This window comes from Pseudomonas sp. UYIF39, from assembly GCF_029963765.1.
Lineage (GTDB): Bacteria > Pseudomonadota > Gammaproteobacteria > Pseudomonadales > Pseudomonadaceae > Aquipseudomonas.
Genome location: NZ_JALBYU010000003.1, coordinates 115344 through 173014, shown reverse-complemented (window position 1 = coordinate 173014; position 57671 = coordinate 115344). Strand labels below are relative to the sequence as shown.

Sequence of the window (57671 nt, the reverse complement as noted above, 5' to 3'; positions counted from 1 at the left end):
CGAGCAGGGTGCCGTCCATGTCGAAAAGAACTGCTCTTATACGCATCGGCTTACTCCTCGCGCAGGGTCTGGATCATGTAGTTGACGTCCACGTCGGAGGCCAGTTTGTAGTGCTTGGTCAGCGGGTTGTACGTCAGGCCGATGATGTCCTTGACGGTCAGGCCGGCCATGCGGCTCCAGGCACCCAGCTCCGAAGGGCGGATGAATTTCTTGAAGTCGTGGGTGCCGCGCGGCAGCAGCTTCATGATGTATTCCGCGCCGACGATGGCGAACAGGTACGCCTTCGGGTTGCGGTTGATGGTGGAAAAGAACACCTGGCCACCGGGTTTCACCATACGGAAGCAGGCGCGGATTACCGAAGACGGGTCCGGTACGTGCTCGAGCATTTCCAGGCAGGTGACCACGTCGAACTGCTCGGGCATTTCTTCAGCCAGCGCTTCGGCGGTGATCTGCCGGTATTCGACGCTCACGCCGGATTCCAGTTGATGCAGTTGCGCGACCGCCAGCGGCGCTTCGCCCATGTCGATGCCCATGACGGTAGCGCCGCGCTGGGCCATGGCTTCGCTGAGAATGCCGCCGCCGCAACCGACGTCGAGGACTTTCTTGCCGGCCAGATTGACCCGCTCGTCAATCCAGTTGACCCGCAGCGGGTTGATGTCGTGCAGCGGCTTGAACTCGCTTTCGCGGTCCCACCAGCGATGGGCCAGGGCTTCGAATTTGGCGATTTCGGCGTAGTCGACGTTGCTCATGGTTAAGTCCTCTAAAACTTGAAAAATCCTGTTGCCCCGGTGGTGAGTCCGGGGTGCTTACGATTCGGTATGGCCGCTGATGCGTTGGCCCCAGGCCTTGGCGGTGGCGCAGAGCTGTTCTTCATCCATGCGGGTCAAGCGACGGTCGTCGAGCAGTTGCTTGCCGGCGACCCAAAGGTGTTTCACGCAGTCACGGCCGGTGGCATATATAAGCTGCGAAACCGGGTCGTAGACCGGTTGCTGCGCCAGGCCGGAGAGGTCGAACACGACGAGGTCTGCCGCTTTGCCGACTTCCAGTGATCCGACCTGCGCCTCGATCCCCAGCGCACGTGCACCGTTGAGTGTGGCCATGCGCAGGGCGCGATGGGCATCCAGCGCGGAGGCCGAGCCGGCGACGGCTTTGGCCAGTAACGCGGCGGTGCGGGTTTCGCCGAGCAAGTCCAGGTCATTGTTGCTGGCAGCGCCATCGGTGCCGACCGCCACATTGACGCCAGCCTGCCACAAGCGCTCCACCGGGCAGAAACCGCTGGCCAGCTTCAGGTTCGACTCGGGGCAATGAATCACGTTGGTGTTGCTTTCTACCAGCAGCACCAGGTCTTCATCGCTGATCTGGGTCATATGAACGGCCTGGAAGCGCGGCCCCAGCAAGCCCAGGCGCCCGAGGCGGGCCAATGGGCGCTCACCGTGCTGCTCGACGGATTGCTGCACTTCATAAGCCGTTTCATGCACGTGCATATGGATTGAGGCGTCCAGCTCTTCGGTGATCACCCGGATTTTCTCCAGATTCTCGTCGCCCACGGTGTAGGGTGCATGGGGGCCGAAGGTGACTTTGATACGCTCGTGGTGCTTGAGATCGTTGAACAGTTCGACGCCCTGACGAATGGCTTCGTCCGCCGTGCTGGCGCCTGGAATCGGGAAATCGAGGATCGGAATCGCGATTTGTGCGCGAATGCCGCTGTTATGGACGCGCTCGCTGGCAACCTTCGGGAAGAAATACATGTCAGAGAAGCAAGTGATGCCACCTTTGATCTGTTCGGCGATCGCCAAGTCAGTGCCGTCACGTACGAAAGCTTCATCGACCCACTTGGCTTCGGCCGGCCAGATGTGGTTTTCCAGCCAGGTCATCAGCGGCAGATCATCGGCCAGGCCGCGGAACAGTGTCATCGCCGCATGCCCGTGGGCATTGATCAAGCCAGGGCAGAGCAACATGTCCGGCAGTTCGCGGACTTCGGTTGCGTCAAGCTTCAGCGCAGCCGAACGTGGGCCAATGAATACGATGCGTCCGTCGCGGATGCCCAAGGCATGCTCTTTGAGGACAACGCCAGCGGGTTCGACGGGTACCAGCCAGGTCGGCAGCAACAGCAGGTCGAGCGCAACGGCAGTGTTCGGCATCGAAGGTCGGTTCCAGAGCTTTTGTAAAGGATGGCGAAGTATACCCGAGCGTCTTCGCAGGGGGATCGCTATAATCGACGGCTTTTGTTCATGAGTACGGGGTGAAGGATGCGCGATCGACTGTTGGCTGCGGAGAAGGTGAAGGCCATCGATTGGCGTGATGGCGCCCTGTACCTGCTGGATCAGCGTATTTTGCCGTTCGAGGAAACCTGGATCGCCTACACCAGCGCTGCTGGCGTGGCCGAGGCCATTCGTTCGATGGTGGTGCGCGGCGCGCCAGCGATTGGCATCAGCGCCGCCTATGGTGTTGTGTTGGCGGCCCGCGCGCGGTTTGCCGAAGGCGGTGACTGGCAGGCGGCGCTGGAAGAGGATTTCGCGCTGCTCGCCGATTCTCGTCCGACCGCAGTCAACCTGTTCTGGGCGCTGGGCCGCATGCGCGACCGGCTTGAGCGTCTGAAGCATCACGCCGACCCGCTGGCGGTGCTGGAGGCGGAAGCTATCGCCATTCACGAGAGTGATCGCGAAGCCAACCTGACCATGGCGCAACTGGGTGTGGACCTGATCCGCAAGCACCAGGGCAACGCTCAGGCGATTCTGACCCACTGCAACACCGGCGCACTGGCCACCGGCGGCTTTGGCACGGCGCTGGGTGTCATTCGTGGCGCTTTCATTGAAGGCATGGTCGAGCGCGTCTATGCCGACGAAACCCGTCCTTGGCTGCAAGGTTCGCGGCTGACCGCATGGGAACTGGCCAACGAAGGCATTCCCGTGACCCTCAATGCCGACTCCGCCGCCGCCCACATCATGAAGACCAAGGGCATTACCTGGGTAATCGTCGGCGCTGACCGGATCACCGCCAATGGCGACGTGGCCAACAAGATCGGCACCTATCAGCTGGCGGTGAGCGCCATGCACCACGGCGTGCGTTTCATGGTGGTGGCGCCGAGTTCGACCATCGACATGAATCTGGCCAGCGGTGATGACATCCCGATTGAAGAGCGCGATGGTCGCGAGTTGCTGGAAGTTGGCGGCAGGCGGGTCGGGGCGGATGTCGATGCGTTCAACCCGGTGTTCGACGTGACCCCGGCTGACCTGATCGATGCGATCGTTACCGAAAAAGGCGTCGTCGAGCGCCCGGACACCGCGAAAATGGCGCAGTTGATGTGTCGTAAGCGGCTGCACTAAATATCTCGAGCGATTGCTCAATCGCCATCGCGAGCAAGCTCGCTCCCACAGTGGATCTATGTTGTGCTGCCGATCGCAGTCACACCTCAATCAAATGTGGGAGCGAGCTTGGTCCGGGCGGCGTTCCGACGATGGGGCCGTCACAGTCAACAAATATGCACTATTGGCCCCTGAAAACTTTCTCTAAGCCTCTCTCGTCCCCTTCAAGCCTGTCACCGGTCAACTAACTATGCTCCATGCGCGTCTGGGGGATAGGTGCGTGGCGGCTCTTGTGATAACATCCGGCGTTTTCCGAGGCACTCCCACGGGGTTGTCTTTACTGCGCAAATCCATGGTTCAACTTATTGATTTGTCGTAAGTCGGTGCATGGCACTCAGCCTGCAGCGGCGAGCTTCGTTCGTCCCATATGGATGTGACGAGGTTTCACCAGAAAAAGGAATCAGGCTTCTCATGGGCGAACTGGCCAAAGAAATCCTCCCGGTCAATATCGAAGACGAGCTGAAGCAGTCCTACCTCGACTACGCGATGAGCGTAATTGTCGGGCGGGCACTGCCGGATGCGCGCGATGGCTTGAAGCCCGTGCACCGGCGTGTGCTGTTCGCGATGAGCGAGCTGGGCAACGACTTCAACAAGCCGTACAAGAAATCTGCCCGTGTTGTCGGTGACGTGATCGGTAAGTATCACCCTCACGGTGATACCGCGGTGTACGACACCATCGTTCGGATGGCACAGCCATTCTCGCTGCGTTACCTGCTGGTAGACGGTCAGGGCAACTTCGGGTCCGTGGACGGCGACAACGCCGCCGCCATGCGATACACCGAAGTGCGCATGACCAAGCTGGCGCACGAGCTGCTGGCTGACCTGCACAAGGAAACCGTGGACTGGGTGCCGAACTACGACGGCACCGAAATGATCCCGGCGGTCATGCCGACCCGTATTCCCAACCTGTTGGTCAACGGCTCCAGCGGTATCGCCGTGGGCATGGCGACCAACATCCCGCCGCACAACCTCGGTGAAGTCATCGACGGTTGCCTGGCACTCATCGACAACCCAGAGTTGACCATCGATGAGCTGATGCAATACATCCCCGGTCCGGACTTCCCGACCGCCGCGATCATCAACGGTCGTGCCGGCATCATCGAAGCCTACCGCACCGGTCGTGGCCGCATTTACATGCGCGCCCGCTCGATGATCGAAGACATCGACAAGGTCGGTGGCCGTCAGCAGATCGTCATCACCGAACTCCCTTACCAGCTGAACAAGGCCCGTCTGATCGAGAAGATCGCCGAGCTGGTAAAAGAGAAGAAGCTCGAAGGCATAACCGAGCTGCGCGACGAGTCCGACAAGGACGGTATGCGCGTTGTGATCGAGCTGCGTCGCGGCGAAGTGCCTGAGGTGATCCTCAACAACCTCTACGCCCAGACCCAGCTGCAAGCGGTATTCGGTATCAACATCGTCGCGCTGATCGACGGCCGTCCGCGGATCCTGAACCTCAAGGACCTGCTCGAAGCCTTCGTTCGTCACCGTCGCGAAGTCGTTACCCGCCGTACCGTGTTCGAACTGCGTAAAGCCCGCGAACGGGGTCACATTCTGGAAGGTCAAGCGGTTGCCCTGTCGAACATCGACCCGGTCATCGCCCTGATCAAAGCCTCGCCAACGCCGTCGGAAGCCAAGGAAGCGCTGATCAAGACCGCGTGGGAATCTTCCGCCGTGGTTGCGATGGTTGAGCGTGCCGGTGCCGATTCGTGCCGTCCAGAGACCCTGGACCCGCAATACGGTCTGCGCGAAGGCAAGTACTTCCTGTCGCCAGAACAGGCGCAAGCCATTCTGGAACTGCGTTTGCACCGCCTGACCGGTCTGGAGCACGAAAAGCTGCTGGCCGAGTATCAAGAGATCCTCAACCAGATCGGCGAGTTGATCCGCATCCTCAGCAGCGCCACGCGCCTGATGGAAGTGATTCGCGAAGAGCTGGAAGTGATCCGCGCCGAATACGGCGACGTGCGCCGCACCGAGATTCTTGATGCCCGTCTCGACCTGACCCTGGGTGACATGATCCCGGAAGAAGAGCGCGTCGTGACCATTTCCCACGGTGGCTACGCCAAGACCCAGCCATTGGCTGCGTACCAGGCTCAGCGTCGTGGCGGTAAAGGCAAATCGGCTACCGGCGTCAAGGATGAGGACTACATCGCTCACCTGCTGGTCGCCAACAGCCACACCACGCTGTTGCTGTTCTCCAGCAAAGGCAAAGTGTACTGGCTGAAAACCTACGAAATCCCGGAAGCGTCCCGCGCTGCCCGTGGTCGTCCGCTGGTCAACCTGCTGCCGCTGGACGGTGATGAATACATCACCACCATGCTGCCGGTCGACGAATACACCGAAGGTCACTTCATCTTCATGGCCACTGCCAAAGGCACCGTGAAGAAGACCCCGCTGGAATCCTTCAGCCGTCAACGCAGCGTCGGCCTGATCGCGCTGGAGCTGGACGAAGGTGACGTACTGATTTCTGCTTCCATTACAGATGGCAGTCGCGAGGTCATGCTGTTCTCCGACGGCGGCAAGGTCACTCGCTTCAAGGAAACCGACGTTCGCGCCATGGGCCGTACCGCTCGCGGTGTTCGCGGCATGCGTCTGCCGGAAGGCCAGAAGCTGATTTCCATGCTGATCCCGGAAGAAGGCAGCCAGATCCTCACCGCTTCGGCCCGTGGTTTCGGCAAGCGCACGGCGATCACCGAGTTCCCTGAGTACAAACGTGGTGGTCAGGGCGTTATCGCCATGGTCAGCAACGACCGTAACGGCCGTCTGGTCGGTGCAGTCCAGGTGCTCGACGGCGAGGAAATCATGCTGATTTCCGACCAGGGCACTTTGGTTCGTACCCGTGTCGACGAAGTCTCCAGTCTGGGTCGTAACACTCAGGGCGTGACCCTCATCAAACTGGCCAGCGATGAAACGCTGGTAGGTCTGGAGCGGGTTCAGGAACCGTCGGAAGTCGAAGGTGAAGAGCTGGAAGGTGAAGAAGGCGAGGCGGGTGCCGTGTTCGACGGTGAGGTCGTGATCGACGACGTTACCGAAGACCAGCAACTCGACGCCGCAGCCGACGAAGAGCCGCAGGAATAAGCGGACAAGCAGGGGGCGGATGAAGATTCGCCCCCTTCTTGTTTCTCCTGTTTGAATGCAGGGTTTCAAATTTTCAGATTTATTGCGTGATACCACCAAATCAGAGCGAGATTGGATGTGAGCAAGAGAGCCTATAACTTCTGTGCCGGTCCTGCGGCACTTCCCGAAGCTGTCCTGCAGCGCGCCCAGGGTGAACTCCTTGATTGGCACGGCAAGGGCCTGTCGGTCATGGAAATGAGCCATCGCAGTGATGAGTTCGTGTCCATCGCCACCAAGGCCGAGCAGGATCTGCGTGATCTGCTGAATATCCCCTCGAACTATAAAGTGCTGTTTCTGCAAGGTGGCGCCAGCCAGCAATTTGCTCAGATTCCTCTGAACCTGTTGCCGGAAAGCGGCACGGCCGACTATATCGACACCGGTATCTGGTCGCAGAAAGCCATCGAAGAAGCTTCGCGCTACGGTCACGTCAACGTCGCCGCTACCGCCAAGCCTTACGACTATTTCGCTATTCCCGGCCAGAACGAATGGAACCTGTCGAAAGACGCGGCCTACGTTCACTACGCGCCGAACGAAACCATCGGCGGCCTGGAATTCAACTGGGTTCCGGAAACCGGCGATGTTCCGCTGGTCGCCGACATGTCTTCCGACATTCTCTCGCGTCCGATCGATGTTTCGCGCTTTGGCATGATCTACGCCGGCGCGCAGAAGAACATCGGCCCGAGCGGCGTCGTCGTCAACATCATTCGCGAAGACTTGCTGGGTCATGCCCGTTCCCTGTGCCCGACCATGCTCAACTACAAGGTCGCGGCCGACAACGGCTCGATGTACAACACCCCGCCAACCCTGGCCTGGTACCTCTCGGGTCTGGTATTCGAGTGGCTGAAAGAGCAGGGTGGTGTTGAAGCCATCGGCAAGCTCAACGAAGTGAAACAGCGCACGCTGTACGACTTCATCGACGCCAGCGGCTTGTACAGCAACCCGATCAACAAGTCGGATCGCTCGTGGATGAACGTGCCGTTCCGTTTGGCAGACGACCGTCTCGACAAGCCATTCCTGGTCGGTGCCGAAGAGCGTGGCCTTTTGAACCTCAAGGGTCACCGTTCCGTGGGTGGCATGCGTGCCTCCATCTATAACGCCGTCGACATCGTTGCGGTCAACGCACTGGTTTCGTACATGGCAGAGTTCGAGAAGGAACACGGCTAATGTCTGAGCAAGAACTCAAGGCACTGCGCCTGCGCATTGATGCCCTGGACGAGAAAGTCCTGGAGCTGATCAGTGAGCGCGCACGCTGCGCCCAGGAAGTTGCGCGAGTAAAGATGGCCTCGCTGGCCGAAGGCGAAGTGCCGGTGTTCTATCGTCCTGAGCGTGAAGCTCAGGTGCTCAAGCGCGTCATGGAGCGTAACCAGGGGCCGCTGGGCAACGAAGAGATGGCGCGGCTGTTCCGCGAAATCATGTCCTCGTGCCTGGCCCTCGAGCAGCCGCTGAAAGTGGCTTACCTCGGCCCTGAAGGCACCTTCACCCAAGCCGCAGCCATGAAGCACTTCGGCCACGCCGTGATCAGCAAGCCGATGGCGGCGATCGACGAAGTGTTCCGTGAAGTGGCGGCCGGTGCGGTGAATTTTGGCGTGGTCCCGGTGGAAAACTCCACCGAGGGCGCGGTCAACCACACCCTCGACAGCTTCCTTGAACACGACATGGTGATCTGTGGCGAAGTCGAGCTGCGGATTCACCACCACCTGTTGGTCGGTGAAAACACCAAGACCGACAGCATCAGCCGCATCTATTCCCACGCCCAGTCCCTGGCCCAGTGCCGCAAGTGGCTGGACGCCCATTATCCGAATGTCGAGCGCGTGGCGGTGTCCAGCAACGCCGAAGCGGCCAAGCGGGTCAAGGGTGAGTGGAACTCGGCGGCGATTGCTGGCGACATGGCGGCAGGTTTGTACGGGCTGACCCGTCTGGCCGAGAAAATCGAGGATCGTCCGGACAACTCCACGCGATTCCTGATGATCGGCAGCCAGGAAGTGCCACCGACCGGCGATGACAAGACTTCGATCATCGTCTCCATGAGCAACAAGCCTGGCGCACTTCACGAGTTGCTGGTGCCGTTCCACGACAACGGCATCGACCTGACGCGAATCGAGACGCGTCCGTCGCGCAGCGGTAAATGGACCTACGTTTTCTTCATCGACTTCGTCGGCCACCACCGCGACCCACTGGTCAAAGGTGTGCTGGAAAAGATCAGCCAGGAAGCAGTGGCACTCAAAGTGCTGGGTTCCTACCCGAAAGCAGTTCTCTAAGGGCGGTAGCAAATGAGTGGTGACTTCCTCGCTCTGGCACAGCCGGGCGTGCAACAACTTTCGCCTTACGTTCCGGGCAAGCCCGTGGACGAACTGGCGCGCGAGCTGAACATCGATCCGGCCAGCATCGTCAAACTGGCCAGCAACGAAAACCCGTTGGGCGCCAGTCCCAAGGCTCTGGCGGCGATTCGCGAAGCGTTGGCCGAGCTGACCCGCTATCCGGACGGCAACGGTTTTGCGCTCAAGACCCTGCTGGCCGAACAGTGCCGCGTCGAGCTCAATCAGGTAACGCTGGGCAACGGTTCCAACGACATTCTGGAACTGGTCGCCCGTGCCTACCTGGCGCCGGGACTAAATGCCGTGTTCAGCGAGCACGCGTTTGCGGTCTATCCGATCGTCACCCAAGCCGTCGGCGCTACGGCCAAAGTGATCCCGGCCAAAGACTGGGGCCATGATCTGTCGGCCATGCTGGCCGCAATCGATGCCGATACCCGTGTTGTCTTCATCGCCAACCCGAACAACCCGACCGGGACCTGGTTCGGCGCCGAAGCGCTTGACGAATTCCTGCAGGACGTACCGGAACACGTGCTGGTGGTGTTGGACGAGGCCTACATCGAATACGCCGAAGGCAGCGACTTGCCGGATGGCCTCGACTACCTGGCGGCCTACCCGAACCTGTTGGTTTCGCGCACGTTCTCCAAGGCTTATGGCCTGGCCGCATTGCGGGTCGGCTATGGCTTGTCCGCGGCGGTGGTTGCGGATGTGCTGAACCGTGTGCGTCAGCCGTTCAACGTCAACAGCCTGGCCCTGGCCGCTGCGTGCGCTGCGCTGCAAGACGCTGAGTACCTGGCTGAAAGCCGTCGCCTGAACGAATCCGGCATGCAGCAGTTGGAAGCGGGTTTCCGTGAGCTGGGATTGAGCTGGATTCCGTCCAAGGGCAACTTCATCTGCGTCGATCTGGGCCGTGTTGCGGCACCGGTCTTCCAAGGCTTGCTGCGCGAAGGCGTGATCGTGCGTCCGGTGGCCAACTACGGCATGCCGAACCACCTGCGCATCACCATCGGTTTGCCGGCTGAAAACAGCCGCTTCCTCGAAGCGCTGACCAAGGTTCTGGCTCGTGGTTGATGTCACTGCACTGCAATCTGCTGAACCTATGATCGGTCGCCTGGTGGTGGTCGGTCTGGGGTTGATCGGCGGTTCGTTTGCCAAGGGTTTGCGTGAAAGCGGCCTGTGCCGCGAAGTGGTCGGGGTCGATCTTGACCCTCAGTCGCGCAAACTGGCGGTTGAGTTGGGTGTGGTGGATCGCTGCGAAGAAGACCTGGCCGCTGCATGCCAGGGCGCCGACGTGATTCAGCTGGCCGTGCCGATCCTTGCCATGGAAAAAATGCTCGGCCAATTGGCCGGCATGGATTTGGGGCAAGCGATTCTGACCGACGTCGGCAGCGCCAAAGGCAATGTGGTGCGGGCGGCAACCGAGGCGTTTGGCGGTATGCCGGCGCGTTTCGTGCCGGGGCATCCGATTGCCGGTTCCGAGCAGAGCGGGGTGGAAGCCTCTAACTCAGAGCTGTTCCGTCGCCATAAAGTGATTCTGACACCGCTGGATCAGACTGATCCGGCAGCCTTGGCAGTGGTCGACCGGTTGTGGCGCGAATTGGGCGCCGATGTCGAGCGCATGCAGGTCGAGCGTCACGACGAAGTGTTGGCGGCGACCAGCCATTTGCCGCATTTGTTGGCGTTCGGTTTGGTCGATTCGTTGGCCAAGCGCAATGAAAATCTTGAGATCTTCCGTTACGCTGCGGGCGGTTTCCGTGATTTCACAAGAATCGCGGGTAGCGACCCGGTCATGTGGCACGACATCTTCCTCGCCAACCGCGAAGCTGTCCTGCGCACACTCGATACATTTCGCAGCGACCTCGACGCCTTGCGCGACGCGGTCGATGCAGGGGATGGGCATCAATTGTTGGGCGTGTTCACTCGCGCCCGGGTTGCCCGCGAACATTTCAGTAAAATCCTGGCCCGCCGGGCTTATGTGGACGCTATGAATTCCAACGACCTGATTTTCCTGGCACAACCTGGTGGCCGCCTGACTGGGCGGATTCGAGTACCGGGCGACAAATCGATTTCCCACCGTTCGATCATGCTCGGCTCCCTGGCTGAAGGCGTTACCGAAGTGGAAGGTTTCCTCGAGGGCGAAGACGCCTTGGCAACCTTGCAAGCCTTCCGCGACATGGGCGTCGTGATCGAGGGTCCGCACCACGGTCGCGTGACCATTCATGGCGTCGGCCTGCATGGCCTGAAGCCTGCGCCGGGCCCGATCTATCTGGGCAACTCCGGCACATCGATGCGTCTACTGTCTGGCCTGTTGGCTGCGCAGAACTTCGACAGCACGCTGACGGGCGATGCTTCGCTGTCCAAGCGTCCGATGAATCGCGTAGCCAATCCGCTGCGTGAAATGGGCGCCGTGATCGAAACTGCCGCTGAAGGTCGTCCGCCGATGACCATTCGCGGCGGCAATAAGCTCAAAGGCCTGACCTACACCATGCCGATGGCCAGTGCCCAGGTTAAATCCTGCCTGCTGCTGGCGGGTTTGTACGCCGAAGGCAAGACCACCGTCACCGAGCCGGCTCCAACCCGCGACCATACCGAGCGCATGCTGCGTGGTTTCGGCTACCCGGTCTCCGTCAACGGTGCGACCGCGTCGGTCGAGTCCGGCCACAAGCTGACCGCGACCCACATTGAAGTGCCGGGCGACATCTCGTCTTCCGCGTTCTTCCTGGTGGCTGCGTCGATCGCCGAAGGTTCGGAGTTGGTGCTTGAGCACGTCGGCATCAACCCGACCCGTACCGGCGTGATCGACATCCTGCGTCTGATGGGTGCCGATATCACCCTGGAAAACCAGCGTGAAGTCGGCGGCGAACCGGTAGCGGACCTGCGCGTACGTGCAGCTAAACTTAAAGGTATCGAGATTCCCGAAGCGCTGGTTCCGCTGGCCATCGACGAATTTCCGGTGCTGTTCGTGGCCGCCGCCTGTGCCGAGGGGCGCACCATCCTGCGTGGCGCCGAAGAGTTGCGGGTTAAAGAGTCGGACCGGATTCAGGTCATGGCGGATGGCTTGCTGGCGCTGGGCGTCAAATGTGAACCGACCCCGGACGGCATCATCATCGACGGCGGCCAAATCGGCGGCGGCGAAGTGCACGGTCACGGCGATCACCGGATTGCCATGGCCTTCAGCGTGGCTTCGCTGCGCGCCACTGCACCGATCCGCATCCATGATTGTGCCAACGTCGCGACGTCGTTCCCGAACTTCCTCGCGCTGTGCGCGCAGGTCGGTATCCGTGTTGCACAAGAGGCTCAGTCGTGATTATCAAGCCACCGGTCATCACCATCGACGGGCCTAGCGGTTCGGGCAAAGGCACTATTGCCGGGATTCTGGCCAAGCGCCTGGGCTGGTGCCTGCTGGATTCCGGTGCGCTGTACCGTCTGCTGGCATTCGCCGCGCGTAACCATGGCGTCGATCTGACCAATGAAGAGTCGCTGAAGCTGCTGGCCGCTCATCTGGACGTGCAATTCGTCGGTGCGACCGAAGGTCATCCGCAGCGGATCATTCTCGAAGGTGACGATGTCACTGATGATTTGCGCAACGAACAAGTCGGCGCCTGGGCATCGCAAGTGGCCGCTTTGCCGGCGGTGCGCGACGCGCTGCTGCAGCGCCAGCGGGCGTTTCAGGAGGCTCCGGGTCTGGTGGCTGATGGCCGCGACATGGGCACGGTGGTTTTCCCGGACGCGCCGCTGAAGATATTCCTGACTGCCAGTGCCGAGGAGCGTGCGCGCCGTCGATACTTGCAGTTGAAGGGCAAAGTCGATGGTGTTAGTCTGTCGAGTCTGCTAGATGAGATACGTGTCCGCGATGAGCGTGACACCCAGCGAGCGGTAGCCCCGCTCAAGCCGGCGGCTGACGCCATACAGCTGGATTCCACGGAATTATCCATCGATCAGGTGCTGGAACGCATCATGAGCGAGATCGCACTCCGCGATATCGCCGGGTGACCAAGAGACTTCGCAGGGGACCAGTCATAGTCCTGCGCTGTTTCTTTAAATGAACGTAACCCACGTCGTCTGGGATGTGGAGATGGGCGTATTCTTCGCCCTTATCATCAGGAATTAAAATGAGCGAAAGCTTTGCGGAACTCTTTGAAGAAAGCCTAAAAACCCTGAACCTTCAGGCAGGCTCCATCATCACCGGTGTTATCGTTGATATCGATTACCAAGCTCGCTGGGTAACCGTTCACGCTGGCCTGAAGTCTGAAGCACTCATCCCGCTTGAGCAGTTCTACAACGATGCTGGCGAACTGACTATCAACGTCGGTGACGAAGTTCACGTTGCTCTGGACTCGGTTGAAGACGGCTTTGGTGAAACCAAGCTGTCCCGTGAAAAAGCCAAGCGCGCTGAATGCTGGATTGTTCTGGAAGCAGCCTTCGCAGCCGAAGAAGTGGTCAAGGGCGTTATCAACGGTAAGGTTAAAGGCGGCTTCACTGTCGACGTTAACGGCATCCGTGCGTTCCTGCCAGGTTCTCTGGTTGACGTCCGTCCTGTGCGCGACACCACGCACCTGGAAGGCAAAGAGCTGGAATTCAAGGTCATCAAGCTTGACCAGAAACGCAACAACGTTGTCGTTTCCCGTCGTAGCGTCCTCGAAGCCGAGAACTCCGCTGAGCGTGAAGCTCTGCTGGAATCCCTGCAGGAAGGCCAACAAGTCAAAGGTATCGTCAAAAACCTCACCGATTACGGCGCATTCGTCGATCTGGGTGGCGTCGATGGCCTGCTGCACATTACCGACATGGCTTGGAAGCGTATCAAGCATCCTTCCGAAATCGTCAACGTTGGCGACGAGATCGATGTCAAGGTTCTGAAGTACGATCGCGAACGCAATCGTGTTTCCCTGGGCCTCAAGCAACTGGGCGAAGATCCATGGGTTGCTATCAAAGCCCGTTACCCAGAAAGCACTCGCGTTACCGCTCGTGTAACCAACCTGACCGACTACGGCTGCTTCGCTGAGCTGGAAGAAGGCGTTGAAGGCCTGGTACACGTTTCCGAAATGGACTGGACCAACAAGAACATCCACCCTTCGAAAGTCGTACAAGTCGGCGACGAAGTGGAAGTTATGGTTCTGGACATCGACGAAGAGCGTCGTCGTATCTCCCTCGGCATCAAGCAGTGCAAATCTAACCCATGGGAAGATTTCTCTGGCCAGTTCAACAAGGGCGATAAAATCTCCGGCACCATCAAGTCGATCACCGATTTCGGTATCTTCATTGGTCTGGACGGCGGCATCGACGGTCTGGTTCACCTGTCCGACATCTCCTGGAACGAAGTGGGCGAAGAAGCCGTTCGCCGCTTCAAGAAGGGCGACGAGCTGGACACCGTTATCCTGTCGGTTGACCCAGAGCGCGAGCGCATCTCCCTGGGTATCAAGCAACTGGAAAGCGATCCGTTCTCCGAGTACGTTCAAGAGAACGACAAAGGCGCCATCGTTAAAGGCATCGTGAAAGAAGTTGACGCTAAAGGCGCCATCATCACTCTGGCCGACGATATCGAAGCGACTCTGAAAGCCTCCGAAATCAGCCGTGACCGCGTTGAAGACGCGCGCAACGTTCTGAAAGAAGGCCAGGAAGTAGAAGCCAAGATCATCAGCGTTGACCGCAAGAGCCGTGTAATCCAGCTCTCCATCAAGTCGAAAGACGATGCTGAAGAGAAAGAAGCAATCCAGAGCTTGAAAGACAAGCCTGCTGCTGACATCGCTGCTGGTCCTACCACTCTGGGCGACCTGTTGCGTGCACAAATGGAAAAACAGAACTAAGTTCTGTCAGACCATAGAAAAAGGGCGACTTCGGTCGCCCTTTTTTGTGTCTACGATTTGGTGATTTTGATGGTTTCGCGGCGCTGCGATTGTTTGCGGTGAAACCAAACCTCCCGGCAAGTTGTCTCTTTCTTTAATCGGATCAATCGTTTATTTAAAGCTAGTCTTTAGCTTGAAGCGAACGACCGTCGGGCGGCGTGTCCGGCCTAAGGAAGCGAATGAACAAGCTCATTGTCGTAATAGCAGTACTGACACTGGCGGGCTGTACCACTAATGCCAAGACTCACGTTGTGCGTGGGGTCAGCGGCATCGAGATTGATTGTTCGGGGTTGGGGTCGGGATGGGAGAAGTGTCGCAAGCGAGCGAGCAAGGAGTGCAAGACGGCGGGCTACAAGGTTGTAGCCCGGTCCGATGATGCCAAAGACGAGGATGAGTACCCCTTTGGCTTTAATCCTGCGGGCTATCTGACGCGCACCATGCTGGTCATCTGTCGATGAGTGTGTGAGTGCACGATCAGTGATTCGTTACTCTGGAATTGGTCATCGCATTGCTGGTGAGGTATGTCAAAACTCGGGCTGTTCAAATTCATCCGGGCGTGCTAAAACCTTTGAAGCGCTGATCTAGCTGCTTGAAAAAGAAGGGAAAAATATGACGAAGTCGGAGTTGATCGAACGAATTGTCACCCATCAAGGGCTGCTCTCATCCAAGGATGTGGAACTGGCCATCAAGACCATGCTCGAACAAATGTCCCAATGCCTGGCCACCGGTGATCGAATCGAGATCCGTGGGTTTGGCAGCTTCTCCTTGCACTACCGCGCGCCGCGCGTAGGTCGCAATCCAAAAACCGGTCAGTCCGTCAGCCTCGACGGCAAGTTCGTGCCGCATTTCAAGCCAGGCAAAGAATTGCGCGATCGTGTGAACGAGGACGAGGAGGAAGGTTTTGACCTCCATAACTAAAGGGTCGGCGCATGCGTAACCTCAAGCGTGTACTCCTTGGAGTAGTTATCCTGTTGCTGATTCTGGCGGTACTGGCGTTTGTCCTGGAAAATCAACAATCGGTTTCCCTGCTGTTCCTGGGGTGGGCGGGGCCGCAACTACCGGTATCGCTGATCATGGTTGTTGCGCTGCTGATCGGGATGGTGATCGGGCCGATTCTTGGCTGGTTTCTGGGACGTACGTCCAGAACTTCACGCAAACGCCTTGTCTGATTGCGACATAACGCGTAAGGCGCACTAAGCTTTAGCCACAGCTTGTCTATATCCATTAGTAAAACCGTCATTAAGCTGTAAAATGCTGCGCTTGTCCGATAGTGGCATATTCCCACATCGGTTCAGACTGACTCTGTCAGAGGCCTCAGCTGACTTGATGGCTTCTGCATTCATGGATTAGACAGTGCTCGGTTGGCGGCCCTGTCAGTAACTTAAGGGTATGGTTTCGCGTGAAAATTCTAGTAACCGGCGGTGCCGGGTTTATCGGCTCGGCAGTCATCCGTCATATCATCTCCAACACTACCGATGCTGTCGTTAACGTCGATAAGCTGACTTACGCCGGTAACCTTGAGTCATTGGCCGACGTTAGCCAGAACTCGCGTTACGTGTTCGAGCGCGTCGACATCTGCGATCGTGATCAAGTCGACCGCGTTCTGCGTGAACACCAACCGGATGCGATCATGCACCTGGCCGCAGAGTCCCATGTTGACCGCTCGATTTCAGGTCCGTCTGAATTCATCCAGACCAACATCATCGGCACTTACACCCTGCTGGAAGCTGCGCGCCACTATTGGACGGCGTTGGATGATGCGCGTAAAGCCAACTTCCGCTTTCACCATATTTCGACTGATGAAGTTTACGGAGACCTCGAAGGTCCGGAAGACCTCTTCACTGAAACCACGCCGTATCAGCCAAGCTCGCCATATTCCGCCAGCAAGGCCAGTTCCGATCATTTGGTTCGGGCCTGGAGCCGAACTTACGGTTTGCCGACCGTGGTCACCAACTGTTCCAACAACTACGGCCCGTGCCATTTCCCTGAGAAGTTGATCCCGCTGATCATTCTCAATGCACTGGAAGGCAAGCCGCTGCCGGTCTACGGCAAAGGCAACCAGGTCCGCGACTGGCTCTACGTCGAAGACCACGCCCGGGCACTGTACAAAGTCGTGACCGAAGGCGTGATCGGCGAGACGTACAACATCGGCGGCCATAACGAAAAGCAAAACATCGAAGTAGTGGATACCCTGTGCGCACTGCTCGACGAACTGCGTCCCGATTCTGCTCACCGTCCACATGCCAGCCTGATCACATACGTTCAGGATCGCCCGGGTCACGACCAGCGTTACGCAATCGACGCCAGCAAAATCCAGCGTGAACTGGGTTGGACACCGGAAGAAACGTTCGAAACCGGCATCCGCAAAACGGTCGAGTGGTATCTCAACAACACTGAATGGGTAGCCCACGTGAAGAGCGGCAGCTACCAGCAGTGGATCGACCAGAACTACGCAGACCGTTCGAACAAAGCATGAGAATCCTCCTGCTGGGAAAAAACGGCCAAGTGGGCTGGGAGCTACAGCGCTCCCTCGCGCCGCTGGGTGAGTTATTTGCCCTGGACCGCCATGTGGTCGATGGCTTGTGCGGCGATCTGTCCGATCTCGACGCTTTGCGCGCAACGATCCGTCAGGTCAAGCCCGACGTCATCGTCAACGCTGCGGCCTACACCGCTGTCGATAAAGCCGAGTCCGAAACCGAGTTGGCCGACCGTGTGAACGGTCAGGCAAGCCAAGTCATAGCCGAAGAGGCTGCGACTCTGGGTGCCTGGCTGATTCACTACTCGACCGACTACGTTTTCAACGGCCAGGGTTCAGCGCCGTGGCAAGAGTCAGATGCAGTCGCCCCGTTGAATCACTACGGCGCCAGTAAACTGGCCGGCGAGCAGGCGATTACCGCGTCGGGCTGCAAGCACCTGATCTTCCGCACCAGCTGGGTCTATGGCGCTCGCGGCAACAACTTCGCCAAGACTATGCTGCGTCTGGCCAAAGATCGCGAAACTTTGAGCGTTATCGCCGACCAGATCGGAGCCCCAACGGGGGCAGACCTGATTGCCGACGTGACCGCGTTGACCATTCAGCAAGTTCTGCAACGTCCTGAGCTGTCGGGCTTGTATCACTTGGCGGCCAGTGGCGAAGTGTCCTGGCACGGCTATGCTAGCCATGTGATCGCTTTCGCCCAAGACAACGGCGAGCAGCTCGCCGTAACGACGATCAATCCGATTGAAACGACGGCTTATCCGACACCTGCGCGCCGCCCTCTGAATTCGCGTTTGAATACTCAGAAGCTGCGTGACAATTTTTCTCTGCACTTGCCGGATTGGCAAAGTGGTGTAACCCGAATGCTTAGGGAAGTTCTGAATAAATGAGCACGACAAATCGTAAAGGCATCATCCTCGCTGGCGGCTCGGGTACGCGCCTGCATCCGTTGACCCTCGGCGTGTCCAAGCAGATGCTGCCGATCTACGACAAGCCGATGATCTTCTATCCGCTGTCGGTGCTGATGCTGGCGGGCATGCGTGAAGTCCTGATTATCTCCACGCCTGAAGACTTGCCGTGTTTCCGCAAGCTGCTGGGTGACGGTAGCCTGTACGGCATCAAGCTGACCTACGCCGAGCAACCTAGTCCGGACGGTCTGGCACAAGCCTTCATCATTGGCGAAGAGTTCATCGGCAAAGATCCTTGCTGCCTGATCCTGGGCGACAACATCTTCTACGGTCAGCACTTCTCCGATAACTTGCGTTCCGCCAGCTCTCAACAGCATGGCGCTACTGTATTCGGCTACCACGTCTCCGATCCGGAGCGCTTCGGTGTTGTTGAGTTCGACAAAACCGGTCGCGCGCTAAGTATTGAAGAGAAACCGCTGAAGCCAAAATCCAACTATGCGGTGACTGGTCTGTACTTCTACGACAACGATGTTGTCGAGATCGCCAAGAGCATCAAGCCGTCCGAGCGTGGCGAGCTGGAAATCACTGACGTTAACCGCGCCTACCTCGAGCAGAACACCCTCAATGTAGAAATGCTCGGACGCGGTTTTGCCTGGCTGGACACGGGGACTCACGACTCGTTGCTCGAGGCCAGTCACTTCGTGCACACGATAGAGCAGCGTCAAGGCTTGAAAGTGGCCTGCCTGGAGGAGATCGCCTACAACAACGCTTGGATTACCGCTGAACAGTTGAGCGCTCAGGCCGATAAGCTGAAAAAGACTGGCTATGGTCAGTACCTGCAAAAACTGCTGGATTTGGATTCCCTCTGAGTCGAGAGGGTTTACTTTCAAACCTAGCGTTTAATCCGTGCAAGCAGGAATAGCATGCCAGTAAAACATCCCAAGGTTGCAGTTTTGCTGGCTGCGTACAACGGAATGCAGTGGATTGAGGAGCAACTGGTCTCGATTCTCGGCCAGTTATCGGTCGACGTAACCCTGCACATTAGCATCGACCCCTCTACTGACGGCACCGAGGCGTGGTGTAAAGCTTATGCGGCTGAGCATCCAGCAGTTGTAGTGCTTCCGGATGCCAATCGCTTCGGCGGAGCATCGCGCAACTTCTTTCGGTTGATCCGGGACGTTGACTTCAATGGCTACGACTACGTCGCCTTTGCCGACCAGGACGACATCTGGTATCCCGACAAGCTGCACAGAGCAACCCAGGCGCTGCAGGCACGACGAGTAGATGCCTACTCCAGTAACGTGACGGCGTTCTGGCCAAGTGGCAGAACCCTGCTGCTGGACAAGGCGCAGCCTCAGGTCGCCTGGGATTTTTTGTTCGAGGCAGCCGGGCCTGGCTGCACCTATGTCTTTAGAAAAAGCCTGGTAGAAGCCTTGAAAGGCTCGATGCTCGCCAACTGGCAGCAACTGCAAGGTGTAACTTTGCATGACTGGTATTGCTACGCCTTTGCGCGCAGTCATGGTTACCGTTGGTATATCGACCCGTTACCCAGCATGGATTACCGGCAGCACGAGCGTAATCAGGTCGGTGCCAACACAGGCCTGAGTCCGTTGATCGCTCGTTACAAAACCATTCATGACGGTTGGTGGTTCGGTCAGGTTCGCCTGATTGCAGATCTGGTGGGGCAGGGGGCGAAGCCCTTTGAAGGCGTCTTGCTGCAATTACGGCGTACGGAACTGATGAAGCTGTCCTTCAGTGCCTGGCAATGCAGGCGCCGGGTACGGGACAAGATTTTCTTCTTTTTTATTTGTTGGGTCACCGCGTTGATAGGAAACAAAGCTCAATGACAGCCCCAAAGGTATTGGTCACGGGGGCAGGCGGTTTCGTGGGTGAGGCGCTGGTTTTCAGGATGTTGGTGGACAAACAGTTCGCTCCGATCGCAGCCGCTCGCAGTCCCACCCGGTTACAGGGTTTATGCCCGGTTGTACCCTTTGATCTGAATGATCCTGAAGCCTTGTCTGAGTTGAAGGATGTAAGTGCGGTCGTCCACGCGGCGGCCAGAGTTCATGTGATGAACGAAGTCGTTTCTGATGCCTTGGCCGAATTTCGCAAGGTCAATGTGGAGGGCACTCTTCGGTTGGCAAAGCGCGCCGCTGAATCGGGAGTCAAACGCTTCATCTTCATCAGTTCGATCAAGGTCAATGGCGAAAGCACCCTGCCAGGCAAGCCGTTCAAGGCTGACGATACTCCGGCCCCGGTGGATCCTTATGGCGTGTCCAAGCACGAGGCTGAACAAGCGCTGAGACAACTTGCTCGTGAAACCGGAATGGAAGTGGTGATTATTCGCCCGCCATTGATCTATGGGGCGGGGGTTAAAGCCAATTTTCTGAGTATGCTGCGCTGGCTCAATAAAGGTATTCCGTTACCGTTGGGAGCGGTCCGGAATCAGCGTAGCCTTGTGGCGATCGGAAACCTGGTGGACCTTATAGTCACCTGTATTGATCATCCTGCCGCAGCGAACCAAACCTTTCTGGTCAGTGATGGCCAGGACTTGTCCACAACCCAAATGCTACGTCGCCTGGGCAATGCGCTCGGGACGAAGGCCTGGCTCTTGCCATTGCCAGAGTGGTTGCTGGTAGTGGCGGCTTCGGCATTGAGAAAGCAATCCGTTGCTCAACGGATCTGCGGGTCATTGCAGGTCGACATCAGCAAAAATCGTGAATTATTGGGGTGGACACCACCCATCAACATGGATGAAGCCATGCGCCAAACCGCAGGTCACTATCTGGACGCGCAGACGAAATGACTTTTTTGTGGCTGCTACTTGCAGTATTCGTTGTTTCCTGGGGGCTGACGCTTGTTTTACGTCGTTATGCTTTGGCCAAGAGCTTGATGGACATACCAAACGAGCGCAGCTCTCACTCGGTGCCTACTCCTCGGGGTGGAGGTGTAGCTATTGTTGTCTCCTTTCTGTTGGCGCTTCTGATCCTTCGCGGTCTTGATTTGATGAGCCTGGCGACGCTCTTTGGTTTGCTGGGGAGCGGCTTGTTGGTCGCGCTTATCGGTTTTGCCGATGATCACGGGCATATCGCTGCAAGGTGGCGCCTATTAGGCCATTTTGCTGCCTCGATATGGGCGTTATATTGGCTGGGAGGCTCTCCTCGCATCACGCTCTTTGGCGCTACCCTTGATCCAGGGTGGATTGGGAATATTTTGTTTGTGCTGTATTTGGTCTGGATGCTGAATCTTTACAACTTCATGGATGGCATTGACGGCTTGGCCAGTGCTGAAGCGATCAGTGTCTGCCTCGGAATGTTGCTGGTCTATTGGTTTGGCGCAAACCTCGAACTGGCGTGGGGGCCTCTTGCTCTGGTGGCAGCGGTCGCGGGTTTTCTCTGTTGGAACTATCCGCCGGCGAAAATTTTCATGGGAGACGCAGGCAGTGGTTTTTTGGGGATTGTATTGGCAGGGATGTCCATTGAGGCAGCCTCCAAGTCGCCCGAGTTGCTCTGGAGCTGGTTGATCATGCTTGGCGTTTTCATTGTTGATGCGACGTGGACCCTGATGCGCAGGCTTTTGCGAGGCGAAAAAGTATATGAAGCCCACCGCAGTCATGGTTACCAATATGCCTCTCGCAAGCACCGTAGCCATAAAACAGTAGTGCTGGCATCGATCACTATTAATTTTGTATGGCTCATGCCGTTATCGATCGCTGTAGCAAGTGGGTGGGTTTCCGGATTTTTTGGTATGGTCGTAGCTTATGCTCCACTGCTATTTATCGCATGCACCTACAAAGCTGGAGAGTCGGAGCAAGTAGTGTAATTAAAAAGCGTCAGAAACACATGTCAACACAGGTTTGCATGGTTGCCTCTCTTGTGGAGCGTCTTGGGATGTGCCTGCTGCTGATGTTGTGATATTTTCAGGTCGCTAAGTTGCATTGGTTAGGGGGTTCGATTTAATGAGTGGTTTATTCAGTATGGTTGCTTCAAACATTTGGCAAGTCGTAACGCGTTTTTTTCGAGGGCTGCGCTCTTTTTTGGCTAAGTCTAAAGCGTTCATTCGACCCATTTATCAAAAGTTTCCTTTCCTTGTGTGGGTTCGTGTTCGTATACATTTGTTTTTCAAGCGTTTGCGCGAAAACATAATGTTGGTAATTTATTCGCGAAATAATACCAAGGCTATACAGGCTATATTGAATCGTCGTTTTTCACGGTTCCAGAACTCGTCGGTCGCCCAGGCGCAACCTGTTATTGATGTGTCGGTGGTGACGTTCAATAGTGGCAAGTGGGTTGATGGTTTTTTTGAATCGTTAAGGGCGCAGAGTTACCCGCTCAGCAAATTGAATATGTTCTTTGTTGATAACGGGTCTTCGGACAGCACCCTTGAAGCATTGCAGCGTTGGCAGGCATTACTTGGTCAGGAAGTGGCTGGTTTCGACATTCTGGAAGGCGACAATGTCGGGTTTGGTGCCGGGCATGAAAAAGCAATCCATAAAGGAAGCTCTGAGTATTTTCTTGTTAGTAATGTGGATATTGTTTTTGCTAAAGACGCTATAACCAGAGTGGTGACCGCTGCTTTGGCGGATGCCAAGGCTGAGGTGGCATCCTGGGAGTTGAGGCAGGCACCTTATGAGCATCCTAAATATTACGATCCGGTAACGTTGGAAACCAACTGGTCGTCCCATGCTTGCGTACTCGTAAGAAGGTCGGCTTACGTTAAAGTCGGTGGATACGAGCGCGAGATCTTCATGTATGGCGAAGACGTCGAGCTTTCCTATCGCTTCAGGTCCTATGGATACCAACTCAAGTATTGCCCGTCTGCCGTCGTCTATCATTATACCTATGAGCATGAGCATCATATAAAACCGATTCAGTATACCGGCAGCACACTGGCCAATGCTTATATCAGGCTACGTTATGGGAATTTGAGTGATAGAGTGGGTGGCTTTATCTTGCAGTGCCTGCTTTTACTCCGTCCAGAACCCTATGCTGGCGCCCGTCGCGATGTGTTCAGAAACTTTGGTGTGATATTCAAGAAGGCTCGGTATTTTATGCGGGGCAAGGGGCCGAGTGAAAACTGCTATTTCCCTTTCAGGGGCTTTGATTATGAAATGATCAGGGATGGGGCGTTCTGGGAGGTGGGTGAGCCATTGACCGATTACCCTCTTGTTACTGTGGTAACTCGAACTTACAAGAATCGAGGAGAGTTTCTCAGGCAGTCCATGATGTCAGTGCTTAATCAAACGTATCCGAATATCGAGTTGATAGTCGTTGAGGATGGCGGTTCTACGATGAGCTCGGTTGTGGCTGATTTTGAATTTCCGGAGGGAATGAGTGTCAGTTACTACTCCCTCGATAAAGTCGGTCGTTCGGTTACCGGTAATTATGGTCTCGAAAAGGCAGCCGGAAAATATTGCATGTTTCTCGATGATGATGATTTGCTTTTTGCGGATCATGTCGAGGTGCTTGTTGGTGCGTTGGCGAAAAATTCTGATGCGGTAGCGGCCTACTCATTGGCACTGGAAGTCGGTACTGTTGCCGGTGGCGTGGAAGAGCAATATTTTGAGGTTAGCCATGCTGTACCTCCGATTCTCAAGCAAGAATATGACTATGATGTTCTGTTGGATCACAACTTTATAGCCATCCAGTCTCTCCTTTTTCAAAAGGATCTCTACTTGCAACGAGGTGGATTTCAAACCGATATGAGCAGTCTCGAAGACTGGAATCTTTGGTTGCGCTATGGTTATGGCAATAAGTTTGTTTATGTGCCAAAAACAACGTCTTTGTTTAGAACACCTGGGGACCCTACTGTACGGGTCGAACGGCATATGCAGTTGCATGAAGCTTATTATATTGCCAAGAATCACGCAGTGAAAACGTGTAAGAGTTATACCTGAGTTCGTGCTTTAGCGGTTTTTGGCATTGAGTTTTGTGAATTGAGTCATTCCGTGTGAGTGGCTATTTTTTTGTATTTCTCTACTGATGTAGCTCTGGCTCATTAGTCGAAGTGGTAGGTTTTGTATACGGTTTGTTGACTCGTTATCGGTTTTTTGCTCCTCAATATTCTAGCTTTTTGTCCAGATGGATGGGGGCAGCCCCTTAAATAAGCAAATCAGGCTGTTTCGGGAGGGGTGCAGGCCTGGGCCAGGATGGTTTCGAGCGGGGCACCCTCCTGTGTCCCGTCAACGATTCAGTCCACCGTCTACGTGCCTGGGTTTGAGGTGTTTTTCGCTCTTGGCGGTAGGGGCTTGAGCCTTTTTCGTTGGGCGCTGCGGCTAGGCCATAGGTGAGGAACCCGGTATTTCGGAGCTATTTTGAATGTTAAGACCAAAAAATGTTATAAATCAGTTTTGGTTGGTTTCGCGCTTGTTTGCTCCGGGTCAGTGATCGCGCTTGTGGTTCGCTCGGCCCAAGGGGGCTAACGTCGTCGACGTATAGTCGTCGCTGGAACCAGGGAGTGGTCATTTGCAAGTGTTACCCTTTTATGTAGGGCTATGGTTGTAGCCGTCTTACAGGGTGTTCGTATTAATGCAGATAATTTACTTGTTTGGAAGTGCGTTGCTGAGAGTCAGCATGCCCATAGGATTTTTTGACGCATATGCTAAATATTAGTGATTTGTCATCAGTGGACAAACAAAAAGTCTTCGACTATCTCAAGTGGAACAGTTTCCGTTCCGAGAAGTACAAGGTTTTATACGTTAGTACCCCCAAGGTTGCGAGTACTTCCCTGAAGTGGTGGTTTGCGTCACTGGAAGGTTGTTCGCAGGCCTTGCGTGGAGTCGGTGAGGCTGCGGGAAGTAATTCTGATCAAGTTGTTCACGAGTTTTACAAGGTTGCGCCCCATGTCAGCGGGCTGGAAATAGACGACCTTTTGGGACCTCTTCTCTCTGATACATATTTTCGATTTGCCGCCGTACGAAACCCTTACAAGCGTATCTTCTCTGCATGGCAGTCGAAAATACTGTTGCAAGATCCACAGCAGGTCGCATCGTATCCAAAGTTTGAGTCGTTACAGCAGCCGGTAAAAAGCTTAGCGGATGTTGCTTCGGCTTTTGAGGCGTTTCTGGAGTATCTCGCAAGCAATCGCACATCTTCACCTGAGAGGGATTTTTGGGCGCCTCAAGCCACGCTATTGCGTCCGGATTTGATCAATTATTCCTTGTTGGTCAAAATTGAAAACTCCTCTGAACTCCATAAAGCATTATCGGAGCACTTCGGTGAGCAGGCCACCGATCCTTTCGCAGAGCCTTCGCCAAGTGAAAATGTCATTCCCTTCCTTCCTGCTTTTATTACGGAACGAAGTGCGAGTTTGATTAAAGAGCTGTATGCCGAAGATTTTGATGTCTTCGAATATGACAGGCAGATACCAGAACCTACAGAAGCGTTTTCGGTAGAGCAGTTGGATCTCGCGTTTGACGCGGCCAGGCTGATTCGGGAAAGTCGTCAACAAATAGATGCGCGCGCCCTTCAAATCCAGGACTTGACTCAGCAGATCAAGGATTTGAATCAGCGGATTGCGTCATTGAATCCGACCCTGTTTGAACGTGAGTCGCAGTTAAAAGAGCTCATGGGTTCTTTGGTTAAGCGCGACCGACATATTGCCAGTCTTGAGCAATCTGTGGGTGTGCTCAACAGGCAGTTAGTCGACCTCAAAGCCGTCTTGGTTGATCACGAAAAAGAGGGTGTCAGTCTGAAGGCTGATCTGCTCAAGACGCAGCAGGAACTCAATGCGTTACTCTTTTCGCATTCCTGGCGTTTAACCTTGCCTGTGCGCATAGTTACAGGGTTTGTGCGAGAGTCCGTCCATAACGTCAGGACGCTGACATGGAGTAAAGTACTCGACTCGTTAAGACGTCGTCGAGAGCTGTATAACGAAAATACTCTTCGTGAGATTCACGAAAGCGGGTTGTTTGACCCGGATTATTACCTTGCCAGTAATGCAGATGTGCGTGCAAAAGGCACTGATCCACTCAAGCACTACATGCTCAAGGGCTGGATAGAAAATCGCAATCCTTGCGCCGCTTTCAGTCCTTCGGATTATCTGTTGGCCAACCCTGATGTTGCCGAGGCTCAGGTACATCCGCTGCTTCACTACATTCAATGTGGCCAGCTCGAAGGTCGTCCAGTCAGATTGCCAGCTCGCATTTGCGAAATGACGACGGTCAAGCGTCGTCCCGTCGGGCGTAATGCGGTTTTCAAGCCGTATGGTGAATATACACCGATACCGGTACTCAAGGCTGTGCTCGAGGCACAGATAGAAGTCGTCAAAAAGTCAGGATTGTTCGACGAGAAGTACTACCTTGCAATGTACAGCGATGTGCAGCAGGTCTCGGTAGATCCGCTCAGGCACTACTGTGAACAGGGCTGGCGCGAAGGTAAAAATCCGTCCATGGACTTTGATACGCGCGCCTACCTCGCACTTTACAAAGACATTCAACACATTGGTCTTAACCCGCTTTGGCATTACATTGTCACTGGCGCGGCGGAGCATAGAATAGCGGTACCGGACGCGCTCATTAATCATGAAAACGACATCCGTTTTGGTGAAGTTGACAGCGACATCAAGTTACTCGCGTTCTATGTCTCGCCTGACTGGGAGGCGTTGCGTAGTGCCAGATTCGCTTCCAAGGGCAATCCGCAGCGATCGCGCCCTGATAAGACGCTTGGGTTGTATGATTCGTTGGACGGGCGTGTGCTCACCCAGCAGGCACTCAGTGCCAAGAGTCATGGCTTTTTCGGCTTTTGTTTCAATCTGAGCGCAGATTCGGTTGCGCAAGCGTCGCCACAGCCTCTGGATACCTTTCTTGCCCATACGGAAATCGACTTTAATTTCTGCATTCAAATAGATTTGCATCAGGACGGTCTGTCGAACAACTTGATTACGCCTGTTGTTGCAGTTCTAGCTGATAAGCGATGTGTGCAGGTTGATGAGCGACCCGTCATCGTGGTTAAACTCAATGAGTATGACGAAGACATAGTTGATTCAATTCGCAAGCTCCGTGAGCGATTGAATGAACTGTGTGATGGCGTGTACTTGATTGCTCAGTTTGGTTTTGCGGGTTCGGATGAACTGGCGCAGGACCTGGATGGTTTGTGTGACGCCGCGCTTGATCTTTCTGCAGATCCTGTGCCGGGCGAAACTGGCGTATTTCCACCGCAAAACAAGAATGGAATAGATACCGTTCCGTATAACCTTATTGCTTCGCAAGGGATCGTACGAGCACAGAAAGCACATCTTCGTGCTACTCCGGTTTTTCACGCTATTTCGTTAGGGCGTGATGAAACTGCGCTTAAGCAATATTCTCCTCTGGTTTATTCGCGCTTTCACATTCGTGACTATGGGCGTTGGCTTGACGCGGCGATCAGGGGCGCGAGAAAGTCTCTCCCCGAGGATCGCCGTCTACTGTTCGTGAATGCCTGGAACAATTGGCAGGAAGGACTCTACGTTGAGCCAGACAGTATCACCGGTTTTGGTCGGTTGAACGAAACAACACGCGCTCTGCTGGATATTGATTCCAGTGTCGTTATGCCAAAAATTTCGGTAATTGTTCCAAATTATAATCATGAGAGCTATCTTGCTCGTCGGCTGGATAGTATTTATGGGCAGACTTACAAGAATATAGAAGTCATCCTGATGGATGACTGTTCGACTGATGATAGCCGTTCGGTGTTAACTGGTTATGCGGAAAAGTACCCTGATATAACGCGCTTGTTGTTCAATGAGACGAATTCGGGTGGCGTTTTTCATCAGTGGGCTAAGGGGATCAAGGCGGCCACAGGTGACCTGGTATGGGTCGCTGAAAGCGATGACTACTGTGATGAGCTTTTCCTGGAGGCGCTTGTTAGCTGTTTTGATGATGAAGCGGTCATGCTTGCGTACTCGAAGTGTGAGTTCGTAACCACGGACGAAGTCGTTATGCCGGACCAGTTCCTTAACTATGTAAGTGATCTGGAGTGTGCGAATAAATGGGCCGGTTCCTATGTAAGCACGGCGCATAACGAAGTGTGCTCGGCGTTGGGTGTTAAAAATACAATACCTAATGCCAGTGGCGTAATTTTCAAGCGTCCCGTTGATATGCCGCTGTTGGATGATCAGTCGTGGCTATCAATGAAAGTTGCTGGTGACTGGGTCTTCTATTTGCACATTCTGCGCGGCGGGAAGATTGCTTACTCCACTGAGGGTACAAACTTTTTCCGTCGACATTATGCAAGTACTGCCAACACCACTTATCGCAAAGAGGTCTTTTATCGCGAGCTCGGGGTGGCGAACAGAACGATCCAGTCCCTCTACAATGTTCCGATGTCGGTGCTTGAGGCTTGCGAGGCATCCAGCAAGAAGCTGTATGACCACTATGTCGGGGGCTCCGCAGAAGAGTTTTTACGCTGGTACGACCATGATTCGATTGTTCGTGCCAGGGCTGATCGACTGCCGAACGTGATGGTTTCCACGATCGGCTTCTATCCGGGTGGTGCCGAAATTCTTCCGATTCGACTGGCAAACGAGTTTAAGCGCCAAGGTATTTCCGTTTCCTTGTTTAGCGCCGGGATACCAAAACGCGAAGACGGTGTTCGCAAAATGCTGAGAAACGACGTGCCGGTGATCGAGACGTCGAATATCGAATCAGTGAAAGAGATCATTCATGATTTCGGAATTGAAGCACTTAATAGCCACCAGTGGTACGTTCAGAAGTATCCGGTCGATGTCCCGGATGTTTTTTCCGAGCTTGGCGCCCATGTGGCGGCTTTGCACGGGATGATTGAACATGGCAATGGAGTGACTGATGAACAGTTGCGCATTGCTGACAAAGGTGTCAGTACATGGGTCTACACCGCTGAGAAAAATCTTGTTCCTTTCTCGGACATCTCACTGTACGACAAGTCTTCTCCCCGTTTCGTCAAGGTTCCTAACGGGTTGCAGCCGCCGGAAATCGTTCCAATCTCGCGCGTGCAGATGGGTATACCGGAAGATGCTTTTGTATTGTGTTGTGTCAGTCGGGCAATTCCCGATAAAGGCTGGGGCGAAGCGATCCAGGCGGTAGAACTTGCGCGATCACTTTCCGGTCGGGACATCCGTATTATATTGGTCGGAAATGGCTTGGTGTACGATGAGTATTGTCAAGCAGGTGCGCCGGACTTCGTTTACCTGGCTGGCTTTAGTGATAACTCCGTAGGTCATTATGCTGCCGCGGACATGGGCATCATGTTATCGACCTTCAGGTCCGAGAGTTTCCCTCTGACCATTGTCGATTGTCTGTTTGCCGGCAAGCCATACATTGCCACAGACGTAGGCGACATCAAAAACATGTTGACGATAGAGAGCGGCGTTGCCGGGGAGATTATCGGGTTGGAAGATTGGGTCGTCCCAATCGAGAGCACGGCCCGCGTGATTGCAGCGTTCGCGACAGATGAACGGAAATACCAGGAAGCCGTCGGCTTGGTGAAAGACGTTTCCAGTCGATATCGAATTGACGCCGTTGCCTCTCAATATCTTCGTTTGTTCGAGCGTGACATTCAGCAGCGCAGGGCGGAGTCGGCGAAGGCCGAAGGCTCTGGCATGACTGTCCAAGACCTGTAGCCGGACTTGCTGTAAGCAGGGCAGCTAGCGTTAAGGGGAGATCTCACAGGGCAGGTCCGGCTGATTGCCAGGCCTGCACTGAGAGCGAGACGGGCGTCTCCGGCAATTTGGTAAGCCGCCTCACTTGACGTATCATTAGCCGTCACAGTGTGTTTCGTTAAATAATAAAGTGTAGGTCGTTGCAATGGTTGCCAAGGATGGGGCAGGTCAAGCCCGCCTTGTCTGCTGCTGCACAAGGCGGCAGTTTCAACCATATCAAGCGCTGGAGGGCAACGTTGAATAATTCCGAGAACACTTCTCCTAATCCCGTTAAGCGGTCCCTGGTTTTGGGGGGGCGTGGTTTCATAGGCACCCACTTGATAGACGCATTGCTCGATCAGGGGCATTTTGTGCGCTGTTTCGATCGTCCCAATGTGGCGCCGTTGGGTGAATCCCACTTCAGTCACCCTAATTTCGAGCTTTGCGAAGGAGACTTCACCAGTGAGGCCGAAGTCGCCAAGGCATTGGAAGGTTGCGATGTTTGCTATCACCTGGTGTCTACTACACTCCCCAAGTCTTCAAATGCTGATCCCGTCTTCGATGTGGAGAGCAATGTCGTTGCGACCATCCGCCTGCTAAACCTCGCGGTGAAGTCCGGCCTGAGGAAGATTATTTTTATCTCCTCCGGCGGCACGGTGTATGGAGACCCTACGCAAGTACCTATTCCAGAAACACATGCTACTGACCCGGCCTGTTCCTATGGAATTTCCAAGTTGGCGATCGAGAAGTATTTGGCGCTTTTCCATCGCTTATACGGTCTTGATTATACTGTTCTACGTCTTGCAAACCCCTTTGGTGAGGGGCAGCGCACCTATGCTAGCCAAGGCGCGGTTGCCGTATTCCTTGGCAAAGTCCTGCGTGGCGAGACGGTTGAGATTTGGGGTGATGGCTCGGTTGTACGCGACTACATTCATGTCTCTGATGTGGTGAGAGCGTTGTTAGCATCGTCAGCGGAATCCGGTGAAGAGCACCTGTTCAATATCGGTTCAGGGCGCGGACATAGTCTCAATGAGGTTCTTGACGCGATCGAGAGGGTCACGGGGCGAAATGCCAGTCGTGAGTACTTGTCGGGTCGCGGGTTTGACGTGCCTGTCAGTGTCCTGGATATCGAGCGCGCCAAACAGTCTTTGGGGTGGGTACCTTTCGTGAGTTTCGATCATGGATTGGAGCGCTTTGCTGCTTGGTTATTGGATAATCCGGAATGAGCACATAGATTTAACGATGTAAACACTCCATAAGCCCGCTTCTTGGAAGGTGAGCTTATGGGGCGGTTACGATCTTTTGGGAAGGCTTCAAAAGCGGGTGCGGCATGAGGCGTCAAATCGTAGAGGGTCACCATCCGGCTAGGTTGTGACGAAAGAAAAGCCCTTCCAGAATATTACGTATAAGAGCGCCGATTTGTTAGATATGTTTGCACTCGCGAACATCATCAATCAAATCGGCGCTCTTGTTTCTGTATCTCCTGTCATCCGTGAAAGGCCATTTACGCACCTGTAGCTGATTTGTCGGTGATCGGCAGGTGCGTCTTGTTGAGTCGAGTCAATGGACTAATTGTTTCTCTTTCAATAGCTTTCGTGTGGTGGTATTAACCTGGTTAACCCACCAGTCATCAAAGCGAGAGAGTGGTACTGCTAGTGCTATTGAAGTGGTAGCGGTGACAATAAACACGATAATTAAGCTTTGTGTGTTGCTGATTCCATGATTTGAAAGTTTGATATATACGTAGCTTGATAGCGAACAGATCACAAGGGTGTGGACAAGATAGAGTGGGAAACTGATTTTTCCAATGCCTCTTAAAAGTTTCCCGTTCAGGTTCTTAAACACCTTTTGATTGCTCATGGTTGCGAATATTATGCAGGCGGAACCAAGTGTGTGGAGCAGGGTTTGGGTGTGTACTTTCATAATATCTGGAATGGCTGAAGCCCATGCGTATGATTTTTCCGGGATTATATATCCGAGCATGTATAGCCCGAAAATAATTAGCGCTATGGCAGTATAGAAGGGGATTTCGGTTTTGTTTTTGGCCAGATAAACAGAAAGAAATGTACCGGCAACAAAGGGGAATATGAAATTGTTATAAAATAGTGCTGATATTGAAATAATTATAAAAGCGTAAATAAGGTAGCGGTATTCGAGTATTACGGAAATAAAGCATGCAAGCATAAAGACAATCATGCTGCCGAAAAACTCGGCTTTCATAGTCCAAAGGTTTGTATTGTAATTGTCTTCTCCTGTGAAAAAAGTTGTCATTCCTTGCGTTAGCGCTTCCCAAAAGCTCGGCTCAAACCCTGGCGTCCATCCTTGAGCAAATGTTGCAAGCCATGGGCTCAAGCTAAGTTTCGAGGCGTCATGGAAGTAATAAAAATTAAGCCTGAATAAGCAGTAACTTGCGACAGTGGTAATCGTTACGATGGCGGCCAGTCTCGGAAATCTTTTAAGAAATGCCAGAAGAAGTTTTTGTGGGTTTTCATGATTAAAATAGGACCAGCACAAAACAAAGCCGGAAAGGGTGAAGAAAAAACCGACAGCCGCTGTGCCGTTAAACAGAGCAAAAAATGGCTGCCCTATTAAGCTGTCTTCGTTTCGTGCTTCCCCTAATAATCCAGTTGTGTATGGGGAAAACCCTAAAAAAAAATGGTGGACAAGCACAATAAATGCAGCTATTCCCCTATAGGCTTCAAGAGGGAATAGTCTATTGTTTCCAGATACCAATATTGCTGACATGTCAGGCCTTGAATATTTATTGTTTGATCTACAAGCGCGATAATAGGCATCTTTATTTGTTTTGGCTAGCCTTGGCCAATAGCTTTGGGGGGCGTTGCCCTGCAGTGGCGTCGTCTCTCTCCGCACTGCGGAAATTTTCACACCGTTGCCGGATTTGTTGATGAGCACGTAAAGCGCAGGTGGGTGAATAACGTCACCATGATGACCCGTTCAACTGGGGCTGCGAGGCTATCGATAGATTTTTTTGGGGGGCGGGGCGGGGAGACAAACCTTTTCGACTTTTGCGTCGGGCCGCATCATGAGATGCAGCTGGCGAGGCTTTGTCGCTTTGGCTTCTACGCTGCAATGGCTACGCGGCTACTTTCATACAGAACCTACGCTTATCTTGACTTGATAAAGTAGGTTCTTTATGAGTTAACCGGTTTATTAACTTAATGAGGGTTGCAGGCGCGAACGAAAATATTAGTGGCCAAAATAAGCTCGGGTAACTGTTTCGGGATCCGAGTCCATTTTTATTTTGCCGTGCTCCAGCCAAATGACCCGATTGCATGTATGCAGCACCAGGTCACGGGAGTGGCTGGCTATCACCAAAATGCTGGTGGCTTGGACCAGTTCGTTCATCCGAGCCTCTGCTTTGTGCTTGAAGCCTTCGTCCCCTACCGACAGCCATTCGTCCATGATCAATATTTCAGGTCTGATGGTCGTCGATACCGCAAAGGCCAAGCGCAAGTGCATACCGGAAGAGTACGTGCGTACCGGCATGTCAATGAAGTCACCCAGTTCTGAAAACTCAATAATTTCGTCGAGTTTTTCTGCAATATCACTTTTTGTCATCCCGAGCAGGATGCCGCGCATGAAGATGTTTTCCCTGCCGGATGCCTCCGGGTCTATCCCTAATGAAATATCAATGAGGGAAGCGACTTCGCCGCTGATGCTGGCGGTGCCAGCGGAGGGGGCGTATACGCCGCTCAGCAGTCTGAGTAATGTGCTTTTGCCAGCGCCGTTATGACCGAGCAATCCAACCCGGTCTCCGTCATTGAGGGAAAAAGTAAGGTCTTCCAGTGCTCTGACGATCACTCGGCCTTGCTCGTTGGCACTGAGTTTGCCACCTGTAGCGACTTGAATCAGTCGCTTTTTCAGGGAGCGAGCACTTGCGTTATAGATAGGGAAATCAACGCATGCGTTATGAAATTCAATAAAAGCCATAATAGTTTTCTTCTTAGAGCCAATAAGCAATGCGACGTTTATAGAGGCCATAGATGATGATCGCTATGCACCAGCCAAACAGAGCCATGCCCCCGGCCACGCACCAGCTAACAGTGCTCACATCCTGTCCGAGCAGGGGAGCCCTGACGATTTGTATAAGGTGATAGATGGGGTTCAAATCCAGTAAATAGGTGCCGGCTCGGCCAGGCAGCAGGCTTGGAAGCCACATGATTGGCGTCAAGTAAAAGGCAATTTGCAAGACGCTCGCAATGATCTGCGGGAGGTCGCGATATCGAGCGCATAAAAGGCTCAATATCAAGCTGATCCATGCCAGATTGAGAACAAGCAGTGCAAAGCCCGGGATACTCAACAGCGCTCCAAGACCCAATGGTTTCTGAACAGCCAGCAGCACAAGCGGGAAAATGACGATGTTGTGCGCGAGGATCAAAGTATTGCGCCATATTGTGCGTAAAATATGCACGAATAATGGGATGGGGAGTTGTTTGATAATGCTTTCTGCGGCGATGAGGCTGGTGCAGCCCTCTAACACGCAGGTAGAAATAAAACTCCAGAGAATCATACCTGCTGCGAGAAATGGCAGGAATTCTTTCATGGGGGAATTAAATATTTGGCCAAATACGAGGCCAATAGTACCAATCATAACGCCCATGCTGATGGTTAGCCAAAACGGTCCGACAGCAGAGCGCCTATACCGTTGACGTACATCCTGCCATCCGAGCATGCCTACCAGAGAATAGCGCTTTACAGCCGTCGCTATATCTGCCATAGCGGCGGTAATTGAGTTGTTTAGCATTCGAAACACCGGGTTGTCAAAACAGTCAATGATTGTAATCTTGTAGGAGGGGCGAGTGTCACTTTTTCCATCCCGTCTAGTTTCCAGTTTTTTACGATCGCGGGATGTACTCCACGTAGAATGCCTCTCTGTTGCAAGGAAGGCGCATAAAGTCTGCAGCTATTTCGTATGGCGCGCGCACTATCATCACAAGCTTGAGCTATTCGTTAAAAAAGCAGTGCTTGTGTCGATCGGTTAAAGTGTGCTAGCGCTAGGAAATAACGTCTCTGCCGGATGATTTGCACTTTTTCTATCATCCCACGGTCAGAGGCGAACTCCCAAGAAATTTCCCTCACCCACCAGAAACGCATTTTGGGTTAAGTCGCAGCGTCTGATCGTCCGTGCTCCCTATAAATCGCCTGCTCGAGAGCGGGCAGAGCGATTAGCTAATGGTTATCGACGAGCAGTTTCGCGGCAGCAACGATTCGTGATTTCAAGCGAGTTTCGCGTCCGTGCGCTGTCTGTCCGGCAGGCCGGTCAGAGGGGCGAATTATAGCGGCGCTTTCAGCTAAGTGCTCCTTCCTGGACCCTGCCATATGCAAGTATTGGGCGATCTCGTCCTCATGAGGTTACAATGCCGACCGACGACCGCGTGAAAGGAGGGGGCTACGGGCTCGAAAGCTTGAATGGATAAAATACGCAGGGTGTTGCTTGGTTTGCCTCGCAGGCAAAAAAGACTGATACAGGTCGCCACCGATGTGGTTTTGGTGTGGGTCGCCTTGTGGCTGGCCTTTATCGTCCGCCTCGGCATCGACGACATGTACAATCCGCTAAAGTCTCATTTCTGGCTGTTCGTCAGTGCCTCGATTATTGCCATTCCCCTTTTCGTACGCTTTGGCATGTACCGCGCCGTCATGCGCTACTTCGGCAATGATGCGCTGATTGCCATCGTCAAGGCGGTCAGTCTGTCCTCGCTGATCCTCGCAGTGGTGGTGTACTGGTACAGCAATCACCAGGCCGTGGTGCCGCGCTCCATCATCTTCAACTACTGGTGGCTAAGCCTGGTAATCATTGGCGGCCTGCGTTTGTGCATGCGTCAATACTTCATGGGTGATTGGTTCACCGCTGCGCAGCATGTACCCTTTGTTAATCGAGACGATGGTTTGACCAAGGTCGCCATTTACGGCGCAGGCGTGGCAGGCAACCAGTTGGTTGCAGCGTTGCGCATGGGCCGCGTGATGCGCCCTGTGGCGTTCATCGATGACGATTCCTCTATCGCGGATCGTTCGATTGCCGGGCTGCGGGTCTATAAGCCCAAGCATATTCAGCAGATGATCGACATGACCGGGGCTCAGGAAATTCTTCTGGCGTTGCCGTCTTCGACCCGTGCGCGGCGCAGGGAGATTCTCAATTTTCTGGAGGGTTTCCCGCTCCATGTGCGCAGTGTTCCGAATTTCACTGATCTGGCCAGTGGTCGGGTCAAGGTGGACAACATTCAGGAAGTCGACATTGCTGACCTGTTGGGGCGGGATTCGGTTCCCGCTCAGCCTGATTTGTTGGCTCGATGTGTGACGGGCAAGACGGTTTTGGTAACGGGGGCGGGCGGCTCGATCGGTTCCGAGCTTTGTCGGCAGATTTTCTCCCTGGGACCGACCACGCTGTTATTGTTCGATCATAGCGAATTCAATCTTTACAGCATTTTGTCTGAGCTCGAGCATCGTATTGCTCGTGAGTCGTTGCCTGGCCGGTTGTTACCGATACTGGGGTCGATTCGCCATCCCCATAAACTTCTGGATGTAATGAAAACCTGGAGCGTGGACACGGTTTATCATGCGGCGGCCTATAAGCACGTGCCGATGGTCGAGCACAATATTGCCGAAGGTGTGCTCAACAATGTGATCGGGACGCTCAATACCGCTCAGGCTGCGTTGGAGGCTGGTGTTGCAAACTTTGTGCTGATCTCGACCGATAAGGCCGTACGCCCGACCAATGTCATGGGTAGCACCAAACGGCTGGCCGAGTTGACCTTGCAGGCCCTCAGTCGTGAGTTGGCGCCGGTGTTGTTCGGGGACAAATCCAATGTGTCCCGGGTCAACAAGACCCGTTTCACCATGGTGCGGTTCGGTAATGTGTTGGGCTCGTCTGGCTCGGTTATTCCGCGCTTTCACAGCCAAATCAAATCAGGCGGGCCCTTGACGGTTACCCATCCGAAGATTACCCGTTACTTCATGACCATTCCCGAGGCGGCACAACTGGTAATACAGGCCGGCTCAATGGGGGAGGGTGGTGATGTGTTTGTGCTGGACATGGGCGAGCCGGTCAAGATCATTGAGCTGGCGGAGAAGATGATTCACCTGTCTGGCTTGAGCATTCGCTCGGAGAAGAATCCGCAAGGCGATATTGCCATCGAGTTCACTGGACTGCGTCCCGGGGAAAAGCTTTACGAAGAGTTGCTGATCGGCGACAACGTGTCCGCTACCCAGCACCCGATGATCATGAGCGCCAAAGAGGATCATTTGCCTTGGGAAGTGCTCAAGCGCAACTTGATGGAGTTGCTGTCTGCCGTTGAGCGGGATGATTATTCGCGGGTTCGCCAACTTCTGCGTGACACTGTCAGTGGTTACGCCCCGGATGGTGAAATCGTCGACTTGATTTACCAGCAGCGTCGCCTCGAACCTTGATTGTTACACGCTCTGTAACAGGCACATTTTTGACAGAGTTGTCCCATGACCCAGATTTGGGGGCAGCTTCGGAAAAGTTGTTCTTCCTTATCAATGTCATGGCGCGTCACTTATACGTACAGGCTACTTCTACTCTCTGGTTTTTGCCCTGATGACCAGCGCTTCTATTGCCGCCATTGCTGCACCTGTGGCTAGGCCCGACACCGTTACCGCGCCGATGATGGCAGGGGGCGCGGAAACTGCGGCGGCAAGGCGATACGTTTAGGTTTTTGCCGAGCCTCGGTCGAAACAGGAGCGAGTTGCAGCGCTACAAGTTCGGCTTCGATGGCTGCTATGTCAGTATCGATCAGTTCATCAAGCAGAATGGCCTGATCCGGGCTCAGTTGTTCGCTGCGCTTGGCAAACTTGAAGCGCTTGAGCTGCGAGATCTTGTGGGCCAGCTTTTTCGTTGGCCGTTTTGTGATGGTGGATTTGCTTACCCATCGTCTCGATTTTCTGATCGAGATTCTAGTCACGCTGCATCAACTGCGCGCCAGAGCGCGCAGTTGTTCAGTGTTTAAGTGGTCGAGATTAGGAAGCGAAGTCATGCCGCCGATTTTGCAAATAACATGTGTCGCTTCTATCGAAGCAAAGCAACTGAACTTTACTTATTAAGTATCACAGCAGCGATCTTTCTGATCTTTCCTTTCCACGATCTTGGAGCGCCCTCGTTCTGTCGTTGAGTCATGGCTGATACTTCCAACGCAAGCTTCTCCTGTGTCAGCTGCTCTATCACCGCTTGTAGCTCCACGATCGTCGCACAACGCTCTTTATACCCCGTATCAACTTTCATCCATTCCTGGAACATTCTATTTTTTTCAGATATCAAATGCCCGATTTCTTGCACTCTCTGGCGTTTTATATCCAGATGATTCTGCAGTTGGTTTCTGTGATACGTATGCAATGGCGGAACAAGGGCAGCACTGTCCAGCCCGCTGGCAAAAGCTTTCAAAAAAGCGGCTTGCGAGTAGTAACGCTCAAAATGCTGCAATGCGGATGCGGCGTGCCGCTTCAACAACGGCTGGTCCCACTGCTTGAAAACCCGACCGAGCTCTTCATATTGGCTCCAAGTATAGCTGTCAGGATAAGCAAGATCGGATCCGGAGTGATAACGGGAGCGATATGATTCGTGGGTAACGACAGGCACCCCGACCGACATCGCTTCGATTAACGATTTGCCGCCTCCAAGCGGGAAAGAAGAAACATATACATCCACCGCGTTTTCGATGAGCGCCTGAGAGAGTGAAGCGACCCACGGTATGTGAATGAACCGGTCATGGCTTACGTTCTCAGCATCGAGTTCCTCGTGGATTTTCTGCAGAAATGCATCGGACAAATCCCCGATATGCACATGGTATCCGCGCGAGGCTTTTAGGATGCAGGCCACTGCACGTTCATAGCGAAGCGCGTACGAGCCCGATTCGAACTTGGACATTCGACCGCATGAGCAGGTCGTCAAGACCCCTCGGTCGAGGAATCGGGTTTTGATTTGGGATGTACGGACAGCGCTGATCGGCCAATAAAGCTGTTGCGCGACTCCAATCTCGTTTTTGCACAACTCATATGACATGTTGTGCAAGTCGACATGCTGAAACGCTTCGCAAGTCACACCAAGAGACAGATGGTGATCGCCATGGTGAATGTAATAGCGGTTCCTGATGCCAGGGGCGTGGGCCGCCACGATGCACACGATGTCCTGATTGTGACCGAGGGTCAAAACGGTGGAAGGTTTCCACTCGCCAAGCCGGACGGTCAGGGCGTCGAGTTTGCTATCGAGCCCGGTTTCGGTCAAAACGAAGACTTCGCAGCCGAGCAGAGACTCCCACTCGTTAATCGAGGCGTGATCGATACGATTGAACAGATCGGTCAAGGCGACGCGAACCGGGCTCTCGAACAGTCCGAGAGCCAGATAGTCCTTGATCAGTTCGACATGCCCTCCGGCCCTGACCAGTTCGGACGCCAGAATGACGGTGCCCTGGCCTTCCTTCTCGGGCACATGGCGACGATCGGCATAGTAGGCGTCGGCTAGCATTCGGCACAGCGCATCGAGCTCGCGGTTCGCGAACACAGCACCAATCGACGCCGGATCGTTGATGACTTGCTCGGCAAATGACTTGATGCACGCCATCGCATCGCCGTAGTGCGACTGGGAAATATATTCCACAACCGTTGCTTGCAAGCGCTCGAGATCGAAATCATCCATTACTGAAAACTCGCAATAGTTTCACAAACGTAAGCCGCTTGCTCGAGGGTCATGTGCGGACCGATCGGTAGACTGAGCTCCGTCTCGGCCAGTGCCTCCGCAATGGGGAAAGCGCCCTTTTCGAAACCAAGAAACTGGTAAGCCTGCTGCATATGAGGAGGAATCGGGTAATGAATCAGCGTTTCGATACCGGCCTCTTTCAACCTCACATGCAAAGCATCACGCCGCTGCGAAAAAACGGGGAACAGATGCCACGACGACGTGCAATCCAGTTGCGGAGTCGGCACCCTCACACAGGTATCTTGCAAGTGCTTCTGGTAATAGGCTGCAATCTCCCCGCGACGCGCGTTCCATTCATCGAGGAACGGCAGCTTGACGGCCAGTGCTGCGGCGTGGATCGGGTCGAGGCGGCTGTTTAGGCCACAAACCTCATTGACGTATTTAACTTTAGAACCATAGTTTGCAATCGTCCGAATTCGCTCTGCGAGTTCGGTGTCGTTGGTAGTGACACCGCCCCCGTCACCGAACGCGCCGAGATTTTTGCCGGGATAGAAGCTCCACGCCACGGCATCTCCGTGCCCACCGATGCGCGTACCACGGTAACGTGCGCCGTGCGCCTGTGCGCCATCCTCGAGGACCTGAACTCCCTTGTGTCGGGCCAGTTCGAGGATCGGTCCCATTTCTGCAGGCTGCCCGTACAGATGAACGGGCAGAATGACCTTAGTCTTACTGGTCATGGCCTGCTCAATGCGTAGTGGATCGATATTGAGGGTGTCGACGTCGGGCTCGACAGGCACGGGTCGTGCTCCGCACTGTGTCACGGCGAGCCAGGTAGCAATATAGGTATTGGACGGCACGATGACTTCGTCCCCTTCGGACACGCCCATCGCCATCAAGGTGATACGCAAGGCGTCGAGCCCGTTGCCGAGCCCGATCGCAAAACGGGCGCCCGCATAGTCGGCAAAAGATTTCTCGAATTGGGCAACTTCTTCCCCGAAGATATACCACCCAGAATCGAGAGCCCGCGCGACCGCCTGATCGAGTTCGGGCTTGAGCTCGAGATAGGCGTTGCGGACATCAAGAAATGGCACTTTCACAATCATGCTCCTCACTCTCGAATGGAATTGCATTGGCCGCACATTCGTAGCACCTGACGATAATTGGCGATGCGCGAACACATACTGGACGCCTGCCCCCCCCGAACGACATATCCGTCGTATCGGCGGGGTGTCCCTGCGCACGCAGTCGAGACCGTTCCGGTGTGGCGGTTGAAGGTATGGCTATAGAGGCGGCCAGGTCTCGCAGAAACTCAACGAGACCGGACGGCGGCGACAAACTCGTCGTAGTCCCGATAATAATCGGACTCGTCGAATTCCATGGACACAAGGACCAGGCAGACAGACCCGGGATCGAAATTGAGCTCGGCCGCCCAGATCATGGGGGGAATATGCAAACCTTGCCACGGACGATTGAGGTGGATCGTCGTCTTCTCCATCCCGTCGTCAAGCGTGACATCGAAACTGCCGGACAGGCAGATCAACAGCTGGTGCAGTTCCTTGTGCGCATGCGCGCCACGGCCTTCCCCGGTCGGGATATCGTACAGGTAAAATACACGCCTGATATCGAAGGGAACGTGTCGTCCACTTTCCAGGAAAGTCAGGTTTCCCCGCGGATCGGTGATCTTGGGTAAATTGATGATTTTGCAATCAGACACAGACATGCTGAACACCTAGTAGATCAATATCATAATATTCGTGCACAGCACCTCCGCCTCCGTATTCATGCTTGTACTGGTAGAGGCCTTCATTGAGAACCGTGCCCTGACACTCGTTGCTCGTACCGAAGTCGAAATACCGGACCCCGGCTGAAAGGGCCTCGGTCGTGGCGTGATCGAACACTGCATCGAGCGCGGAAACCGAATAGGCCACCTCACTCGCCGCAATGTATTGCGCATGCCATGCCATGCGCGCTTTGAACACCACGACCCCCGCCTCGACTTGCCCATCGATCCTGGCGCAGAACAACTCGATCCCCCCAGGGAAAAGAGTGATCAACTGCTCCATCTCTTCCACGCTGTGTACGGGAGCCGCGCCGTGCTTGCGCTCCAGATTATCGTTCAGCACCTGCCACAATGCCCGCACCTGCTCGGTCCCCGTCACCACTGACACCGATTTAAGCGCCTTTTTCAGCCCGCGTCGGCGGCGTTCGGAAGGTTTTGCGCGATCGGCCAGATCAATTGTGCACGACAAGTCGCAGCGCGATCGGCGTGCGCCGAGCCGGAACAAGGCATAAAGATCGTCCTGCGACGGTCGAGATTGGTAGATATGGGGGACTGCCTTATATCGAAGACGGTCGTATCCGCTACTCCGGTAGTGTTCGCACAACCGCTCCAGCGCTTCGATCATCCTGGCACCGCATAGGTAGCCATCGTGGACAATGCCGCCATAGGTGATACCGGGATGGCTGACGACCATGGCGCGATCTGCAGGGGACTCCGCCGCTGGGAAAACGCCGACTATGCTGTCGGCGTGCATGAGCACAACCGATGCATCCATAAACCGGTCGCCATGGTAATCGAGAAAACGGCGCGAGTGCAGGAACGTGGCGTTTGCCGCATTCGCGCAGAATGCATTCCACGCTTCACTCAATGCTGGTTGATAGCGCACGATCTCAATGGTCACGGGATCAGCTCCGCGACGCAGAAGCCTTGCTCGCCAAAATTATTGCCGTTATAGAAACAGTACGTTTTGGCACCAACCGATATTACGGCGGAATACATGATTGCCTCCGCATCCACGCCCTCCGGCGATACATCGAGTCCCATTTCTTCATCTCGACGTACCCATTGAACCCCATCGCTGGACTCGGCATAGCCGAGACGATAGGCGGCAAAAGAACAGCGTCTGATCGAATAGAACATCTGATAATCACCGCGGTCGCGTTTGACGATCCACGGGCGGCCGAAACCGTGCTCGTCGTCACCCGTGAGCGCCATGGACAAGATACCGCGATCTGACCACGTCACTCCGTCGGCCGACTCCTGATACCGCAAGTCGTACACAGGCATCAGTTTTCCCCGCAGTTCGGTCCAGTCGCTGCCTGCGATGTACCACATCTTGAACACGTCAGCTTCCTTGACGACAAAACTCCCACAGCGAAACATTCGCTCGCTATCGCTACGATCCAGGATCGGGACCTTGCTGTAGCGCTCAAACGTCTCGCCGCCGTCATGACTGATCGCCAGCCCCGTAAAGATCCGGTACCGCGCATTCACGCAGAGCTCGAATCCCGCGTAGTACATATACACAGTTCGCGTATCGACGGGGACAAGACTCAGGGCCATCAAACCATTGTCATCAAACGTCCCCGGTTCGCCAATATCGAGCAATGGCGTTGTCGCGACCTTCAACACCCGGGTCGGATCCGAACTTGAGACATCGATATAACCCGGACGGCCGCGTCCCTTCTCGTCCAGGCATGTCAGATAGACACGGATGACATCATCGTTGAGTCGGTAAGGTATCGGGCCCATCGCATGTGTTCTGGCCCAATCTAGAGATCCATCAGGCTTCCAGACAACGCCCAGTTTATGCCACTTCATGTTCTGGCCTTGAAAAAACGTCGTGCGGATACTTTGGCTGGCTCCGGCTGCTCGCTTTTGAAAATACAATCAGGATCCGTGTTCTTGAGGATATTGACCCCAACACCCAGCCAATTATCGGCACCGATGACGACGTTATTGGCAATCGCCGAATTAACGCCAATGAAAGTATTTTTTCCGACCGTGCAGAATCCGGAAATAACAGCGTGAGAGGAGATAAAGCAATTGTCCTCGATCACCGAATGATGGCCAACGTGGTTTCCGCTCCAAAGCACGACGTTATTGCCAATTTTTACGAATGGCTGGATCGTATTATCTTCAAAGATGAAGCAGTGTTCGCCCAAAACCGCATTAGGCCATACAAACGCCCGGCTACTGATGTAACTCGCTGGTCGATAGCCCTTCGACTTCGCCTCCTCATAAAACCGCGTCCTCAGACGGTTGAGCTGGGAGTAAACAAGCGCCGCGTAGAACTCGACCTGTTCGGGATCGAAGAAGCGCTCAATCTCCTCAAGCGGCACGACAGGCAAACCAAACAACTCATTGCGTTCAAGAAATGCAGAGTTGACAGAGAAGCCGACGACTTCGTATTCAGAGTCCCGAGTAAAGCATTCGTAAGCGACCTCGGCGAAGGCACTGTCGCCCAGGATGACAACCTTTTTCGTTTTTATCATTTCCTGGCTCTCAAGTTCTGATGATGAGGATATCTTCGCGTCGGTTCGCCATCGGAAGTGCCTGGTCCTGCGGTAACAGATAGGCATCGAATCCTTGGAGCCGTGCCCGCTGGATGATCGACATCACGACGCAATCGTCAATCTGATCGTGTTCGATCTGGTTGAACTCGACGACAGGCGCATCATCCGTCTTCATATAGTCTTTATGAAAACGCACTCCGGTCTCACTGGAAAAAAAGCGCTTACGCTTGGAAATATTGGGTATGTCGCCTATCAACATCTGTCCGCCAGGCGCCAACAAGGAGAGCGAAACATCGAGAAATTGAAAGAAACCCACATCGATAAAGACATATTGCAGCACGCTATAGCATAGGATCGCGTCGACCTTTCCTGCGTTTCCAGCAACCCAGTCCGGGCATTGCGGATACATTGCTGGCACCTTTGCTATGAAGGGAGCGCTCTCAAGCAGATCCAACATTTCCTGGCTGTCGATCAGCGTCAAGGCATGACCATTCGATGCGCACTGGTCTATCAACATCTTGGGCAGATCGCTACAACCCGGACCGATATCGACAACTTGCTGGCCAGCTTTCTTCAGGTTGGTCAGCTTTGCGCAGATATCTTCGAAGATAACTGCTTCATAACCCTGACGATATGAGTCGGGAAACCCGATGCGCTCATATTTGGACAGCGACTCATCCTGTGCTAAGCGTCGGAAATCATCGAAGCCAACATGCTCAATTCGGTTAGGTGGCGCCATGTTCAATCCTCTAGAACAACACTTTCCCTTTACGCCGCAACGTTCGGGCCCATCTCTTTAATGTCGAAAGCGACAACCTGTGTCGGATTTCAGAAAAGTTGATCCCTGCCTCCCGCCAATTCAGGGGGGAGTCCATCACTTCCGGGATCGCAGAAGCCCATCATCCCAGAAAAGGTGGAACAATCCGAGGCGGCTCACAGAAAAATGTCATCCGCCCCACCTGGACGGAAACCACCTGAGTATTTATCAGATACCAGAGGAGTCGATCCAGAAAACGTTCGGCCTCGACGCGAAAGACAAGCATCGCCAACACACTGGGGTTGGCCATGCTCTTTTCGATCAATTGTGCTGGCTTGTCAGCGGTGACCGGCGCGCTTTCACCGCCAAGGCAGGCGCAGACCTTGCAGAGGTGTTTGATCATGCGGATCTGCATCGGCACGATTTCCTCGCTGGTTTCTTCGCCGATGGCGTGCTTGCGGCTCCCGCAAGCACAAGTCAGCTCGTGCTCGGGCAGTTTCGTGGATGACTTCGATACGAGGCAAGTCGGCGGGCAACTTTCACCCCATTTCTTGACATGCCATGTTTCCGGAGAGAGTGAGAATGTCACAGTATATATTGCCCATCGTTAGGCAACACCTTGGCCAACAAGCTTGAGCGCATCGCCTGGGTGATAGCGACCCGCCATACCGAGTTTGAAGCAGGGCCAGACACCTTGAGTGCCTGACCCTGTGGTTGTTGCAGTACCACGATTTACCTTTCAGGTTTTGCGATAGCTGAATAACGAATGACGTGGACGGCCCTCCGGCCTGGCGAAGAACCTGATCCATAAACCGGCTATATGAAGGCGCTGGGGTTTTTAGGATCGTCAGGCGCGACTCTCATCGTGGCGCGGGGCATGCCCCAGATAGACGCCGGATAGATTTAAGCAAGCCAACCACTTCACCCGCTAATCAGTATTGCAAAAACGGGGGTGACCATAGATTTATGGATCAGTTACGAAGAAGCTGATCCATAAACCGGGCATTATGAAACCCTGGGGGGTTTTAGGATCGTCAGGCGTCTGCGCTGTCGCGGCAGCCCCTGTAGCTCTTCATAGGTGACCTGAGTGACTGTTACATCATAAATACATACACTTGCTCAAGCCCCTGAATTGAGCTTCTCACCCACAACAGGATTGAACGCCGAATCGGCATCAACACCATTCGATACAGACCTGACTTTATTTTTTGGCTTGAATTTGAGAACCCTTTTTTCTATCAAATGCCAAGAGCCGTATCCCAAAATCAGAGTAATGCCCACTGTAACAACAAGGTAGGTTGAATAGGTAATGCCAGGGAGTTTTAGCAAAACAAACTGCTGAACCGGAAAAGCGTAGATATAAACTCCGTAAGAGCAGTCACCCACTTTATTAACCAAGCTCCCCAACCAACTTCTGGAAAGTCCATATGCCAAGACGACATACGGTAACGTAAGCCATAACAGGGCTTTCGAAAACGATAAATACGGTGCCAGAAGAAGGGTAATCATCACCATGACAGTTACGCCGGAGAGACTGGACCACCGTTCGAGCCCCCACTTCGCATAACATGCCCCAATCATGAAATAGATGCCTATCAACGGAATGTTTCTTACATCAGTACCGTGAACCACCAGCAAAGGCGCATCTCGCCAGCACCAAAAAACTACAATCAGCGCAAACAATGCTGCGGTAATTGTGTATGCAAGACGACCGCCTTTGAATAGAAGCCCAAGCGCCACCACTACCAAATACATGAAAAATTCAATAGGCAAACTCCATAGAGGACCATTGATCACATTGGCAACTCTGGAGTGTTCCAGCACGCCCGGCAAATAAAATACCGGACTTAAAATTATGTTCTTCAAGTACATAATAAATGCCAGGTCCGAGAAATACTGCTTGACTGTCAAAGTCGAAAAAACGGGACCAAGAAGAAACGAAGTTAGCACCACAACAACAATCAGGGCTGGAAATATTCGCAGCGATCGTTTAACTAAAAAGCTAATGACCGAAGGATCAAAACTCCAACTTTTTGAAATCAAATAACCACTAATGATAAAAAATATCGCGATCCCAAGCCCGCCATAGGAATCAATACCGATAAAAATCTCCGGAGTATTACCGTAAATATCGAATGAATGAGCATATAGCACCATCAACGCGGCAACCAACCGTAACAAGTTTAAGTTATTATCCTTGTGCAGCATGTATTTCCGCCTGACTTTAATTAAAAATGATAAGAAATTCTATTCTTCCAACAGCTCATTGGCCGTGTAGGGCAATAGGCCGGCGCTTCGTCAGGCCTGGGCTAATGTCTTCGCTGCAGGCCTGGATCACACGTATTCCCGTGCCGTGATTGATGACGCTGTGAGGATCATACAACGCCACTTGGTCCTCTTGCAGCTCAATCAGCCTATGCACCGTCCAACTGCGAGCTGGAGCGCGCTGCCATTCTGAAGGCGCTTGTGCTGCTGCCTCTGCCAAGACGTCGTTGCGATAAAGGCGTGTCGGGGAGGTCAGGAACGTAGGAGTTCCTGAGCCTTGGACCGCTCGTCGCCTGTCGTTTCGGATCCGGCAGGTCTCGGTATTGCGAGTTTCGAGGAGCTCACACTATCGTGGCGTAGGTCGCGCCCGGCGCTGCTGAGAGACGCCGTCGTTTATTCGTATGCAATCCACGAAGTACACCTACCGCCAGATGTGCTTCCCGTTGACCGTGACATGTCCGGTGAGCAGTTCCACGGCAACAACGTCTCGTAGTCGACCACCGTGCGCATGCGGCAGTTGCTCCAGTACGTGGCGCAGCTACGTATAGGGCTCCTGGCCGTTGACCTTGGCAGTTTCGACCAAGCTTTAGATCTGCGCACTGGCGGTGGCATCGTTGGCTGTTCAGCGATACGCCCAAAGGCGCGATGGCCAGCGCTCAACTTTACAGTTTGGTCGAGACGGCTAAAGCAAGCGGCCAAGAGCCCTATGCGTGGCTGCTCCACGCATTGGAGCGTCTGCCACAAGCCTCGAGCGTAGAAGACTTCGAGGCCTTGCTGCCATGGAACTGCACGCCGCAAATTTCAAGATAGCGACGGATCCCCACCTTTAAAATGTGGGGTTCATGGAGCGCTTACGATACGTTCAGCTCTTGTACGGTCAGCACGATAGCCTCATCAGTGACGTCGGGCGACGTTTTGAACCGTTCAGACACCAGGCGCTTAAGCCAAAGGCAGAAGCCGTTGCGCTCTCAATAAAGGATTTTCACTAGATTACGAAGGCGATTCAGAAAGACGAAAAGCACGGGGTCAAATACCGCGATGTTAATGTCCAACTCGACCAGCGCAGTCAGGCCGTCGATGGATTTTCGTAAGTCGACCGGCTTGGGGTACAGATACACTTTTTTTGACTTTGGCATCGGGTCGCATCATGGTGGGCGGGCTCCAGAAAAAATCGGGAGCACAGCATCCGAGATCAACTATGCGCTTTGAATGTGGAGTTTGTGGAGCGGTTACGATGGTCTTGCCTTTGATGCAGCGTTCGCTTGTGAAATGAGCGACTGAAGATTGAAAGATCATCGGGCTCAAAAGTGGGCAGACTTCCACCAGGCTTGCCATGACGAAATAATCTGAACAATCGTTGCATTGAGAAAGCAGATGGTAATATCAACGCTCTAATCTACCGGTACCGGCCCAAAGGCACGCACTTATCGGTTCGCAACCGGGAGACACTGAACGCCATTGCCATGCAGCATAATGCCGCCTACATCCATTCAATGACCGTGTTGCACTCAGTTCCTGCATTCGCCCTGTTTACCGGCGCTGAATTTTTCCAAGGACGATAGCCATTTGACTGCCAAGAAAATAATTATAGTTCTGAGCATGCACCGCAGCGGAACCATCACACTTGCGCGGGCACTCAGCACCATGGGCGTTGAGCTTGGTGACCCCCTCCATCCAATGGGTATGGACAATACGGTCAGTTTTTGGGAAGACAGCGGCGTCATTGCCGTCAACAACAAGCTGTTAAGCCAGCTCGGCTCTGCCTATGGCAGGGACCGTGTGTTGGATGTCGATCTGAATGGCGACACCGTCATCGATGAGATTTATCAGGAAGCCAAGGCTCTCATCACCGACAAAGCGCCTGACATCCCGATGTGGGGCATGAAGGATCCGCTGACGCTGCAGCTATTGCCTTTCTGGAAGAAACTGCTGAAAGAGCTCGAATTCGACATAAGCTATGTCATCGTATTACACAGCCCGTTGAATGGGCTGGAGCCTATACTGCAAGCGGTTGCTGACACTACTTCCGAGAATCGATTGTTCGTGGGTTACGATAACTTGCTGAACAATCCCCGTCAGGAACTTCTTCGCATTTCATCGGCGCTTGATCTACCAGCGCCGACCGAAGATGAGATATTGAAATACATCAATGAGTATCCAGACCCTGGCTTGCGTCACGCTCAGCACCTCGAAAGCGAACGGCTCAACGGCCAGATTGAACCAAAAATACTTGCCGATGCCAACCTGGAAAGTATTTCTTTAAAAGCGCAGATCGAAGCGCTAATGACCGAGACTGAAGCGGCGCACCACGCCACAACATTCAACAGCAACTTACCGTCGAAGACGACCATGAAAAACAACGAACAAGTAGATCAAGAACAATCCACCATCATTAAACTTTCCGATGAAAACGCCCGCCTCAAATCTGAACTGGAGAATCTAAGTTCCCAGCACAAAAAACTGGAAATAAATCTGGAAAAATGGAAAGCCTCTGAGGCGGGGATGAAACAAGAGTATATTCAAACACTGTCCAACTCGTGGGAGCGCTTATTTAACTCACGATTCTGGCGCCTGATCAGTTTAACGGACGTAAAAAAAAGGCTTCCGTCGATAATTCTTCCCAATGGAGAAGCTTTTGACGAAAACTACTACCTCGAAACTTATCCCGATGTTAAAGCGACCGGCATTCCCGCAGTCGTACACTATCTGTGCCACGGCATCCAGGAAGGCCGCCTAGGTGTCCCAAAGTCGATTTCGCAGGCTTCTCGCGACTATGCAGGCGAAAAGCAGATTCTCGCTGGCGGACTGCTCCATGAACCGACAGAGCCATTCAACGCCGACTTCTATCGAGCCATGTATCCAGTTCTCGCCTCGCTCGCTGATCCGGAACGGCACTTCCTGGATCATGGGCGGGTCGAAGGCTTGCTTGGCCGTATTCCGCTTATCGCTTTGAGTCGACCCATCGAGTCGCTGCCTATTGATAAGCCCACCATTCTGCTAGTCAGTCATGAAGCTTCGAGAACCGGCGCCCCAATTCTTAGCCTGAATATCGTCCAGCAACTCACCTCGAAATTCAATGTAGTGACACTGCTGCTTCGTGGCGGCCCGTTGGAAGGGTCTTTTATCGAGGCTGGAGCGATAGTTGCCGGCCCTGTGGATCTTTACCACAAAGAGACTTTCGCCAATTGGGTATTAGGCAAGTTCCTCGACACCTACTCATTTCAGTTTGCGATTGTGAACAGTGTGGAGTCCCATATAGTACTCAAGCCCTTGGCCGATCGCTATATCCCGACAATCAGTTTAATCCACGAGTTTGCTGTATATATTCGCCCCCGCACGAGAATCCAAAATGCATTGTTATGGTCAAGTCAAACCGTTTTCTCTGCCGACATCACACTCAACAGCGCAATACAGGTGCTGCCTGAGCTAGCTTCGTGCAAACTTCCCGTGTTGGCACAAGGCAAAAGCATTGTCCCTGGCGAGGCACACGATCCAGCTCATATCGAAGCAGAGAAGGCTATGCTGCAAAAGATTATGCGTCCGGATGGACCTGAAGATGACACGATCGTTATATTAGGCGCCGGCTGGGTACAAATCCGCAAGGGTGTTGACCTATTTATCGAGTGCGCGACCCGCGTAATCAATTCACCTATAGGTCATAAGTGCCGTTTTGTCTGGATCGGTAATAACTACAATCCAGAGAAAGATACTGATTACTCTATTTACCTTCAGGATCAGATTCAGCGCGCCGGAATCTCGGAGCGATTCAAGATCATTTCCGAAACAGCTGCCATTGAGCATGTCTATGCACTGAGCGACATGATGCTGTTGACCGCCCGTTTGGACCCATTGCCCAACGTTGCTATTGACGCCATGGTACTGGGCCTGCCAGTTCTCTGTTTCGACAACACAACGGGTGTTGCAGACATTCTTAAGCGTAATGGCCTCCAGGAAGAGTGTGTCGCGCCTTATCTGGACACCCATAAGATGGCTGACAAAATCATTCAACTGGCCTCGTCGAAAGACGCTCGGGATAAGGTCGGAGAGCAGGCCCGATCTCTGGCTGCACGCGAATTCAATATGTCCCGTTACGTCGAACAATTACTCGCCCTTACACAGGGTAATGCAGCCCTGTCCCGTCAGGAGCAGGTTGACGCAGCCACGATACAACAGGCCGAGGTTGTTGATTTAGACTACTACCCACCGGCAGGTGTGCAGCTATCAGGAGCTACTGAAGCTATTCGCCGATACGTGCGCTCGTGGACGCGCGGCGTGTTGCGACGCAAGTTGTTCCCGGGCTTTGATCCCCTCGTTTACAAGGATATGAATGCCTCGGTGATCGGAGCTAAGGATCCATTGGCGCACTTTCTGAGTGCCGGCCACCCCGAAGGGCCATGGAACTGGCAGAACCTTTCGTGGAAAGATCATTCCTCCAAATCCACCGATAGTAAGTCGCTGATATTTATAAGCCTGCGCTCTGCCGACTCTATCGAGCAAATCGTAAAGCTTCTCGTGAAAAAGTCAGCCCAGATTGATGTCGTCATTCTTGTTCCGGACGAACTGGCTGCTCTTACCGTCAAGCAATGTCTTCAGAAAGAGCAATACTCAGTACTGAGCATACTGGTGAGTGAAGATCAGCCATTACTTGCGATCTTCAAACACCTGGCGAGCGTTCCTTACCTGGATTACACAGCGATCGCGCATATCAATTTGAGCACCGACCCGATCGACATCGATTTCAGCGACCGGGAAACATATCAGCAATACCTGATCGAAAACATGATAGGCGGCAAGTACGATGCATTGGGAGTGATCGCGGGTCTCCTGAGCAGCGATTCATCTGATACCGCTCCGGGGCTGGTTTTCCCGGAAGACCCTAATATTCATGACGCTACTGCAGACTCGGTCATCATCTCAAGCCTTTGTCAGTCTCTTGGGTTCGACGCGCCCGCCTCACACCACCTTCCGTACCCGGTGAATGGATCATTCTGGGGAGCACCAACAATTTTGAGCAAGTTTCTCGCCGATGCTGACAGTTGGAAGTCGACGTTAAAGAGCCTGAAGCTTACTGCCGCAGAGCAGGAACAGATCCTTGCCCGTCTGCTAGCTGAAGCCTGCCGCAACGATGGCAAACAGATCGTCACCACCGTGGTTCCGGGTATCACCTATTAACGCAAGTGCAGCGCACCGCTAAAAACAAAGTAAATGCTCCATACCCCACCTACCGCAAGGTGAGGCCTTGGTTTACCTTGGCATTTCCGGTGAGCAGTTCCACGGCAACAACGCTTCGTAGTCTTCTACCGTGGATACATGCGGCAACCGCTCAAGTACGTGGCGCTGCCACGTATAGGGCTCTTGGCCGTTGACCTTGGCGGTCTCGGCCAAGCTGTAAATCTGAGCACTGGCGGTGGCGCCTTTGGGCGTATCGCTGAACCGCCATTGATGAAAACCTGGGGCGTAGACACCGTCTACCACGCTGCCGCTTATAAGCACGTCCCGATGGTCGAGCACAACATTGCAGAAGGCGTGCTTAACAACGTCATTGGCACGCTCAACACCGCTCAGGCTGCGTTGCAGTCCGGTGTGTCCAACTTTGTGCTGATCTCCACCGATAAGGCCGTACGTCCCACCAATATCATGGACAGCACCAAGCGTTTGGCCGAGTTGACCCTTCAAGCCCTCAGTCGTGAGATTGCCCCGGTGTTGTTCGGCGATAATGCCAATGTGTCTCGGGTCAACAAGACCCGTTGCACCATGGTGCGCTTTGGCAATGTGTTGGGTTCTTCCGGTTCAGTGATCCCGCTGTTCCACAGCCAGATCAAATCCGGTGGTCCGTTGACGGTCACGCATCCGAAAATCACGCGCTATTTCATGACTATCCCCGAGGCCGCACAACTGGTGATCCAGGCGGGTTCCATGGGGCAGGGCGGTGAGGTGTTTGTTCTGGACATAGGCGAGCCGGTGAAGATTGTCGAGCTGGCGGAGAAGATGATCCACCTGTCGGGCTTGAGGGTGCGTTCGGAGAAGAATTTGCAGGGGGATATCTCCATAGAGTTCACCGGGCTACGTCCCGGTGAGAAGCTTTATGAGGAGTTGCTGATCGGCGACAACGTGGCAGCGACCCAACATCCGATGATCATGACGGCGAACGAAGATCATCTGCCCTGGGATGTGCTCAAGGGACGTTTGAGGGAGTTGCTGATTGCCGTTGGCCATGACGATTACGCTCGCGTCCGCCAGCTCCTGCGCGAAACCGTCAGCGGCTACACCCCTGATGGCGATATCGTTGACTGGATCTACCAGCAACGTCGCCTCGAACCCTGATTGTTTCACATCCTGTAACGGACACATTTTTGACAGGCTCCAGACATCGCCTAAGTTTGGGAGGCAGCTTCGGAAAAGCTGCTTTCTCAATCGATGTCATGGAGCGTCATTTATGCGTACTGGCTATTTCTACTCTCTGGTTTTTGCCCTGCTCACCAGCGCCTCTATTGCTGCCATTGCTGCGCCGACGGCCAAGCCTGAGGCTGGCAACGCACCCTTGGTGCTGGAAGTTTCTCCCAAGGCACAGTCCGGCAAGGTCGATCTGAATCAGGCCGATGCGCCAACCCTTCAGCGCGAGTTGGCCGGTGTGGGCGAGGCCAAGGCCAAGGCGATTGTTGCCTATCGTGAGAGTAATGGGCCGTTTGCGTCTGTGGACGAGTTACTTGAAGTGAAGGGAATCGGTAAGGCGATTCTGGATAAGAATCGCGAGAAGCTTGAGGTGAACTAAGCTTATACGTCAGCGCCAGAGGCCGGTCATTGATCGGCCTTTTTGCTTTCTGGCGAACGCTGTGAGGATGAGCCTTTCGTCGATACGAGAAAAATTACGGCTATCATACGCGAATAAGATTATGCCTATAATAAAAGACTTTTCCGCCAAGGCATCTGAGCCTCAGGCGTTTGTCTTTCCCTTAGGCATCTCCCAGGAGCACAGTCATGAACTCTGTCCAGTCCCAAGGTACGGCCCTCGTCACCGGTGCTTCTTCCGGTATCGGTGCGATTTACGCCGAGCGGTTGGCGGCGCGTGGTTTTGATTTGTTATTGGTCGCCCGTGATCAAGAGCGGTTGGAAGCAGCGGCGAGCAAGTTGCGCGCCGAACATGGCGTTCAGGTTGAGGTACTCAAGGCGGATCTGACGCAAAAGGATGAGGTGCTGAAGCTTGAACAGCGTCTTCGCAGCGATTCAAGTATCAGCCTGTTACTGAACAACGCCGGTGTTGCAGCGGATGGTTTGTTGGCCAATGCCGACATGGATCAGCTGGAACGTTTGATTCAACTGAACGTGACAACGGTCACGCGGCTGGCCTCGGCAGCGGCCGCCAGTTTTACCAAGGCGGGTCGGGGGACGATCATTAATATCGCGTCGGTGGTGGCGTTGTTTCCTGAGCGCTTCAACGCAACTTACAGCGCCAGCAAGGCTTATGTGTTAAGTCTGACGCAGTCGTTGAACGCCGAACTGGAGGGCACCGGGGTCAAGGTGCAGGCCGTGTTGCCAGGCGTAACACGCACCGAAATATGGGAGCGCTCCGGTATCGACGCGACCCAGATTCCGGCGGATATGGTCATGGAAGCCGGGGAGATGGTTGATGCAGCGTTGTCGGGTCTGGATCAGGGTGAGTTGATCACCATTCCTTCGTTACCGGATGCGGCCGACTGGGATGCCTTCGTTGCGGCGCGTCATGTAATGGCACCGAATCTTTCCAAAAGTAAGGCCGCCACGCGTTACACGTGAGGCGTCATGAATCGGCTTGAGGTATTTGCGGTATGAGTGATCGTCGAGTAGTTGTAACGGGCATGGGCCTGGTGTCGCCATTGGGTTCTGGCGTCGAAGCCGTTTGGTCGCGTCTGTTGGCAGGGCGTTCCGGGCTACGCAATTTGCCGGACGAGGTGGTTGCCGATTTGCCGGCCAAGGTCGGGGGAGCAGTGCCGACGCTGGCTGACGATCCCGAGGCGGGATTTGACCCGGATCGGGCGACGGCGCCCAAAGAGCAAAAGAAGATGGACCGCTTCATTCTGTTCGCCATGGAAGCGGCGCGTCAGGCGCTGGAGCAGGCCGGTTGGCAAGCGACGGACGCCAATGCCCAGGAGCGTACGGCAACCATTATCGGTTCCGGCGTGGGTGGTTTCGGTGCGATAGCCGATGCGGTGCGCACCACGGACAGCCGTGGGCCGCGACGCCTGTCGCCGTTCACCATTCCTTCATTTCTGGTCAACCTCGCCGCGGGTCATGTGTCGATCCAGCACGGTTTCAAGGGCCCGCTGGGTGCTCCGGTGACGGCGTGCGCGGCCGGGGTGCAGGCGATTGGCGATGCGGCGCGGCTGATTCGTTGTGGCGAGGCAGACATCGCGGTATGTGGCGGCGCGGAAGCGGCGATCGATCGCGTCAGTCTCGCCGGGTTTGCCGCTGCTCGCGCCTTGTCCAGTGGTTACAACGACACCCCGGAGCGCGCCTCGCGGCCGTTCGACAGTGACCGCGATGGCTTTGTCATGGGGGAGGGCGCTGGCCTTCTGGTGATCGAATCCCTGGAGCATGCCCTGGCTCGTGGTGCTCAGCCGCTGGCGGAATTGGTCGGTTATGGCACCAGTGCCGACGCCTATCACCTGACGGCAGGTCCCGAGGATGGCAGCGGTGCGCGACGGGCGATGTCGCTGGCGTTGGCTCAAGCGGGCATTTCGCCGGCGCAGGTGCAACATCTCAATGCCCACGCAACCTCGACGCCGGTCGGGGACTTGGGAGAGTTGGCGGCCATCAAGGCGTTGTTCGGCACGGATAACAAAATTGCCGTGACATCGACCAAATCGGCCACCGGGCATTTGCTCGGCGCAGCGGGCGGTATCGAGGCGATCTTCACGCTGTTGGCAATTCGCGATCAGGTCGTGCCGGCCACCCTCAACTTCGAAACACCGGACCCCGCCGCCCAAGGCGTTGACATCGTCCACGGTAAGGCGCGGCCGATGGCAATCGAATACGCGCTGTCGAATGGCTTCGGGTTTGGTGGGGTGAATGCCAGCGTGCTGTTCAAGCGTTGGGAAGGTTAGTCCCGGGACTGTTTGAGATAGGTGCGAGTCACGTCGAGAATCCGCTGCGCTAGCTCGGGATTCTCGACACTGCGTGACAACAATAAAGCCCCGACCAACGTCGACATGATGACGATGCTTTGGTCGGCGGCGTCCTCGTCTTCAAGAGTGCCTTGTACTTGTTCGAGCCGTGCGTTGAGCACCACGTCAGTGGTCGGGCTCTGCTGCCCACGCAAGCCGAGTTCCGATGACATGGTCGGCAGCGGGCAACCTTCATCGGGTGAGGTCTGGTGCCATTCGGACAAATAGGCGTCGATGAATGCTTCCAGCGGACGATCCTGCGCGAAGAGTTCGGCGCAAATCACATCGACCTGCTCGCCTGCGGCTTGCAAAGCCTTTTCCACCAGTTCGTCTTTGGATTTGAAATGCGAGTAGAAACCACCGTGAGTCAGTCCAAGTGCTTTCATCAGCGGTTGCAGACCTGTCGCGCCAATGCCATCGCGGCGAAAGCGCGCTGACGCTTCCTTGATGATGCGTTGGTGTGTCTGGGCTTTATGGTCCTGCGAGTAACGCATCGGGTATCTCCGCAACAATGCGCCATATTAACCAATGAAAATGGGATGGTGATTGTACTTCTACTTCTAAAAAGCATGCAGATGCGTCCAGCTCCACCCTGACGTCTCGAATTAACTGGCACGAAAAGTGATTACTCATTAATTGACGATTGTTGAACAATCACGAGGCAATGAGTATGAACAGCGGGCTGTCTCTGGCCGACCACATCACCCTTGAGTTGCGCGCCGACATCATTGGCGGCCGTTTGCTGCCCGGCATGGCGTTGGTGGAAAACGATCTGGTGTCTGCCTACAACGCATCCCGCAATACCATTCGCGAAGCGCTGCATCGTCTGGGGCAGGAAGGTCTGACCCGTTATGTGCGCAACAAGGGCGTGATGGTGCGCAGGCTGGGCGTCGAGGACGTGCGGGATCTGTTCAAGGTCAGGCGCACCCTGGAGTTGCAGGCCATCAGCGCAAGTCAGCCGCTGCGCGACTATCAATCCGACCGGATGCTCGAAGCCCTGGAAGCCACCGAGCTTGCCCGGGAGCGTGAAGACTGGCGCGCCGTCGGCACCCACAGCCTGGCTTTTCATCAACACATTGTCGGATTGTTGCGCAGTCCACTGTTCGATGAGTTCTTCACCAACGTCGTCGCGCAATTGCGCCTGGTGTTCTGCACTGCTCCCGATGAATCACGTTTTCAGGCGCCCTGGCTGGCGCGTGACCGGCAGATTCATGAGTTGTTGGCCGAGGGCGACAAACGTGCGGCCGAGGATGCCATGAGCCTGTATCTCGACGATTCCGAACACCTCCTGCTGCAGATGCTTGCCCCAATTTCCCATCACTGATCGAGGATTCGTGCCATGTACAAAGACTATCCGGCGGCCTATCAAGTCAGCAAAGGCTCAGCCTTGCAGGTGGATAAAGCCTTCTACGAACGGATCCGCGACAAGAAGGACGGGCGCACGCTGATCGAGGCATTCGAGGTGCCGATTCGCACCGGTCGCGCCTGGAAAGTGCCGGCCGGGCATGTGTTCCGGGTGACCACTCCCGTCGGGCCGCAAGTCGGGGATTTCAATGTCTGGAATGCCAACGATCCACGGGAGCGTTTGTGGGCGGCACGGACCCGGCAGTTACAGGGCGCACACGTCAGCACCCATGACCGGCTCTGGTCGAACCTGCCTTTTCTGCGGCCGCTGGTGACCATCACCGATGACAGCCTGGCCGGTTACGGGATCGACGAACATGGCGGTCGCTTGCACGATTTGCTGGGCACTCGCTGCGATCCTTATGTGAACAAAATGCTCACCGGCGAAGATTTCCATCATCACTGCCACTCGAACCTGACCCGCGCAGTGCTGCCTCATGGGCTGACCGAGTTCGACGTGCATGACGTGCTGAACATTTTCCAGTGCACGGGCCTGAACCACGACGACATGTACTTCATGAAAGCCTGTCCG

The 57671-nt window shown here is 54.4% G+C and carries 43 protein-coding genes and 7 pseudogenes (2 of these 50 cut by a window edge); 30 read left to right on the top strand and 20 right to left on the bottom strand.

The genetic code is table 11. From position 1 onward, the window contains the following. The 3 genes in view from mupP to MO767_RS05620 are tightly spaced (at most 57 nt apart) and all read right to left on the bottom strand, a layout consistent with a single transcriptional unit that may run on beyond the window. Nucleotides 1–46 carry the start of an N-acetylmuramic acid 6-phosphate phosphatase MupP gene (gene mupP, locus MO767_RS05630; RefSeq protein ID WP_056744070.1) on the bottom strand. It extends 626 nt beyond the left edge of the window, so only the first 46 of its 672 coding nucleotides appear in the window; it begins with the start codon at nt 44–46; its stop codon lies beyond the left edge, outside the window. 4 nt (nt 47–50) lie between these two features. Further along, nucleotides 51–749: a bifunctional 2-polyprenyl-6-hydroxyphenol methylase/3-demethylubiquinol 3-O-methyltransferase UbiG gene (ubiG, locus tag MO767_RS05625; RefSeq protein ID WP_033055822.1), complete on the bottom strand. Its 699-nt coding sequence runs from the start codon at nt 747–749 to the stop codon at nt 51–53. A gap of 57 nt (nt 750–806) precedes the next feature. Next, the gene (locus MO767_RS05620) at nt 807–2141 is read right to left on the bottom strand and encodes a TRZ/ATZ family hydrolase (protein ID WP_282479726.1); all 1335 of its coding nucleotides are present in this window, start codon (nt 2139–2141) and stop codon (nt 807–809) included. A 108-nt stretch (nt 2142–2249) separates the two neighbouring features. Between MO767_RS05620 and mtnA the strand changes: the two genes are divergently transcribed. The 20 genes from mtnA to MO767_RS05520 all read left to right on the top strand — a co-directional run bounded on the left by mtnA (nt 2250) and on the right by MO767_RS05520 (nt 30836). After that, nucleotides 2250–3326 (top strand): S-methyl-5-thioribose-1-phosphate isomerase, encoded by a 1077-nt coding sequence (gene mtnA / locus MO767_RS05615; RefSeq protein ID WP_282479725.1) that lies wholly within the window; start codon nt 2250–2252, stop codon nt 3324–3326. Between the two features lie 450 nt (nt 3327–3776). Beyond that, nucleotides 3777–6440, top strand: a complete 2664-nt coding sequence (gene gyrA, locus MO767_RS05610; RefSeq protein WP_282479724.1) for a DNA gyrase subunit A — start codon at nt 3777–3779, stop codon at nt 6438–6440. A 117-nt stretch (nt 6441–6557) separates the two neighbouring features. Continuing rightward, the gene (serC, locus tag MO767_RS05605) at nt 6558–7643 is read left to right on the top strand and encodes a 3-phosphoserine/phosphohydroxythreonine transaminase (protein ID WP_282479723.1); all 1086 of its coding nucleotides are present in this window, start codon (nt 6558–6560) and stop codon (nt 7641–7643) included. After that, nucleotides 7643–8737 (top strand): prephenate dehydratase, encoded by a 1095-nt coding sequence (pheA, locus tag MO767_RS05600; RefSeq protein ID WP_007899727.1) that lies wholly within the window; start codon nt 7643–7645, stop codon nt 8735–8737. Before serC ends, pheA begins: the two co-directional genes overlap by 1 nt. Nucleotides 8738–8749: 12 nt before the next feature. Further along, on the top strand, nt 8750–9862 hold the full coding sequence (gene hisC / locus MO767_RS05595) for a histidinol-phosphate transaminase (RefSeq protein WP_282479722.1): 1113 nt from the start codon (nt 8750–8752) through the stop codon (nt 9860–9862). A 28-nt stretch (nt 9863–9890) separates the two neighbouring features. Further along, on the top strand, nt 9891–12098 hold the full coding sequence (locus MO767_RS05590) for a bifunctional prephenate dehydrogenase/3-phosphoshikimate 1-carboxyvinyltransferase (protein ID WP_282479867.1): 2208 nt from the start codon (nt 9891–9893) through the stop codon (nt 12096–12098). Next, complete coding sequence (cmk, locus tag MO767_RS05585; RefSeq protein ID WP_129442406.1) at nt 12095–12784, top strand: (d)CMP kinase; 690 nt, start codon at nt 12095–12097, stop codon at nt 12782–12784. The genes MO767_RS05590 and cmk overlap by 4 nt, the downstream gene beginning before the upstream one ends. A gap of 119 nt (nt 12785–12903) precedes the next feature. Then, on the top strand, nt 12904–14595 hold the full coding sequence (rpsA, locus tag MO767_RS05580) for a 30S ribosomal protein S1 (protein WP_033055812.1): 1692 nt from the start codon (nt 12904–12906) through the stop codon (nt 14593–14595). A 218-nt stretch (nt 14596–14813) separates the two neighbouring features. Then, nucleotides 14814–15092 carry a hypothetical protein gene (locus MO767_RS05575; RefSeq protein ID WP_282479721.1) on the top strand — a complete coding sequence of 93 codons (279 nt, stop codon included), beginning with the start codon at nt 14814–14816 and terminating at the stop codon, nt 15090–15092. Nucleotides 15093–15243: 151 nt separating this feature from the next. Beyond that, the gene (gene ihfB, locus MO767_RS05570; protein ID WP_282382610.1) at nt 15244–15552 is read left to right on the top strand and encodes an integration host factor subunit beta; all 309 of its coding nucleotides are present in this window, start codon (nt 15244–15246) and stop codon (nt 15550–15552) included. 11 nt (nt 15553–15563) lie between these two features. Further along, on the top strand, nt 15564–15803 hold the full coding sequence (locus tag MO767_RS05565; protein ID WP_282479720.1) for a LapA family protein: 240 nt from the start codon (nt 15564–15566) through the stop codon (nt 15801–15803). A gap of 230 nt (nt 15804–16033) precedes the next feature. Then, nucleotides 16034–17110: a dTDP-glucose 4,6-dehydratase gene (gene rfbB, locus MO767_RS05560; protein WP_282479719.1), complete on the top strand. Its 1077-nt coding sequence runs from the start codon at nt 16034–16036 to the stop codon at nt 17108–17110. Further along, nucleotides 17107–18000 (top strand): dTDP-4-dehydrorhamnose reductase, encoded by an 894-nt coding sequence (gene rfbD / locus MO767_RS05555; protein WP_282479718.1) that lies wholly within the window; start codon nt 17107–17109, stop codon nt 17998–18000. Before rfbB ends, rfbD begins: the two co-directional genes overlap by 4 nt. Continuing rightward, nucleotides 17997–18887: a glucose-1-phosphate thymidylyltransferase RfbA gene (rfbA, locus tag MO767_RS05550; protein ID WP_282479717.1), complete on the top strand. Its 891-nt coding sequence runs from the start codon at nt 17997–17999 to the stop codon at nt 18885–18887. Before rfbD ends, rfbA begins: the two co-directional genes overlap by 4 nt. 54 nt (nt 18888–18941) lie before the next feature. Continuing rightward, complete coding sequence (locus MO767_RS05545; RefSeq protein WP_282479716.1) at nt 18942–19865, top strand: glycosyltransferase; 924 nt, start codon at nt 18942–18944, stop codon at nt 19863–19865. Beyond that, complete coding sequence (locus tag MO767_RS05540; protein WP_282479715.1) at nt 19862–20824, top strand: SDR family oxidoreductase; 963 nt, start codon at nt 19862–19864, stop codon at nt 20822–20824. Before MO767_RS05545 ends, MO767_RS05540 begins: the two co-directional genes overlap by 4 nt. Beyond that, nucleotides 20821–21840 (top strand): glycosyltransferase family 4 protein, encoded by a 1020-nt coding sequence (locus tag MO767_RS05535; protein WP_282479714.1) that lies wholly within the window; start codon nt 20821–20823, stop codon nt 21838–21840. The genes MO767_RS05540 and MO767_RS05535 overlap by 4 nt, the downstream gene beginning before the upstream one ends. Before the next feature lie 136 nt (nt 21841–21976). Continuing rightward, nucleotides 21977–23914, top strand: a complete 1938-nt coding sequence (locus MO767_RS05530; protein WP_282479713.1) for a glycosyltransferase family 2 protein — start codon at nt 21977–21979, stop codon at nt 23912–23914. Nucleotides 23915–24615: 701 nt separating this feature from the next. Then, nucleotides 24616–29592, top strand: coding sequence for a glycosyltransferase (locus tag MO767_RS05525; protein ID WP_282479712.1), 4977 nt, complete (start codon nt 24616–24618; stop codon nt 29590–29592). A gap of 197 nt (nt 29593–29789) precedes the next feature. Beyond that, nucleotides 29790–30836, top strand: coding sequence for an NAD-dependent epimerase/dehydratase family protein (locus MO767_RS05520; protein WP_282479711.1), 1047 nt, complete (start codon nt 29790–29792; stop codon nt 30834–30836). Between the two features lie 334 nt (nt 30837–31170). Here the strand turns inward: MO767_RS05520 and MO767_RS05515 are convergent, their stop codons facing one another. The 3 genes from MO767_RS05515 to MO767_RS05505 all read right to left on the bottom strand — a co-directional run bounded on the left by MO767_RS05515 (nt 31171) and on the right by MO767_RS05505 (nt 34375). Further along, nucleotides 31171–32523 (bottom strand): acyltransferase, encoded by a 1353-nt coding sequence (locus MO767_RS05515; RefSeq protein WP_282479710.1) that lies wholly within the window; start codon nt 32521–32523, stop codon nt 31171–31173. Nucleotides 32524–32817: 294 nt separating this feature from the next. Next, on the bottom strand, nt 32818–33561 hold the full coding sequence (locus MO767_RS05510; RefSeq protein WP_095130189.1) for an ABC transporter ATP-binding protein: 744 nt from the start codon (nt 33559–33561) through the stop codon (nt 32818–32820). Between the two features lie 13 nt (nt 33562–33574). Next, nucleotides 33575–34375 carry an ABC transporter permease gene (locus tag MO767_RS05505; RefSeq protein ID WP_170206206.1) on the bottom strand — a complete coding sequence of 267 codons (801 nt, stop codon included), beginning with the start codon at nt 34373–34375 and terminating at the stop codon, nt 33575–33577. Nucleotides 34376–35040: 665 nt separating this feature from the next. Between MO767_RS05505 and MO767_RS05500 the strand changes: the two genes are divergently transcribed. Together MO767_RS05500 and MO767_RS05495 are read left to right on the top strand one after the other, a co-directional pair. Then, the gene (locus MO767_RS05500) at nt 35041–37035 is read left to right on the top strand and encodes a nucleoside-diphosphate sugar epimerase/dehydratase (protein WP_282479709.1); all 1995 of its coding nucleotides are present in this window, start codon (nt 35041–35043) and stop codon (nt 37033–37035) included. A 112-nt stretch (nt 37036–37147) separates the two neighbouring features. Beyond that, nucleotides 37148–37258: pseudogene (locus tag MO767_RS05495) on the top strand (competence protein ComEA); the annotation flags it as partial. Here the strand turns inward: MO767_RS05495 and MO767_RS05490 are convergent. From MO767_RS05490 to MO767_RS05440, 11 genes and pseudogenes are all read right to left on the bottom strand, one after another. Beyond that, nucleotides 37253–37622, bottom strand: a pseudogene (locus MO767_RS05490) (transposase); the annotation flags it as partial. The pseudogenes MO767_RS05495 and MO767_RS05490 overlap by 6 nt on opposite strands. Nucleotides 37623–37678: 56 nt before the next feature. Further along, nucleotides 37679–39277 carry a glycosyltransferase family 4 protein gene (locus MO767_RS05485; protein WP_282479708.1) on the bottom strand — a complete coding sequence of 533 codons (1599 nt, stop codon included), beginning with the start codon at nt 39275–39277 and terminating at the stop codon, nt 37679–37681. Continuing rightward, nucleotides 39277–40380: a DegT/DnrJ/EryC1/StrS family aminotransferase gene (locus MO767_RS05480; protein ID WP_282479707.1), complete on the bottom strand. Its 1104-nt coding sequence runs from the start codon at nt 40378–40380 to the stop codon at nt 39277–39279. Before MO767_RS05480 ends, MO767_RS05485 begins: the two co-directional genes overlap by 1 nt. Nucleotides 40381–40586: 206 nt before the next feature. Beyond that, entirely contained in the window at nt 40587–40997 is a 411-nt protein-coding gene (locus tag MO767_RS05475) for an FdtA/QdtA family cupin domain-containing protein (RefSeq protein WP_282479706.1), read from the bottom strand. Further along, nucleotides 40984–41958: a GNAT family N-acetyltransferase gene (locus tag MO767_RS05470; protein ID WP_282479705.1), complete on the bottom strand. Its 975-nt coding sequence runs from the start codon at nt 41956–41958 to the stop codon at nt 40984–40986. Before MO767_RS05470 ends, MO767_RS05475 begins: the two co-directional genes overlap by 14 nt. Next, nucleotides 41955–42878, bottom strand: a complete 924-nt coding sequence (locus MO767_RS05465) for a hypothetical protein (RefSeq protein WP_282479704.1) — start codon at nt 42876–42878, stop codon at nt 41955–41957. The genes MO767_RS05470 and MO767_RS05465 overlap by 4 nt, the downstream gene beginning before the upstream one ends. After that, nucleotides 42875–43552 carry an acetyltransferase gene (locus tag MO767_RS05460; RefSeq protein ID WP_282479703.1) on the bottom strand — a complete coding sequence of 226 codons (678 nt, stop codon included), beginning with the start codon at nt 43550–43552 and terminating at the stop codon, nt 42875–42877. Before MO767_RS05460 ends, MO767_RS05465 begins: the two co-directional genes overlap by 4 nt. 10 nt (nt 43553–43562) lie before the next feature. After that, entirely contained in the window at nt 43563–44312 is a 750-nt protein-coding gene (locus tag MO767_RS05455) for a hypothetical protein (RefSeq protein ID WP_282479702.1), read from the bottom strand. A gap of 295 nt (nt 44313–44607) precedes the next feature. Continuing rightward, a pseudogene (locus MO767_RS05450) lies at nt 44608–44866 on the bottom strand (IS66 family transposase); the annotation flags it as partial. A 583-nt stretch (nt 44867–45449) separates the two neighbouring features. After that, nucleotides 45450–46538 (bottom strand): acyltransferase, encoded by a 1089-nt coding sequence (locus tag MO767_RS05445; RefSeq protein WP_282479701.1) that lies wholly within the window; start codon nt 46536–46538, stop codon nt 45450–45452. A 450-nt stretch (nt 46539–46988) separates the two neighbouring features. Further along, nucleotides 46989–47205, bottom strand: a pseudogene (locus MO767_RS05440) (transposase domain-containing protein); the annotation flags it as partial. A 5-nt stretch (nt 47206–47210) separates the two neighbouring features. Between MO767_RS05440 and MO767_RS05435 the strand changes: the two are divergent. Then, nucleotides 47211–47405, top strand: a pseudogene (locus MO767_RS05435) (transposase domain-containing protein); the annotation flags it as partial. 158 nt (nt 47406–47563) lie between these two features. Here MO767_RS05435 and tnpB read toward each other — a convergent pair. Then, nucleotides 47564–47731 carry an IS66 family insertion sequence element accessory protein TnpB gene (gene tnpB / locus MO767_RS05430; protein WP_282479700.1) on the bottom strand — a complete coding sequence of 56 codons (168 nt, stop codon included), beginning with the start codon at nt 47729–47731 and terminating at the stop codon, nt 47564–47566. Between the two features lie 430 nt (nt 47732–48161). Between tnpB and MO767_RS05425 the strand changes: the two genes are divergently transcribed. Then, the gene (locus MO767_RS05425; RefSeq protein WP_282479699.1) at nt 48162–51767 is read left to right on the top strand and encodes a glycosyltransferase; all 3606 of its coding nucleotides are present in this window, start codon (nt 48162–48164) and stop codon (nt 51765–51767) included. A gap of 72 nt (nt 51768–51839) precedes the next feature. On the opposite strand, the pseudogene MO767_RS05420 reads toward MO767_RS05425, so the two are convergent. After that, nucleotides 51840–52028 (bottom strand): annotated as a pseudogene (locus tag MO767_RS05420) (transposase domain-containing protein); the annotation flags it as partial. On the opposite strand from MO767_RS05420, the pseudogene MO767_RS05415 reads away from it, so the two are divergent. The 4 genes and pseudogenes from MO767_RS05415 to fabF form a co-directional block, all read left to right on the top strand. Continuing rightward, nucleotides 52017–52919 (top strand): annotated as a pseudogene (locus MO767_RS05415) (UDP-N-acetylglucosamine 4,6-dehydratase family protein); the annotation flags it as partial. The pseudogenes MO767_RS05420 and MO767_RS05415 sit on opposite strands and share 12 nt — an antisense overlap. A 112-nt stretch (nt 52920–53031) precedes the next feature. Then, nucleotides 53032–53367, top strand: coding sequence for a helix-hairpin-helix domain-containing protein (locus tag MO767_RS05410; protein ID WP_282479698.1), 336 nt, complete (start codon nt 53032–53034; stop codon nt 53365–53367). Nucleotides 53368–53573: 206 nt separating this feature from the next. Beyond that, entirely contained in the window at nt 53574–54368 is a 795-nt protein-coding gene (locus MO767_RS05405) for an SDR family oxidoreductase (protein ID WP_282479697.1), read from the top strand. A gap of 32 nt (nt 54369–54400) precedes the next feature. Then, complete coding sequence (gene fabF, locus MO767_RS05400) at nt 54401–55675, top strand: beta-ketoacyl-ACP synthase II (RefSeq protein WP_282479696.1); 1275 nt, start codon at nt 54401–54403, stop codon at nt 55673–55675. Here fabF and MO767_RS05395 read toward each other — a convergent pair. Then, complete coding sequence (locus MO767_RS05395) at nt 55672–56229, bottom strand: TetR/AcrR family transcriptional regulator (RefSeq protein WP_282479695.1); 558 nt, start codon at nt 56227–56229, stop codon at nt 55672–55674. The two genes, fabF and MO767_RS05395, sit on opposite strands and share 4 nt — an antisense overlap. Nucleotides 56230–56405: 176 nt before the next feature. Here MO767_RS05395 and MO767_RS05390 point away from each other — a divergent pair, with 176 nt between their 5' ends. Together MO767_RS05390 and MO767_RS05385 are read left to right on the top strand one after the other, a co-directional pair. Next, nucleotides 56406–57059, top strand: a complete 654-nt coding sequence (locus tag MO767_RS05390; protein WP_282479694.1) for a GntR family transcriptional regulator — start codon at nt 56406–56408, stop codon at nt 57057–57059. A 15-nt stretch (nt 57060–57074) separates the two neighbouring features. Further along, nucleotides 57075–57671: the 5' portion of a DUF1989 domain-containing protein gene (locus tag MO767_RS05385; RefSeq protein WP_282479693.1), read on the top strand. 252 nt of this gene lie beyond the right edge of the window; the window shows 597 of its 849 coding nt (coding positions 1–597); the start codon lies at nt 57075–57077; its stop codon lies beyond the right edge, outside the window.

Excerpts from the sequence above, each read along its gene's own strand:
- MO767_RS05455 (WP_282479702.1), bottom strand. The coding sequence starts at position 44,312 with ATGGCGCCACCTAACCGAATTGAGCATGTTGGCTTCGATGATTTCCGA.
- MO767_RS05620 (WP_282479726.1), bottom strand. The coding sequence starts at position 2,141 with ATGCCGAACACTGCCGTTGCGCTCGACCTGCTGTTGCTGCCGACCTGG.
- MO767_RS05575 (WP_282479721.1), top strand. The coding sequence starts at position 14,814 with ATGAACAAGCTCATTGTCGTAATAGCAGTACTGACACTGGCGGGCTGT.
- MO767_RS05500 (WP_282479709.1), top strand. The coding sequence starts at position 35,041 with ATGGATAAAATACGCAGGGTGTTGCTTGGTTTGCCTCGCAGGCAAAAA.
- MO767_RS05465 (WP_282479704.1), bottom strand. The coding sequence starts at position 42,878 with ATGAAGTGGCATAAACTGGGCGTTGTCTGGAAGCCTGATGGATCTCTA.
- hisC (WP_282479722.1), top strand. The coding sequence starts at position 8,750 with ATGAGTGGTGACTTCCTCGCTCTGGCACAGCCGGGCGTGCAACAACTT.
- MO767_RS05525 (WP_282479712.1), top strand. The coding sequence starts at position 24,616 with ATGCTAAATATTAGTGATTTGTCATCAGTGGACAAACAAAAAGTCTTC.
- MO767_RS05540 (WP_282479715.1), top strand. The coding sequence starts at position 19,862 with ATGACAGCCCCAAAGGTATTGGTCACGGGGGCAGGCGGTTTCGTGGGT.
- fabF (WP_282479696.1), top strand. The coding sequence starts at position 54,401 with ATGAGTGATCGTCGAGTAGTTGTAACGGGCATGGGCCTGGTGTCGCCA.
- MO767_RS05505 (WP_170206206.1), bottom strand. The coding sequence starts at position 34,375 with ATGCTAAACAACTCAATTACCGCCGCTATGGCAGATATAGCGACGGCT.
- MO767_RS05445 (WP_282479701.1), bottom strand. The coding sequence starts at position 46,538 with ATGCTGCACAAGGATAATAACTTAAACTTGTTACGGTTGGTTGCCGCG.
- rpsA (WP_033055812.1), top strand. The coding sequence starts at position 12,904 with ATGAGCGAAAGCTTTGCGGAACTCTTTGAAGAAAGCCTAAAAACCCTG.
- MO767_RS05485 (WP_282479708.1), bottom strand. The coding sequence starts at position 39,277 with ATGGATGATTTCGATCTCGAGCGCTTGCAAGCAACGGTTGTGGAATAT.
- pheA (WP_007899727.1), top strand. The coding sequence starts at position 7,643 with ATGTCTGAGCAAGAACTCAAGGCACTGCGCCTGCGCATTGATGCCCTG.
- rfbA (WP_282479717.1), top strand. The coding sequence starts at position 17,997 with ATGAGCACGACAAATCGTAAAGGCATCATCCTCGCTGGCGGCTCGGGT.
- MO767_RS05535 (WP_282479714.1), top strand. The coding sequence starts at position 20,821 with ATGACTTTTTTGTGGCTGCTACTTGCAGTATTCGTTGTTTCCTGGGGG.
- ubiG (WP_033055822.1), bottom strand. The coding sequence starts at position 749 with ATGAGCAACGTCGACTACGCCGAAATCGCCAAATTCGAAGCCCTGGCC.
- MO767_RS05590 (WP_282479867.1), top strand. The coding sequence starts at position 9,891 with ATGATCGGTCGCCTGGTGGTGGTCGGTCTGGGGTTGATCGGCGGTTCG.
- MO767_RS05545 (WP_282479716.1), top strand. The coding sequence starts at position 18,942 with ATGCCAGTAAAACATCCCAAGGTTGCAGTTTTGCTGGCTGCGTACAAC.
- MO767_RS05520 (WP_282479711.1), top strand. The coding sequence starts at position 29,790 with ATGGGGCAGGTCAAGCCCGCCTTGTCTGCTGCTGCACAAGGCGGCAGT.
- rfbD (WP_282479718.1), top strand. The coding sequence starts at position 17,107 with ATGAGAATCCTCCTGCTGGGAAAAAACGGCCAAGTGGGCTGGGAGCTA.
- MO767_RS05460 (WP_282479703.1), bottom strand. The coding sequence starts at position 43,552 with ATGATAAAAACGAAAAAGGTTGTCATCCTGGGCGACAGTGCCTTCGCC.
- MO767_RS05510 (WP_095130189.1), bottom strand. The coding sequence starts at position 33,561 with ATGGCTTTTATTGAATTTCATAACGCATGCGTTGATTTCCCTATCTAT.
- MO767_RS05475 (WP_282479706.1), bottom strand. The coding sequence starts at position 40,997 with ATGTCTGTGTCTGATTGCAAAATCATCAATTTACCCAAGATCACCGAT.
- MO767_RS05530 (WP_282479713.1), top strand. The coding sequence starts at position 21,977 with ATGAGTGGTTTATTCAGTATGGTTGCTTCAAACATTTGGCAAGTCGTA.
- MO767_RS05410 (WP_282479698.1), top strand. The coding sequence starts at position 53,032 with ATGCGTACTGGCTATTTCTACTCTCTGGTTTTTGCCCTGCTCACCAGC.
- MO767_RS05395 (WP_282479695.1), bottom strand. The coding sequence starts at position 56,229 with ATGCGTTACTCGCAGGACCATAAAGCCCAGACACACCAACGCATCATC.
- gyrA (WP_282479724.1), top strand. The coding sequence starts at position 3,777 with ATGGGCGAACTGGCCAAAGAAATCCTCCCGGTCAATATCGAAGACGAG.
- MO767_RS05565 (WP_282479720.1), top strand. The coding sequence starts at position 15,564 with ATGCGTAACCTCAAGCGTGTACTCCTTGGAGTAGTTATCCTGTTGCTG.
- MO767_RS05390 (WP_282479694.1), top strand. The coding sequence starts at position 56,406 with ATGAACAGCGGGCTGTCTCTGGCCGACCACATCACCCTTGAGTTGCGC.
- MO767_RS05480 (WP_282479707.1), bottom strand. The coding sequence starts at position 40,380 with ATGATTGTGAAAGTGCCATTTCTTGATGTCCGCAACGCCTATCTCGAG.
- ihfB (WP_282382610.1), top strand. The coding sequence starts at position 15,244 with ATGACGAAGTCGGAGTTGATCGAACGAATTGTCACCCATCAAGGGCTG.
- MO767_RS05405 (WP_282479697.1), top strand. The coding sequence starts at position 53,574 with ATGAACTCTGTCCAGTCCCAAGGTACGGCCCTCGTCACCGGTGCTTCT.
- mtnA (WP_282479725.1), top strand. The coding sequence starts at position 2,250 with ATGCGCGATCGACTGTTGGCTGCGGAGAAGGTGAAGGCCATCGATTGG.
- tnpB (WP_282479700.1), bottom strand. The coding sequence starts at position 47,731 with ATGCCAAAGTCAAAAAAAGTGTATCTGTACCCCAAGCCGGTCGACTTA.